The sequence below is a fragment of the Pseudomonas sp. SK genome (assembly GCF_012975065.1).
GTDB lineage: Bacteria > Pseudomonadota > Gammaproteobacteria > Pseudomonadales > Pseudomonadaceae > Aquipseudomonas > Aquipseudomonas anuradhapurensis.
Genome location: NZ_CP051857.1, coordinates 688,462 through 746,132, shown reverse-complemented (window position 1 = coordinate 746,132; position 57,671 = coordinate 688,462). Strand labels below are relative to the sequence as shown.

48 protein-coding genes, 2 tRNA genes, 3 rRNA genes and 1 pseudogene (1 of these 54 running past the window's edge) are annotated in these 57,671 nt (G+C 63.4%); 26 read left to right on the top strand and 28 right to left on the bottom strand.

Features of this window, described 5'->3' with window-relative positions; translation table 11 throughout:
- The 4 genes from HG549_RS03340 to HG549_RS03325 all read left to right on the top strand — a co-directional run.
- Positions 1-269, top strand: partial view of an ABC transporter ATP-binding protein gene (locus HG549_RS03340; protein ID WP_170028148.1) — the end only. It extends 484 nt beyond the left edge of the window; 269 of the gene's 753 nt are visible here — the last part of the coding sequence; the start codon falls outside the window, past its left edge; its stop codon occupies positions 267-269.
- Complete coding sequence (locus HG549_RS03335) at positions 269-964, top strand: ABC transporter ATP-binding protein (RefSeq protein WP_170028147.1); 696 nt, start codon at positions 269-271, stop codon at positions 962-964. Before HG549_RS03340 ends, HG549_RS03335 begins: the two co-directional genes overlap by 1 nt.
- Positions 965-1,076: 112 nt before the next feature.
- Complete coding sequence (locus HG549_RS03330; RefSeq protein WP_256666052.1) at positions 1,077-2,354, top strand: Zn-dependent hydrolase; 1,278 nt, start codon at positions 1,077-1,079, stop codon at positions 2,352-2,354.
- Between the two features lies 1 nt (position 2,355).
- Complete coding sequence (locus HG549_RS03325) at positions 2,356-3,765, top strand: amidase (protein ID WP_170028146.1); 1,410 nt, start codon at positions 2,356-2,358, stop codon at positions 3,763-3,765.
- A 157-nt stretch (positions 3,766-3,922) separates the two neighbouring features.
- Here HG549_RS03325 and thiO read toward each other — a convergent pair whose 3' ends face one another.
- Genes thiO through HG549_RS03300 form a run of 5 tightly spaced genes read right to left on the bottom strand, consistent with a single transcriptional unit; the run spans position 3,923 to position 6,750 of the window.
- Complete coding sequence (gene thiO / locus HG549_RS03320; protein WP_170028145.1) at positions 3,923-5,020, bottom strand: glycine oxidase ThiO; 1,098 nt, start codon at positions 5,018-5,020, stop codon at positions 3,923-3,925.
- Between the two features lie 54 nt (positions 5,021-5,074).
- Positions 5,075-5,464, bottom strand: coding sequence for a type IV pilin protein (locus HG549_RS03315; protein WP_170028144.1), 390 nt, complete (start codon positions 5,462-5,464; stop codon positions 5,075-5,077).
- A 1-nt stretch (position 5,465) separates the two neighbouring features.
- A complete protein-coding gene (locus HG549_RS03310) occupies positions 5,466-5,930 on the bottom strand; it encodes a hypothetical protein (protein WP_170028143.1) in 465 nt (154 codons plus the stop codon).
- Positions 5,927-6,571 (bottom strand): PilW family protein, encoded by a 645-nt coding sequence (locus HG549_RS03305; RefSeq protein ID WP_170028142.1) that lies wholly within the window; start codon positions 6,569-6,571, stop codon positions 5,927-5,929. The genes HG549_RS03310 and HG549_RS03305 overlap by 4 nt, the downstream gene beginning before the upstream one ends.
- Entirely contained in the window at positions 6,568-6,750 is a 183-nt protein-coding gene (locus HG549_RS03300; RefSeq protein ID WP_170028141.1) for a prepilin-type N-terminal cleavage/methylation domain-containing protein, read from the bottom strand. Before HG549_RS03300 ends, HG549_RS03305 begins: the two co-directional genes overlap by 4 nt.
- 109 nt (positions 6,751-6,859) lie before the next feature.
- On the opposite strand from HG549_RS03300, the gene HG549_RS03295 reads away from it, so the two are divergent.
- Positions 6,860-7,357: a GspH/FimT family pseudopilin gene (locus HG549_RS03295; RefSeq protein ID WP_170028140.1), complete on the top strand. Its 498-nt coding sequence runs from the start codon at positions 6,860-6,862 to the stop codon at positions 7,355-7,357.
- 56 nt (positions 7,358-7,413) lie between these two features.
- Here HG549_RS03295 and ispH read toward each other — a convergent pair whose 3' ends face one another.
- From ispH to murJ, 6 genes are all read right to left on the bottom strand, one after another.
- The gene (gene ispH, locus HG549_RS03290; protein ID WP_170028139.1) at positions 7,414-8,361 is read right to left on the bottom strand and encodes a 4-hydroxy-3-methylbut-2-enyl diphosphate reductase; all 948 of its coding nucleotides are present in this window, start codon (positions 8,359-8,361) and stop codon (positions 7,414-7,416) included.
- Between the two features lie 14 nt (positions 8,362-8,375).
- Positions 8,376-8,813 carry an FKBP-type peptidyl-prolyl cis-trans isomerase gene (gene fkpB, locus HG549_RS03285; RefSeq protein WP_170028138.1) on the bottom strand — a complete coding sequence of 146 codons (438 nt, stop codon included), beginning with the start codon at positions 8,811-8,813 and terminating at the stop codon, positions 8,376-8,378.
- On the bottom strand, positions 8,806-9,321 hold the full coding sequence (gene lspA, locus HG549_RS03280) for a signal peptidase II (protein WP_170028137.1): 516 nt from the start codon (positions 9,319-9,321) through the stop codon (positions 8,806-8,808). Before lspA ends, fkpB begins: the two co-directional genes overlap by 8 nt.
- Positions 9,314-12,145: an isoleucine--tRNA ligase gene (ileS, locus tag HG549_RS03275; protein ID WP_170028136.1), complete on the bottom strand. Its 2,832-nt coding sequence runs from the start codon at positions 12,143-12,145 to the stop codon at positions 9,314-9,316. The genes lspA and ileS overlap by 8 nt, the downstream gene beginning before the upstream one ends.
- Entirely contained in the window at positions 12,142-13,092 is a 951-nt protein-coding gene (gene ribF / locus HG549_RS03270; protein ID WP_170028135.1) for a bifunctional riboflavin kinase/FAD synthetase, read from the bottom strand. The genes ileS and ribF overlap by 4 nt, the downstream gene beginning before the upstream one ends.
- A 118-nt stretch (positions 13,093-13,210) precedes the next feature.
- Positions 13,211-14,749 carry a murein biosynthesis integral membrane protein MurJ gene (gene murJ, locus HG549_RS03265; RefSeq protein ID WP_170028134.1) on the bottom strand — a complete coding sequence of 513 codons (1,539 nt, stop codon included), beginning with the start codon at positions 14,747-14,749 and terminating at the stop codon, positions 13,211-13,213.
- A 250-nt stretch (positions 14,750-14,999) separates the two neighbouring features.
- Between murJ and rpsT the strand changes: the two genes are divergently transcribed.
- Positions 15,000-15,278 (top strand): 30S ribosomal protein S20, encoded by a 279-nt coding sequence (gene rpsT / locus HG549_RS03260; RefSeq protein WP_003247625.1) that lies wholly within the window; start codon positions 15,000-15,002, stop codon positions 15,276-15,278.
- Between the two features lie 232 nt (positions 15,279-15,510).
- On the opposite strand, the gene HG549_RS03255 is transcribed toward rpsT, so the two are convergent.
- From HG549_RS03255 to HG549_RS03210, 10 genes are all read right to left on the bottom strand, one after another.
- Positions 15,511-17,811, bottom strand: coding sequence for a PqiB family protein (locus HG549_RS03255; RefSeq protein ID WP_170028133.1), 2,301 nt, complete (start codon positions 17,809-17,811; stop codon positions 15,511-15,513).
- On the bottom strand, positions 17,804-18,427 hold the full coding sequence (locus HG549_RS03250) for a paraquat-inducible protein A (RefSeq protein WP_170028132.1): 624 nt from the start codon (positions 18,425-18,427) through the stop codon (positions 17,804-17,806). The genes HG549_RS03255 and HG549_RS03250 overlap by 8 nt, the downstream gene beginning before the upstream one ends.
- Positions 18,414-19,073 (bottom strand): paraquat-inducible protein A, encoded by a 660-nt coding sequence (locus HG549_RS03245; protein ID WP_170028131.1) that lies wholly within the window; start codon positions 19,071-19,073, stop codon positions 18,414-18,416. The genes HG549_RS03250 and HG549_RS03245 overlap by 14 nt, the downstream gene beginning before the upstream one ends.
- Before the next feature lie 262 nt (positions 19,074-19,335).
- A 5S ribosomal RNA gene (gene rrf, locus HG549_RS03240) occupies positions 19,336-19,451 on the bottom strand.
- A gap of 134 nt (positions 19,452-19,585) precedes the next feature.
- A 23S ribosomal RNA gene (locus tag HG549_RS03235) occupies positions 19,586-22,477 on the bottom strand.
- Positions 22,478-22,722: 245 nt separating this feature from the next.
- A tRNA-Ala gene (locus HG549_RS03230) sits at positions 22,723-22,798 on the bottom strand.
- Between the two features lie 26 nt (positions 22,799-22,824).
- Positions 22,825-22,901, bottom strand: a tRNA-Ile gene (locus HG549_RS03225).
- Positions 22,902-22,986: 85 nt separating this feature from the next.
- A 16S ribosomal RNA gene (locus HG549_RS03220) occupies positions 22,987-24,523 on the bottom strand.
- The 16S, 23S and 5S rRNA genes sit together here with 2 tRNA genes alongside, the layout of an rRNA operon.
- A 915-nt stretch (positions 24,524-25,438) precedes the next feature.
- Positions 25,439-26,932 (bottom strand): CoA-acylating methylmalonate-semialdehyde dehydrogenase, encoded by a 1,494-nt coding sequence (locus HG549_RS03215; protein ID WP_170028130.1) that lies wholly within the window; start codon positions 26,930-26,932, stop codon positions 25,439-25,441.
- Positions 26,933-27,005: 73 nt separating this feature from the next.
- Positions 27,006-28,352, bottom strand: coding sequence for an aspartate aminotransferase family protein (locus HG549_RS03210; RefSeq protein ID WP_170028129.1), 1,347 nt, complete (start codon positions 28,350-28,352; stop codon positions 27,006-27,008).
- Positions 28,353-28,466: 114 nt separating this feature from the next.
- Here HG549_RS03210 and HG549_RS03205 point away from each other — a divergent pair, with 114 nt between their 5' ends.
- From HG549_RS03205 to HG549_RS03185, 5 genes are all read left to right on the top strand, one after another.
- Positions 28,467-29,387, top strand: coding sequence for a LysR family transcriptional regulator (locus tag HG549_RS03205; protein ID WP_170034016.1), 921 nt, complete (start codon positions 28,467-28,469; stop codon positions 29,385-29,387).
- Positions 29,388-29,477: 90 nt separating this feature from the next.
- Entirely contained in the window at positions 29,478-30,140 is a 663-nt protein-coding gene (locus HG549_RS03200; RefSeq protein ID WP_170028128.1) for a TetR/AcrR family transcriptional regulator, read from the top strand.
- A gap of 9 nt (positions 30,141-30,149) precedes the next feature.
- Positions 30,150-30,734, top strand: coding sequence for a YigZ family protein (locus HG549_RS03195; RefSeq protein ID WP_170028127.1), 585 nt, complete (start codon positions 30,150-30,152; stop codon positions 30,732-30,734).
- A gap of 363 nt (positions 30,735-31,097) precedes the next feature.
- Positions 31,098-31,784, top strand: coding sequence for an SDR family oxidoreductase (locus HG549_RS03190; protein WP_170028126.1), 687 nt, complete (start codon positions 31,098-31,100; stop codon positions 31,782-31,784).
- Positions 31,785-31,870: 86 nt separating this feature from the next.
- Positions 31,871-32,818 carry an adenosine deaminase gene (locus HG549_RS03185; protein WP_170028125.1) on the top strand — a complete coding sequence of 316 codons (948 nt, stop codon included), beginning with the start codon at positions 31,871-31,873 and terminating at the stop codon, positions 32,816-32,818.
- Between the two features lie 19 nt (positions 32,819-32,837).
- Here HG549_RS03185 and HG549_RS03180 read toward each other — a convergent pair whose 3' ends face one another.
- The gene (locus HG549_RS03180) at positions 32,838-33,551 is read right to left on the bottom strand and encodes a helix-turn-helix transcriptional regulator (protein WP_170028124.1); all 714 of its coding nucleotides are present in this window, start codon (positions 33,549-33,551) and stop codon (positions 32,838-32,840) included.
- Between the two features lie 487 nt (positions 33,552-34,038).
- Between HG549_RS03180 and HG549_RS25915 the strand changes: the two genes are divergently transcribed.
- Positions 34,039-34,236: a hypothetical protein gene (locus HG549_RS25915; RefSeq protein WP_225931920.1), complete on the top strand. Its 198-nt coding sequence runs from the start codon at positions 34,039-34,041 to the stop codon at positions 34,234-34,236.
- Here HG549_RS25915 and HG549_RS03175 read toward each other — a convergent pair.
- Together HG549_RS03175 and HG549_RS03170 are read right to left on the bottom strand one after the other, a co-directional pair.
- Positions 34,187-35,368, bottom strand: a complete 1,182-nt coding sequence (locus HG549_RS03175; protein ID WP_170028123.1) for a multidrug effflux MFS transporter — start codon at positions 35,366-35,368, stop codon at positions 34,187-34,189. The two genes, HG549_RS25915 and HG549_RS03175, sit on opposite strands and share 50 nt — an antisense overlap.
- 157 nt (positions 35,369-35,525) lie before the next feature.
- Positions 35,526-35,723 carry a heavy-metal-associated domain-containing protein gene (locus tag HG549_RS03170; protein ID WP_170028122.1) on the bottom strand — a complete coding sequence of 66 codons (198 nt, stop codon included), beginning with the start codon at positions 35,721-35,723 and terminating at the stop codon, positions 35,526-35,528.
- Positions 35,724-35,864: 141 nt separating this feature from the next.
- Here HG549_RS03170 and HG549_RS03165 point away from each other — a divergent pair, with 141 nt between their 5' ends.
- From HG549_RS03165 to HG549_RS26175, 5 genes and pseudogenes are all read left to right on the top strand, one after another.
- Entirely contained in the window at positions 35,865-36,251 is a 387-nt protein-coding gene (locus tag HG549_RS03165; protein WP_170028121.1) for a hypothetical protein, read from the top strand.
- A 53-nt stretch (positions 36,252-36,304) separates the two neighbouring features.
- On the top strand, positions 36,305-38,704 hold the full coding sequence (locus HG549_RS03160; RefSeq protein WP_170028120.1) for a heavy metal translocating P-type ATPase: 2,400 nt from the start codon (positions 36,305-36,307) through the stop codon (positions 38,702-38,704).
- A complete protein-coding gene (cueR, locus tag HG549_RS03155; protein WP_170028119.1) occupies positions 38,701-39,111 on the top strand; it encodes a Cu(I)-responsive transcriptional regulator in 411 nt (136 codons plus the stop codon). The genes HG549_RS03160 and cueR overlap by 4 nt, the downstream gene beginning before the upstream one ends.
- 166 nt (positions 39,112-39,277) lie before the next feature.
- Positions 39,278-40,315: pseudogene (locus tag HG549_RS26180) on the top strand (cache domain-containing protein); the annotation flags it as partial.
- 138 nt (positions 40,316-40,453) lie between these two features.
- Positions 40,454-41,221, top strand: a complete 768-nt coding sequence (locus tag HG549_RS26175; RefSeq protein ID WP_372241560.1) for a methyl-accepting chemotaxis protein — start codon at positions 40,454-40,456, stop codon at positions 41,219-41,221.
- A gap of 65 nt (positions 41,222-41,286) precedes the next feature.
- Here HG549_RS26175 and HG549_RS03145 read toward each other — a convergent pair whose 3' ends face one another.
- Both HG549_RS03145 and HG549_RS03140 read right to left on the bottom strand, forming a co-directional pair.
- Positions 41,287-42,066 (bottom strand): helix-turn-helix transcriptional regulator, encoded by a 780-nt coding sequence (locus HG549_RS03145; RefSeq protein WP_170028117.1) that lies wholly within the window; start codon positions 42,064-42,066, stop codon positions 41,287-41,289.
- A 187-nt stretch (positions 42,067-42,253) separates the two neighbouring features.
- Positions 42,254-43,531, bottom strand: a complete 1,278-nt coding sequence (locus HG549_RS03140) for an acetyl-CoA C-acetyltransferase (RefSeq protein ID WP_170028116.1) — start codon at positions 43,529-43,531, stop codon at positions 42,254-42,256.
- A gap of 117 nt (positions 43,532-43,648) precedes the next feature.
- On the opposite strand from HG549_RS03140, the gene HG549_RS03135 reads away from it, so the two are divergent.
- The 8 genes from HG549_RS03135 to HG549_RS03100 all read left to right on the top strand — a co-directional run bounded on the left by HG549_RS03135 (position 43,649) and on the right by HG549_RS03100 (position 49,805).
- Entirely contained in the window at positions 43,649-45,001 is a 1,353-nt protein-coding gene (locus tag HG549_RS03135; RefSeq protein WP_170028115.1) for a 3-oxoacyl-ACP reductase, read from the top strand.
- Positions 45,002-45,003: 2 nt separating this feature from the next.
- Entirely contained in the window at positions 45,004-45,855 is an 852-nt protein-coding gene (locus HG549_RS03130) for a MaoC/PaaZ C-terminal domain-containing protein (RefSeq protein WP_170028114.1), read from the top strand.
- A gap of 188 nt (positions 45,856-46,043) precedes the next feature.
- Positions 46,044-46,349 (top strand): MazG-like family protein, encoded by a 306-nt coding sequence (locus HG549_RS03125; protein ID WP_013970728.1) that lies wholly within the window; start codon positions 46,044-46,046, stop codon positions 46,347-46,349.
- The gene (locus HG549_RS03120) at positions 46,346-47,095 is read left to right on the top strand and encodes a methyltransferase domain-containing protein (RefSeq protein ID WP_170028113.1); all 750 of its coding nucleotides are present in this window, start codon (positions 46,346-46,348) and stop codon (positions 47,093-47,095) included. Before HG549_RS03125 ends, HG549_RS03120 begins: the two co-directional genes overlap by 4 nt.
- A gap of 20 nt (positions 47,096-47,115) precedes the next feature.
- Positions 47,116-47,751 (top strand): DUF4136 domain-containing protein, encoded by a 636-nt coding sequence (locus HG549_RS03115; RefSeq protein ID WP_170028112.1) that lies wholly within the window; start codon positions 47,116-47,118, stop codon positions 47,749-47,751.
- 19 nt (positions 47,752-47,770) lie between these two features.
- A complete protein-coding gene (locus HG549_RS03110) occupies positions 47,771-48,340 on the top strand; it encodes a DUF4136 domain-containing protein (RefSeq protein ID WP_170028111.1) in 570 nt (189 codons plus the stop codon).
- 103 nt (positions 48,341-48,443) lie between these two features.
- Entirely contained in the window at positions 48,444-48,914 is a 471-nt protein-coding gene (locus HG549_RS03105; protein ID WP_170028110.1) for a prepilin peptidase, read from the top strand.
- 117 nt (positions 48,915-49,031) lie between these two features.
- Positions 49,032-49,805, top strand: a complete 774-nt coding sequence (locus tag HG549_RS03100) for a response regulator transcription factor (protein ID WP_170028109.1) — start codon at positions 49,032-49,034, stop codon at positions 49,803-49,805.
- 8 nt (positions 49,806-49,813) lie between these two features.
- Here HG549_RS03100 and pbpC read toward each other — a convergent pair whose 3' ends face one another.
- Complete coding sequence (gene pbpC, locus HG549_RS03095) at positions 49,814-52,168, bottom strand: peptidoglycan glycosyltransferase PbpC (protein WP_170028108.1); 2,355 nt, start codon at positions 52,166-52,168, stop codon at positions 49,814-49,816.
- A 77-nt stretch (positions 52,169-52,245) separates the two neighbouring features.
- Here pbpC and HG549_RS03090 point away from each other — a divergent pair, with 77 nt between their 5' ends.
- A complete protein-coding gene (locus HG549_RS03090; protein ID WP_170028107.1) occupies positions 52,246-52,539 on the top strand; it encodes a hypothetical protein in 294 nt (97 codons plus the stop codon).
- Positions 52,540-52,703: 164 nt separating this feature from the next.
- Here HG549_RS03090 and HG549_RS03085 read toward each other — a convergent pair whose 3' ends face one another.
- Positions 52,704-57,605, bottom strand: coding sequence for an alpha-2-macroglobulin (locus tag HG549_RS03085; RefSeq protein ID WP_170028106.1), 4,902 nt, complete (start codon positions 57,603-57,605; stop codon positions 52,704-52,706).
- Positions 57,606-57,671 lie beyond the last annotated feature (66 nt).

The following is a 57,671-nucleotide window of genomic DNA, read 5'->3' as shown; positions in this document are numbered from 1 at the left end:
TGTCGATCTGCGCCAAACCTACGTTGCTGATGCTCGACGAGCCCACTTCGGGCATGGGCATCGACGACATCCCGGTGATGACCAACCTGATCAGCGACCTCGGCCGCGACCACACCGTGCTGCTGATCGAGCACAACATGAGCATCGTCATGTCAATCAGCCAGCGCATCACGGTGATGAGCCACGGCCAGATCCTGGTCGAGGGTACCCCTGAACAGGTGCGCAACGACGAGCGTGTCCGCACCGCCTACCTTGGAGAGGCCGCCTGATGCTCAAAGTCGATTCGATCCACTCCTATTATGACAAGAGCCACGTGCTCGAAGGCGTCTCGCTCAAGGTCGAGGCTGGCGAACTGGTGACCTTGCTGGGGCGCAACGGCGCCGGCAAGACCACCACCCTACGCAGCATCCTCGGCATCGTCCGCCCACGACAGGGGCAGATCAGCTTCAACGGCCAGCAGCTGGTCGGCCGCGAAATCTTCGATATCGCGCGGCTCGGCATTGCCCTGGTGCCGGAGCACCGCGGCATCTTTCGCCAGCTCAGCGTGGAGGAAAACCTGAGGATTGCCGTACGCAAGGACAGCCGCTGGCAGCTGGAAGACGTGTACAGCATGTTCCCGCGGCTGAAGGAACGACGCCGCAACGGCGGTTTCGCCCTTTCCGGCGGCGAACAGCAGATGCTGGCTATCGCTCGCGCCCTGCTCAACGGCCCCAAACTGCTGATCCTCGACGAGCCCACCGAAGGCCTGGCCCCGGTAATCGTCGACGAACTGGTGAAGATTCTGCGGCGGATCAAGGACGAAGGCCTGTCGATCCTGCTGGTGGAGCAGAACCTGATGGTCTGCGATGCCCTGGCTGACCGCCATTACGTGCTGGAGCAGGGTCGGGTTGCCTATCAAGGCAGTGCCGCGCAGTTCCGCGATGACCCGAGTATCAAGAACCGTTATCTGGCCCTTAGTGCCTGATACAGGCCTCGTAGGGGGCCCGCAGGCCTGAAGGCAATGATGTCCCTGCGGAGCGGGTTCACCCGCGAAGAGGCCGGCACAAGCAACCCAGTCATTTCAGGAGAGATGAACCATGAACAACCGCATCGATCCCTCGCAACACCTGCTCGGCCAGGGCCCGCTGGTCAGCCGCGAACGGCTCTGGCAATCGCTGATGGACCTGGCCGGCCTCGGCGCCACCGCCAAGGGCGGCGTGTGCCGCCTGGCCCTGACCGACCTCGACCGCCAGGCCCGCGACCTTTTCGTGCGTTGGTGCGAAGAAGCCGGCTGTACCATCAGCATCGACGCCATCGGCAACATTTTCGCCCGCCGCCCCGGCCGCAACCCATCGCTGCCGCCCGTGATGACCGGCAGCCACATCGACACCCAACCCACCGGCGGAAAGTTCGATGGCTGCTACGGCGTCATGGCCGGCCTCGAGGTGCTGCGCACCCTGAACGACCTGAACCTGACCACCGAAGCCCCGCTGGAAGTGGTGGTGTGGACCAACGAGGAAGGCTCGCGTTTCCCGCCATGCATGATGGGCTCGGGGGTGTTCGCCGGTAAGTTCGGCCTGCAGGAGACGCTGGCCAAGGTCGACGACAAGGGCCTGTCGGTAGGCGCGGAACTCCAGCGCATCGGTTACGCTGGCCCGCGTGTACCCACCGGGCACGCCGTCGGCGCCTATTTCGAGGCGCATATCGAACAGGGCCCGGTGCTGGAAGACCAGCGCACCACCATTGGCGTGGTCCAGGGCTGTCTGGGGCAGAAATGGTTCGACCTGGTACTGACCGGCGTAGAGGCCCACGCCGGCCCCACCCCGATGCACCTGCGCAAGGATGCCCTGGTCGGTGCCGCCGAGGTGGTGGCTGCGGTCAACCGCGTGGCTCATGCTTACCAGCCGCATGCCTGCGGCACCGTCGGCTGCCTGAACCTGCACCCGGGCTCGCGCAATGTCATTCCGGGCCAGGTGCAAATGACCATTGACCTGCGCCACCTCGACCCCGAGCACCTCGCAGCCATGGTCAACGAGGTGTTTACGGCCATTGAAACCAGCACGGCAAGACACGGGCTGAGTTACGAGCTGACGCCAACCGCCGACTTCCCACCGCTGTACTTCGCCGAGCAGTGCGTGGACGCTGTGCGCCAAGGCGCGCGGGAGCTGGGCCTGAGCCACATGGATATCGTCAGTGGCGCTGGCCACGACGCGATCTTCCTCGCCGAACTGGGCCCGGCCGGGATGATCTTCGTGCCCTGCGAGGGCGGCATCAGCCACAACGAAATCGAAAATGCCGCGCCACAGGACCTGGCCGATGGCTGCGACGTGCTGCTGCGCGCCATGTTCCAGGCCGCCAACCCGGGAGCCCGTTGAGATGAATCAGAAAACCGCGATTGGCGAGTTCACCGCCGTCGAACTGCTCGAGTTGTACCAGCGCCACCAACTGTCACCGGTCGAGGTGATCGACGATGTACTGGCACGCATCGACCTGCACAACCCGGCGGTCAACGCCTATTGCCATGTCGACGGCGAAGGTGCCCGCGCCGCCGCCCGCGCCAGCGAACAGCGCTGGCAACGTGGCGAGCCCTGCGGCCGGCTGGATGGCGTACCCGCCTCGATCAAGGACCTGACCCTGACCCGCGGTATGCCCACACGCAAGGGTTCGCGCACCACTTCGGGCAGCGGCCCGTGGGAAGTCGATGCGCCCTTCACGGCCTTCATGCGCGAAGCCGGCGCTGTATTGGTGGGCAAGACCACCACGCCGGAGTTCGGCTGGAAGGGGGTCACCGACAACCCGCTGTATGGCATCACCCGCAACCCCTGGAATACCCGGCTGACAGCTGGCGGCTCTTCCGGTGGTGCCGCGGCTGCAGCCGCGCTGAACCTGGGCGTGCTGCACCAGGGTAGCGATGCCGGCGGCTCGATTCGAATCCCCTGCGCCTTTACCGGCACGTTCGGCATCAAGCCGACCTTCGGCTACGTACCGCAATGGCCCGCCAGTGCCATGACCGTACTGTCGCACCTGGGGCCGATGACGCGCACCGTCGACGATTCGGTACTGATGCTCGGCTGCGTCGCCCGCCCCGACGCCCGTGACGGGCTGGCTGGCGCACCCAGGCAGGCGCCGTGGCTGTGCCAGGAGCAGGACCTGAGCGGCCTGCGCATCGCCTACAGTGCCAACTTCGGCTACGTGCAGGTCGACCCGCAGATCCAGGCACTGGTGGCCCAGGCCGTGCAACGCTTGGCACGGCTGGGCGCACAGGTTGAGGAGGTCGACCCGGGGTTCGGCGACCCGCTGGAGACGTTCAACACCCTGTGGTTTGCCGGCGCGGCGCGGTTGGCCAGTGCGCTCAGCAATGAACAGCGGGCGCTGCTTGACCCAGGGCTGCACTGGATTGCCGAACAGGGGGCGCAGATCAACCTGGGCGAATACACCCAGGCCCTGGAGGCACGGGCAGAGTTGATCGCCAGGATGAATGCCTTCCACCAGCGCTATGACGTGCTGGTATCGCCGATGCTGCCACTGGTGGCATTCGAGGCAGGGCACAATGTGCCGCCTGGGTCGGGGATGGCGCAGTGGATGGAATGGACGCCGTTCAGCTATCCCTTCAACCTGACTCAGCAGCCGGCGGCTTCGGTGCCGTGCGGGTTCACCCGCGAGGGGTTGCCGGTGGGGCTGCAGGTGGTGGCCGGGCGCTTTGCCGATGAGCAGGTGCTGCGAGTATGCAAGGTGTATGAGCAGCATTATCCTGGCCGGCACTTGCAAGCCCCCATTACCGGCTGAGTGCTCCATTGGCCCCGCTGGTTGAAATATTTATTGGCCTTGCTGGCCTCATCGCCGGCCAGCCGGCTCCCACAGGTAAAGCACAAGTCCCGAGGCTGTCGGTGAACCTGTGGGAGCTGGCTGCCGGCGAAAGGGCCGCACAGCGGCCCCGAAGATGTCAGCCCAACCGCCCAGCCGGTGCATACGGCGGCGGGTCAATGATCGGCTCTGCCCCGGTCAACAGGTCGGTAAACAGCTGGCACGAAGCCGGCGCCAGCACCAGCCCGTTGCGGTAATGCCCGCAGTTCAGCCACAACCCTTCGTGCCCCGGCACCGGCCCGATGTAGGGAATGCCTTCCGGCGAGCCCGGCCGCAACCCGGCCCAATGCGCCACCACCGGAGCCCCCTCCAGTTCAGGCAACAACTCCACCGCCGACGCTTTCAGGCTCTCCAACGCCTCCCCGGTCGGGGTCTTGTCGTACCCGGCATGCTCCAGCGTGCTACCCACCAGAATATGCCCGTCACGCCGCGGGATCGCATAGCGCCCCTTGGCCAGCACCATGCTCGGCAGGAAGTCTTCGGCACACTTGAACAGGATCATCTGGCCCTTCACCGGCTCCACCGGCAGCGCGAGGCCAAGCGTACCCAGCAGCTCACCACTCCAGGCCCCGGCGCTGAGCACCACTTCATCCGCCGCCAGCACGCCGTCTGCCGTCTGCACACCGGTCACGCGGCCGCCTTGCCCGACGAAGCCGGTAATCTGGCAGTGCTCACGCAAGGTCACGTTGGGCAACGCCAGCAACGCCGCCTTGAGCGACTTCACCAGGCGCGGGTTGCGCACGTTGGCCACGCCGGCCATGTAGATGGCACGCTTGAAGCCTGGGCCCAGCACCGGCACTGCGTCATAGGCCGCCGAGATATCCACGGCACTCAGCGGCCGCTGCTCACGCTCGGCCCAGGCCAGCGCTTCGGCCTCGTCGTCCAGGTCGAGCCAGTACAGGCCGGTGGTGTGCACTTCGGGGTCGACGCCAGTGCTGGCGAACAAACGCTCGCCCAGCTGTGGATAAAAGTCCTGCGACCAGTGCGCCAGGGCCGTCACTGCCGGGCTGTAGCGCCACGGGTACAGCGGCGAAACGATGCCACCGCCGGCCCAGGACGACTCGCGGCCGACCTCGCCCTGGTCACACACCACCACCTGCCCGACTTTTGCCGCCAGGTTGAACGCCGTCAGCAGGCCGATCACCCCGCCGCCGACCACCACTACTCGCTTGCTCATCTGTCGATCCAACACCTGAAGTAAATTCGCGATGCACCCGGCATCATTCAACCTTCAGCTTCCCCAGCAGTGTTCGCTGCCACCAACGGCGCCCGGATTGCTCCGTACACCGGCCTGGTCGAGCTGGAAATCACCACAGCGATCCTGGGCCATCAGTGCGCCCGGCAGCCGCCGGGCACGCAGCGTGAAGGTATCCCTGTCGCGCTGGGCCTGCAGGCGGTAGTAGCGGTTGCCCGCGGGCAAGGCCGGCTCGCCCTCGGCGTACTGGCCGGTGAGCACGCGGTGGCGTTCCAGACGCAGGGCAGCATCGTGCAGCAGGCCGACCGCCTCGCTGCGTGCAGCGCGCCGGAGCTGGTCGTTGTAACTGGGGTAGGCAATGGCTGCCAGAATGCCGGTGACCGCCAGCACAATCAACAACTCAATCAGGCTCAAGCCTTGCTGCATGTCAGTCTCCTTGCAATCTTTGCCGCCAGGCAATGCGCCGTGCACCGTCGTCGGCCACGGCATAGACCGCCTCCAGTACATAGCGTGGCTGGGCCTGCAGGCTGACGGCGGTAATCCTGAACAGGGCAACCTGCTGCCCTTCCGGCATGTGCGCGGCACGGCTGCTCGACCCCAGGTTCTGCAACTGGAAATAGCCCATGCGCGTGCGCTGCCATTGCCCGGCCAGATCGTGCGGGCGGGCTGGGGGCGGGCAGGCATTGCAAGGGGCAGGCGGTGCCCGATGCACCTCGCCCTCCCCCGCCAGCAGGGCTTCCTCGGCTTGTTCCAGCGCCAGCAGGCCATCGCTCAGGTAGCCAGCCATTCGTGTTTCCACCAGCGCAGCGCGCAGGGAGGATGCTGCCAGCAGGCCTAGCAACATGCTCAATAGCAATGCCAGCAACAGCACCAGGCCACGCTGGCGGTTCATGAGGCAGGCACCGGGTTGCGGATTGCCACGCTCAGCTGATGCTGCTGTTCGAGCCTGAGCATCGGTTCGTACAGCGTCAGGGCAATGTCTATGCGCTCGCCCTTCGCCATTTGCACGCGCTCGAGACGCATCGCCTGCACGTTTTCGAGCAGCGGTTGGAACTTGCTTCCAGCACGCTTGAACTTCAGCTTGGTGCCTTGCAGCTGATAGGTATACCGGCTGACCGGATGCACCACTGGGTAGCCCGCCTGTCGCTGCTCGCTCACCCGTACGGTTTCGAGACAGTCGGTGTGCAAGAACCAGTCTGGCGCCCCGGCCTGCCCGGGCAACTCTGCCACCACCAGGCTGAGCGTGGTGCCTTCGACTTGCAACGGGCGGGCGAACGCCTGCCGTGCTGGCACTGCGGCGAAATCGCCGGGCTGCAGGCGCAAACAGCCGAACATGCCTGCCATGCGGATATCCTGCGCCATGCGCAGCAATACCAGGCGGGCCTCGTCCTGCATGTGTGCTGCCGCACTCTGTAGTTGCCAGCTCTGGTGTGCCGAGACAAAGACCTGGCTAGCCGCCGCCAGCAGTATCAGGCCAAGCGCCAGGGCGATCATCACCTCATGCAAACCAAACCCGCGTTGCCTGCGCTTCACTGCAGCCTCCGTTCTTGCTCGCTGTGCGCCGCCATTGCTGCCTGCCCATCGCGGCGCGCGCCCTCCACGGCCTGCAATGCCTGCAGTTGCAGGCCTGCCGCGGCAAACAGGCCGACCGCCACTACCACCACCGCCAAGAGCACTTCCAGCAATGTCATGCCTCGTTGAACTGCCTGCATCCCTGCACCTCCTGAGACTTTTCCTGCAATTGCCTTGAACTCGGGCGACTGGTGCTCCTGTCCAACGACCGAGAAGCTATAGCCAAGCACTTCCAGGGAGGAATGCACGGTGAAGCAACGAGGCGTAACACTGATACAAATGTTGTCGGCTTTGGCAGTGGCGGTATTGCTGACCCAGCTCGGCATGCCGGCCTATGCCCGGTTGAGCGACGACTTGCACAGGGCAGCTGCCGCCCGCGACCTGGCGCAGGCCCTGCGCAGTGCGCGCAGCCATGCCATGCTGCAAGGCCAGCCGGTGCTGGTGCAGGCCCTGAACGGTAAGTGGGGGAACGGTTGGCGGGTATTGCTGGAACATAACCAGCAAGTGTTGCGTGAACAGCGTCTTTCACGGCCTCTGGAGATTGCTGGCAACCGTGGCGGGCAGGTGAAATTCAGTGCGCAGGGGGTTCCGCTGGGGCTGGGCAACCAGTTGCTGGCTGCCACGCTGCGTGTTTGTGAGCGGTCGCCAGGCGACAGCCGCTACAAGGTGGTGCTGGCATCGACCGGCAGGGTCCGGCTGGATACGGAGGCCGGCCCAGGCACCCAGTGCCCGGCCGCCCAGCCCTGAACAAGCCGTAGCCACCTATCGCCGGCAAGCCAGCGATAGGGCCGGGACGGGTCACCTCAAATCAGCGAACGAACCCGCAGCTCTTTGGGCATGGAGAAGGTGATGTTCTCTTCTCGCCCATCCAGCTCTTCAGCGCCGGTAGCGCCCCAGGCCTTGAGCTGCTCGATCACGCCACGCACCAGCACTTCGGGGGCCGAAGCGCCGGCAGTAATGCCGATTCGCGCCTTCTGCTCGAACCAGCCACGTTGCAGGTCTTCGGCGCCGTCGATCAGGTAGGCCGGAGTGCCCATGCGCTCGGCCAGCTCGCGCAGGCGGTTGGAGTTGGAGCTGTTCGGGCTGCCGACCACCAGTACCACGTCACATTCGTCCGCCAGTTGCTTCACCGCATCCTGGCGGTTCTGGGTGGCGTAGCAGATGTCGTCCTTGCGCGGGCCGCCGATGTTCGGGAAGCGGGCGCGCAGGGCGTCGATAACGCGGCTGGTGTCGTCCATCGACAGCGTGGTCTGGGTGACGAAGGCCAGGTGGTCCGGGTCTTTCACCTGCAGGTTGGCGACATCCTCCTCGTCCTCGACGAGATAGATGGCGCCGCCGTTGCTGGCGTCGTACTGGCCCATGGTGCCTTCGACCTCCGGGTGCCCTGCGTGGCCGATGAGGATGCACTCACGGCCATCGCGGCTGTACTTGGCCACTTCGATGTGCACCTTGGTCACCAGCGGGCAGGTGGCGTCGAACACTTTCAGGCCACGGCCAGCGGCTTCCTGGCGCACGGCCTGGGAAACCCCGTGGGCGCTGAAGATGACGATGACGTCGTCCGGCACCTGGTCCAGCTCCTCGACGAAGATGGCCCCACGGTTGCGCAGGTCTTCGACCACGAACTTGTTGTGCACCACTTCGTGACGCACATAGATCGGCGGGCCGAAGACTTCCAGCGCGCGGTTGACGATCTCGATCGCCCGGTCGACCCCCGCGCAAAAGCCGCGAGGGTTGGCGAGTTTGATTTGCATGCTCGGCTCCAGGCTTACAGGGCCTTGACCTCGAGGATCTCCACCTCGAAGGTCAGGGTCTTGCCAGCCAGTGGGTGATTGAAGTCGATGGTCACCTGGTCGTCATCGAACGCTTTGACCACACCCGGCAGCTCGGTGTTGGCGGCATCGTTGAAGATGATCAGCAATCCTTCGGACAGCTCCATGCCCTCGAACTGGGACCGCGGCATGACTTGCACGTTCTGTGGGTTAGGCTGGCCGAAGGCATTCTCCGGGGCCACCACCACGTTACGCTTGTCGCCGGCCTTGAAGCCGAGCAGGGCGTTCTCGAAACCTGGCAGCAGGTTGCCATCGCCCACCTTGAAGGTGGCCGGGGCCTTGTCGAAGGTGCTGTCGACGGTATCGCCGTTTTCCAGGTGCAGCGCGAAGTGCAGGGTGACTTCGGTGTTCTGGCCGATACGGGTGTCAGTCATGGACCGGATCCTCGGACTTCTTGCTCTTGAACATATCCAGCGCCAGCATCACCGCACCAACGGTGATGGCGCTGTCGGCCAGGTTGAAGGCCGGGAAGTAATGACGGTTCTGCCAGTGCACCAGGATGAAGTCGACCACATGGCCGAGCACGACGCGGTCGTACAGGTTGCCGATCGCACCACCCAGTACCAACGCCAGCGCCACGGCCAGCCAGGTCTCGTTGCGCCCCAGGCGCTTGAGCCATACCACCAGCACGGCACTGACCACCACGGCGATCAGGGCGAACAGCCAGCGCTGCCAGCCGGAGCTTTCCGCCAGGAAGCTGAAGGCCGCGCCGGTGTTGTAGGCCAGGGTCCAGCTGAAGTAGTCGGGAATCACGACGATCTGCTGGTACATGGTCAGGGCGTTGTTGAAATACAGCTTGGTGGCCTGGTCGAGGACCAGGACCAACAGGCTCAGCCAAAGCCATGCAAGGCGCCCGAAGCGCCCCGCTGCAGGGTTAGGCATAGTGGCGCACCTCACCCGAGCCGCTCAGGTTGTCGACGCAACGGCCGCAGATTTCCGGATGCTCCGGATGGCTGCCGACGTCGGCGCGGAAGTGCCAGCAACGGCCGCACTTGGCGTGGCCGGACTTGACCACCTTCAGCTTGAGGCCTTCGACTTCGGTGGCCACGGCTTCGGCCGGCGCCTGGGCGAACGGCACCACGCTGGCGGCCGAGGTGATCAGCACGAAGCGCAGCTCGTCGCCCAGCTTGCCCAGGTCGGCGCTCAGGCCTTCGTCGGCATACAGGGTGACTTCGGCCTGCAGGTTGCCGCCGATGACCTTGGCGGTACGCTGGTTCTCCAGCTCCTTGTTGACCGAGGCCTTCACCGCCATCACGCGGTCCCAGTAGGCGCGGTCCAGCTCGGTGCCTTCCGGCAACTCGCTCAGGCCCTGGTACCAGCCATTGAGCATCACCGACTCGTTGCGCTCGCCCGGCAGGTACTGCCAGATTTCGTCGGCGGTGAACGCCAGGATCGGGGCGATCCAGCGCACCAGCGCCTCGCTGATGTGGTACAGCGCGGTCTGGCAGGAACGGCGGGCGACACTGTTGGCGCCGGTGGTGTACTGGCGGTCCTTGATGATGTCGAGGTAGAAGCCGCCCAGTTCCTGCACGCAGAAGTTGTGCACCTTGGAGTAGACGTTCCAGAAACGGTACTCGCTGTAGTGCTCTTCCAGCTCGCGCTGCAGCAGCAGGGTGCGGTCGACTGCCCAGCGGTCCAGCGCCAGCATGTCTTGCGGGGCCAGCAGGTCGCGCGCCGGGTCGAAGCCGGACAGGTTGGACAGCAGGAAGCGTGCGGTATTGCGGATACGACGGTAGGCGTCGGCGCTACGCTGCAGGATCTGCTCGGAAACGGCCATCTCGCCGGAGTAGTCGGTGGCGGCGACCCACAGGCGCAGGATGTCGGCACCCAGGGTGTTGTTGACCTTTTCCGGCTCGATGGTGTTACCCAGCGACTTGGACATCTTGCGGCCGTTCTCGTCCACGGTGAAGCCGTGGGTCAGCAGCTCGCGGTACGGCGCATGGCCGTCGATGGCGCAGCCGGTCAGCAGCGAAGAGTGGAACCAGCCGCGGTGCTGGTCGGAACCTTCCAGGTACAGGTCGGCACGTGGGCCGGTGGCGTGGCCGATGTCGTGCGAACCACGCAGCACATGCCAGTGGGTGGTCCCCGAGTCGAACCACACGTCGAGGGTGTCGGCGATCTTGTCGTATTGCTCGGCTTCGGCGCCCAGCAGTTCGGCAGCATCCAGCTTGAACCAGGCCTCGATACCTTGCTGCTCGACGCGCTTGGCCACTTCTTCCATCAATTCGACGGTGCGCGGGTGCAGTTCGCCGGTCTGCTTGTGCAGGAAGAACGGGATCGGCACGCCCCAGTTGCGCTGACGCGAGATGCACCAGTCCGGGCGGTTGGCGATCATCGCGTGCAGGCGCGCCTGGCCCCAGGCGGGTACGAACTTGGTGTCCTCGATGGCTTTCAGCGCGCGCTCACGCAGCGGCTCGCCAGTGGACGGCTGCTTGTCCATGCCCACGAACCACTGCGCGGTGGCGCGGTAGATCAGCGGGGTCTTGTGGCGCCAGCAGTGCATGTAGCTGTGGCTGATGGTTTCGGTGTGCATCAGCGCACCGACTTCGCTCAGCTTGTCGACGATGGCCGGGTTGGCCTTCCAGATGAACTGGCCGCCGAAGAATGGCAGCGAATCCACATACACGCCGTTGCTCTGCACCGGGGTGAGGATGTCGTCGTTGACCATGCCGTAGCGCTTGCAGGTGACGAAGTCGTCTTCACCGTAGGCTGGCGAGGAGTGCACCACGCCGGTACCGGCGCCCAGCTCGACGTAGTCGGCCAGGTACACCGGCGACAGGCGATCGTAGAACGGGTGACGGAAGTTGATCAGCTCCAGTGCCGAACCCTGGGCGGTGGCGATCACCGAGCCTTCCAGGTTGTAGCGCTTCAGGCACGATTCGACCAGTTCTTCGGCCAGCACCAGCAGGCGCGCGCCGGTGTCGACCAGGGCGTACTTGAACTCCGGGTGGATGTTCAGCGCCTGGTTGGCCGGGATGGTCCACGGGGTGGTGGTCCAGATCACGATGGCGGCCGGCTTGGCCAGCGCATCAAGGCCGAACGCGGCGGCCAGCTTGGCCTCATCGGCAACCGGGAAGGCCACGTCGATGGTCTGCGATTTCTTGTCGGCATACTCGACTTCGGCTTCGGCCAGCGCCGAGCCACAATCGAAGCACCAGTTCACCGGCTTCAGGCCCTTGAACACGAAGCCCTGCTTGACCATCTCGGCAAGGGCGCGGATTTCACCGGCCTCGTTGGCAAAGTTCATGGTCTTGTACGGGTTGTCCCAGTCACCCAGCACGCCCAGGCGGATGAACTCGGTCTTCTGCCCTTCGATCTGCTCGGCGGCATACTCGCGGCACAGCTCGCGGGTGCGGTCGGCGGACAGGTGCTTGCCGTGGGTAACCTCGACCTTGTGCTCGATCGGCAGGCCATGGCAGTCCCAGCCCGGCACGTACGGCGCATCGAAGCCGGCCAGGGTCTTGGAACGGACGATCATGTCCTTGAGGATCTTGTTCAGCGCATGACCGATGTGAATCTTGCCGTTGGCATAGGGCGGGCCGTCGTGCAGGACGAACTTGGGACGATCCTTGCCAATTTCGCGCAGCTTCTGGTACAGGCCAATGCTGTCCCAGCGCTGCAGGATCTGCGGTTCGCGCTGAGGCAGGCCGGCCTTCATGGGGAAGGCGGTGTCCGGAAGGTTTAGCGTGGCTTTGTAGTCGGTCATTTCAGGCTCTTCGTTAACGGTTGAGCGTGCCAATGTGCACGTGCGGCGGCGATATCCGCATCGATCGCCGACTTCAGCGCCTCCAGGGAGGCGAAACGCTGCTCTTCACGCAGCTTGTGGTGGAACTCCACCGTCAGGCGCCGGCCATACAGGTCGCCGGCATAGTCCAGCAGATGAATCTCCAGGTGCGGGCGCCCGTCACCGGCAACGGTGGGGCGCACGCCGATATTGCCGACACCCGGCCAGGCCTTGCCGTCGATCTCGATGCTGGCCAGGTAGACCCCGGACAACGGCACCCGGCGGCGCTTGAGCTGGATGTTGGCAGTGGGTGTACCGAGCTGGCGGGCCAGCTTCTGGCCGTGCAGCACGCGGCCGCTGATGCGGTACGGGCGGCCCAGCAGGTGCTCGGCGAGTTCGAAGTTGCCTTCGGACAGCGCCTTGCGCACTTCGGTGCTGCTGACCCGCAGGCCGTCCTGGATCACCGTGTTGGCGGCCTCGACAGAGAAGCCGTACTGCTTGCCGGCATCGACCAGGAAGGCAAAGTCACCGGCGCGATCGCAACCAAAGCGGAAGTCATCACCCACTTCGAGGTGGCGTACCCCCAGGCCGTCGACGAGGATGGTCTTGACGAAGGCATCGGCACCGAGCTGGCTCAGGCGCTGGTTGAATGCCAGGCACAGGACCTGGTCGATGCCTTCGGCTGCCAGCAGCTCGATCTTGTCGCGCAGGCGGGCCAGGCGCGCCGGCGCGCTATCGGGGGCGAAATATTCGCGTGGCTGGGGTTCGAAGATTACCACGCAGGTCGGCAGGCCCAAGGCCTGGCCGCGCTCGCGCAGGCGCGCCAGGATCGCCTGGTGGCCGCGGTGAACCCCGTCGAAGTTGCCAATGGTGGCGACACAGCCCCGGTGCTCGGGGCGCAGGTTGTGAAGACCTCGAACCAGCTGCATAACGCGCTTCTTGCTCATAAAGTGGCCGATTATAACCACACCCGGGCGCCGGTGACAGGCAGCAGCGCCCAAGGGCGGCGTGGAATGCGAAAAACCGACGCCTGACCCACCCGCTGCCTCAGTGCAAGGCCTTGCGGGCGAAATGCCGTGGGCGGAAGCCGCACAGGTACAGGCAGCCGAAATAGCTCACGACGCCGGCCAGTACCAGCGCTCCCAGGCGTAGCAGGCGCTCGAGCATGTTGCCCTGCTCCCAGGCCGGCAGGAAGTGCATGCCAGCCAGCAACACCGCCGACATCAGCCCGACGGCCAGCAGCAGCTTGAGCAGGAACATCGCCCAGCCTGGCTGCGGCTGGAACAGTTGCTGGCTGCGCAGCTTCCAGAACAGCAGGCCGGCATTCAGGCAGGCGCCCAGGCTGATTGCCAGTGCCAGCCCGGCGTGTGCCAGCGGGCCGATCAGGGCCAGGTTGAACAGCTGCGTGCAAACCAGGGTGAACACCGCGATCTTCACTGGCGTGCGGATATTCTGCTGCGCATAGAAGCCCGGGGCCAGTACCTTGACCAGAATGATCGCCAGCAAGCCCACCGAATAGGCAATCAGCGCCCGCTGGGTCATGGCCGCGTCGGTGGCGCTGAACTTGCCGTACTGGAACAGCGCCACGGTCAGCGGCTCGGCGAGGATGGCCAGGGCCAGGGTGCAAGGCAGCACCAGCAGGAAGCACAGGCGCAGGCCCCAGTCGAGGATCCGCGAGTACTCTTCGCGGTCCTTGTTGGCGTAGGTCTTGGCCAGGGTCGGCAGGAGGATGGTGCCCAAGGCCACGCCCAGCACGCCTGAAGGCAGTTCCATGAGGCGGTCGGCGTAGTACATCCACGACACCGAGCCAGCCACCAGGAACGAGGCGAAGATGGTGTTGATGATCAGCGAGATCTGGCTCACCGACACCCCGAGGATCGCCGGCAGCATCTGCTTGAGCACCCGCCATACCCCGGTGTCGCGCAGGTTCAGGCGCGGCAGCACGAGCATGCCGATCCGCTTCAGCGCGGGCAGCTGGTACAGCAGCTGCGCCAGGCCGCCGGCCAGCACACCCCAGGCCAGGGCCATGATCGGCGGGTCGAAGTACGGCGTCAGCAGTACGGCGAAGGCGATCATCGCCACGTTCAACAGGGTCGGGGTGAAGGCCGGTACCGAGAAGCGGTTCCAGGTATTGAGGATGGCCCCGGCCAGCGAAGACAGCGAGATCAGCAATATATAAGGAAACGTCACCCGCAACAGGGCGGTGGTCAGCTGGTACTTTTCGGCACTGTCGACAAAGCCTGGCGCGGTGGCCCAGACCACCCATGGCGCGGCCAGGATGCCGATGGCGGTCACCAGCGCCAGGACCAGGGTCAGCAGGCCGCTGACGTAGGCGACGAAGGTACGGGTGGCCTCCTCGCCTTGCTGGGTCTTGTATTCGGCCAGGATCGGCACGAAGGCCTGGGAAAACGCACCTTCGGCGAAGATGCGCCGCAGCAGGTTGGGCAGCTTGAACGCGATGAAAAAGGCATCGGTGGCGATGCCGGCGCCAAAGATACGCGCCAGGATGGTGTCGCGGACAAAGCCCAGCACCCGCGAAATCATGGTGATCGAGCTTACCGCAGCCAGGGATTTGAGCAGGTTCATCGAAAAGATTCACGCCAAGGGCAGAGGACGCTGCCAGACAGCGTCCGAATGTGCGATACTCCCGCGCCTTCGCAGGGGAGCCAAAAATTCCCGAGTTTACAGGTCGCGCAGCAGAAAGGAATCTTTCCCTCCTGTTGGCGCACCGCTCGGCGGAACCTTGCAGGTGGCCTTGACATCCGCTCGACTGATCGGCATGATTCGCGGCCTATTTTGTTTGCTATTTACCTAAAGTCTTTCGAGGAGCTCGACGGTGGCCAACACACCTTCCGCCAAGAAACGTGCAAAACAGGCTGAGAAGCGTCGCAGCCACAACGCCAGCCTGCGTTCCATGGTCCGCACCTACATCAAGAATGTAGTTAAAGCCATCGACGCAAAAGACGCCGAAAAAGCGCAAGCCGCTTACGTTCTGGCTGTGCCTGTAATCGACCGTATGGCCGACAAGGGCATCATCCACAAGAACAAGGCTGCTCGTCACAAAGGCCGTCTGAATGGCCACATCAAGGCGCTGAAAGAAGCTGCAGCTGCCTAAGCGACGCGCTAGTCAAAAAACCGACCTCAGGGTCGGTTTTTTATTGCCTGCGATTTGTGCTTCAGCACTACCCCATCGCCGCACCGCTTTTTGTAGGAGCGGCCTTGTGTCGCGATCGGGCTGCGTAGCAGCCCCTCGATTGCAGCTACGCAGATACCGCTGGGGCTGCCTTGCAGCCCGATCGCGACACAAGGCCGCTCCTACAAAGAGGCGAGCCTGAGGTGGCCTGGTATTACTTGGCTATCTGAATCTTCGGCGCCCACTTCAGCCAGTCTTCTTCGGCCTGGTCAAACAAGGCAAACGTCTGCTGCGGCCGTGCCGGGGTGCCCATCTGGTCACCATCCGGCGTGGCGAAGGCGATACCGCCGTCGATCAGGGTCTCCACCGACTCGGTACGCACCGTAGCCCCTTTGAACAGCCCCCAGTCGAAACCGAAGCCACTGCTGTTCCAGAAGCGACTGCCGCTGCGTACCAGTGCCGCATAGCGCGGCTCGATCAGGATATGGATCAGCACGCGGTCAGCACTCTGGCCCAACTCGAAGCCTGTCACCTTGCCCACCGCGACCTCGCGGTAGGTCACCGGCACGCCCGGCTTGATCGAGCCACGGCGCGGCGCGCTGAGCGTCAACGGCAGGCCGACTTCCGGCCCAGCCACTTGCGGAGCCTCGGCCAGCGCGATGAAGTCACGCTGCGGGCCACGGTCCTTGGCTGCCGGCTGCACTTCCAGGTATTGCCCGCCGACCAGGGTGTCGAGGTTCTGGGTGCGCACCAGGCCAAAAGCCGGCTTGACCACCCAGAACTGCGTGCCGACCCGGGCAATACGGTCTGCAGCTTCGGTAATACGTGCCCGCAGCAATACCGCCTGCAGGTCATCCGTGAGGTCGACGCTCTCGATGCTGCCTACATCCAGGCCACGGAAGCGGATAGCCGTACCCGGTTTCAAACCATCGGCACGGTCGACGCGGATGGTGACCAAGGTACCGGCGCGGTTGGCCGCCTCCTGGCTGTCATGCAGGCGGAAGCGCGGAATATGGCGTTTGAGCGCCACATCGGGGCGCGGCGTGTCGAAGGCGATACCACCGGCCATCAGCGTTTGCAGCGATTCACTCTTGATCTTGATGCCCGACAGGCCACCGGTCAGGGTGATACCACTGACGTTCCAGAAGCGCGACGAGCCGTTGACCAGTTTTTCGTATTCCTTCTCGATATGCACACCGATCAGGATGCGGTTGCTGTTACGCGCAAACTGGTAGCTCTGCACGCTACCCACCTTCACCTGGCGGTACATCACCGGGCTACCGATCTCCAGCGAGCCCAGGGTGTCGGCGAACAACACCATGTGCAGGCCAGGTGCCTTCAGATCGAGTGGCGGCGCCTTGGCACGGGCCTCGAACTCACGCTCGGGGCGCGCGCCCTTCTCGCCGGGACGAATAGCGATGTAGTTGCCTTTGACCAGCGCTTCCAGGCCTGTGATACCCGCCAGCGAAATCGATGGTTTGACCACCCAGAACTGCGTACCCTCGACCAGGTAGTCCTCGGTCAATGGGTCCAGCGTCAATTCGGCCGATGCGCTGGCCAGGTTGTCTTCCATCTTCAGGGTTTTCAGCGAGCCGACCTGGATACCTTTGTACATGACGGGGGTACGCCCCGCCTGCAGGCCTTCATAGTCGCTCAACTTCAGCTTTACGCGGATACCGGCCTGGGCCGCATCGAAGTCTTCATACAGGCGGAACGGCAGGCTGGAGTCGGTGGGCGGGCTGTCCTTGCGGTGTTCCGGCGTGGCAAAGGCGATACCACCGGCGACGATGCTGGACAGCGACTCACTGCGCACCTTCACCCCCGACAGCGACGCATCGATGCTGACGCCGCTGGCGTTCCAGAAACGTGTGTGCTTGCGCACCAGGCTGGCGTATGCCGGCTCGATGAAAACCTTGATCTCGACGGTGCTCTGGTCGTCGGAAAGGCGATAGCTTTTCACCCGGCCGACCTGGATCTGCTTGTAGAACACCGGGCTGTCACGGTTGAGCGAGCCCAGCCGGTCGGCCTTCAGGGTCAGGTGCAGGCCCGGCTCGGTGTCCGACAGCGGCGGTGCCACCTTCAACGCGGTGAAACGCTTGGTACGCTCGCCCTCCCCCGGGCTGACCGCGATATAGTTGCCTGACACCAGTGTCTCAAGGCCGGAAATACCCGCCAGGCTGACACTTGGCTTTACCAGCCAGAAGCGCGTGCCCTTGGTCAGGTGGGGCTCGGCAGCCTTGTTCATCTCGATGGTGGCGATCACCCCCTGGTTCTCGCCCTTGGCGTCCAGCACCAGGCGGGTCACCTTGCCAACCGGCATGCCCTTGTAGATAACCTCGGTCTTGTTGGCGACGATCCCCTCACCCGATTCGAAGCGCACCTCAATTTCCACCCCGGCATCACGGTAAGCCTGCCAGGCCAGCCAGCCACCGATCATCAAGGCGATCAAAGGCAATATCCATATGGCCGACCAGTTCGAAGCTGGGCGGGTTTTAGCCGTTGGCAGGTCACTCATGGTCGTCATCCGACTCCGTGTTATCCCAAATCAGTCGGGGATCGAAAGTTAAAGCAGCAAGCATTGTCAGGATCACCACAGTTGCAAAGGCGACAGCGCCCAGGTTGGCTTCGACACTGGCGATTCGGCCAAAATTCACCACCGCCACCAGGATGGCGATAACGAAGATATCAAGCATGGACCAGCGCCCGATGAATTCGATGAAGCGGTACATCAATATCCGTTGCCGCGCCGAAAGCGGCTGCCGCCGCTGAACGGAATACAACAGCAGGCCAATGCCCACCAGCTTGAAGGTGGGCACCAGGATACTGGCAATGAACACCACCGCGGCAATGGGCAGCATGCCGTGCTTGAGCAAGGTGATGACGCCGGACATGATCGTGTCGGGGCTGCCTTGGCCGAGCGTACTCACGGTCATGATCGGCAACATGTTGGCCGGGATGTACAGGATCGACGCAGCGATCAGCAGCGCCCAGGTACGCACGATGCTGTTCGGGCGGCGGGCATGCACGATGGCGCCGCAGCGTGTGCAGGTTTGGGAAGTGCTGCCCGGCTCTTGCCGGTTCAGCTCGTGACATTCATTGCAGACCAGAATGCCCGCATCAATCGCCCGCATGCAGGTCCTCCCCCGATAGCGCACTCCAGATCTGGTGCGGCGACATCACCACCTCGAGCCATACCTGGATCAACAGCAGGCTGATGAAGCAGAACAACCCCAGGCCGACGGTCAGTTCAGCCAGGTCCACCAGCTTGACGATGGCCACCAGCACGCCCATGAAATAGACCTCGAGCATGCCCCAGTCACGCAAATGGTGATAGATGCGGTAGAACAGCAGGCCGTAATCACGGCCGATGTTCAGCCGGATGCTCAATAGCACGGCCAGTTGGCACAGGAGTTTCGCCAGCGGTATGGCCATGCTGCAGAGAAACACCACCACGGCCACGCCACGCATGTCCGAGTTGTACAGGCCCAGCACGCCGCTCCACACGGTATCGTCCGAGGTCTGGCCGAGCAGATGCAGCTGCATGATCGGCAGGAAATTGGCCGGCACGAACAGCAGCAGGGCGGTCAGTACCAATGCCAGGCTGCGATTGACCACATTGTGCCGGTGGGCATAGAGCTCGTAACCGCAACGCGGGCACAGGGCCTTTTCATCGTGCTGGAGTACGGGCTTGCGCAGCAGCAGGTCGCACTCATGGCAGGCAACCAGCTCGTCCAACGGCAAGCGGGCCAATGATTCGGGTTCGACAGGGTTGGGCATATAGCGCTTCTGAATAGGTGCGTGGGGCTATTCTAGTGTTCTTGCCTGGATAGTGGGAGCGGGCCTTTCGTGCGATCGGTGTAGGAGCGGCTTTAGCCGCGAAACCGGCGACGCGGTTTGCCAGGTAGATCGGGGGTGCAGGGTGGCGGCCGCTGTGCGGCCGATCGCGACGCAAGGCCGCTCCTACAAGGTCGCGCTGGTTTTGCCGGCGCAAAGACAAAACCCCTACCTGCATGCGCAGATAGGGGTTTTGCGAAATGAATCTTGACGATGACCTACTCTCACATGGGGAAGCCCCACACTACCATCGGCGATGCATCGTTTCACTGCTGAGTTCGGGATGGGATCAGGTGGTTCCAATGCTCTATGGTCGTCAAGAAATTCTGTTGCCAGAAGGTCTTGGTAGACACTCCAGCGAATTCGGATATGCGATATGTGTGGTTCGTTGCGAACTTTCGGTTCGTATCATCTTCACCACCGCAATCTGCGTCAGCAAATTGCTTGGGTGTTATATGGTCAAGCCTCACGGGCAATTAGTATTGGTTAGCTCAACGCCTCACAGCGCTTACACACCCAACCTATCAACGTCGTAGTCTTCGACGGCCCTTCAGGGAACTCAAGGTTCCAGTGAGATCTCATCTTGAGGCAAGTTTCCCGCTTAGATGCTTTCAGCGGTTATCTCTTCCGAACATAGCTACCCGGCAATGCCACTGGCGTGACAACCGGAACACCAGAGGTTCGTCCACTCCGGTCCTCTCGTACTAGGAGCAGCCCCTCTCAAATCTCAAACGTCCACGGCAGATAGGGACCGAACTGTCTCACGACGTTCTAAACCCAGCTCGCGTACCACTTTAAATGGCGAACAGCCATACCCTTGGGACCGGCTTCAGCCCCAGGATGTGATGAGCCGACATCGAGGTGCCAAACACCGCCGTCGATATGAACTCTTGGGCGGTATCAGCCTGTTATCCCCGGAGTACCTTTTATCCGTTGAGCGATGGCCCTTCCATACAGAACCACCGGATCACTAAGACCTACTTTCGTACCTGCTCGACGTGTTTGTCTCGCAGTCAAGCGCGCTTTTGCCTTTATACTCTACGACCGATTTCCGACCGGTCTGAGCGCACCTTCGTACTCCTCCGTTACTCTTTGGGAGGAGACCGCCCCAGTCAAACTACCCACCATACACTGTCCTCGATCCGGATAACGGACCTGAGTTAGAACCTCAAAGTTGCCAGGGTGGTATTTCAAGGATGGCTCCATGAGAACTGGCGTCCCCACTTCAAAGCCTCCCACCTATCCTACACAAGCAAATTCAAAGTCCAGTGCAAAGCTATAGTAAAGGTTCACGGGGTCTTTCCGTCTAGCCGCGGATACACTGCATCTTCACAGCGATTTCAATTTCACTGAGTCTCGGGTGGAGACAGCGCCGCCATCGTTACGCCATTCGTGCAGGTCGGAACTTACCCGACAAGGAATTTCGCTACCTTAGGACCGTTATAGTTACGGCCGCCGTTTACCGGGGCTTCGATCAAGAGCTTCGCTTGCGCTAACCCCATCAATTAACCTTCCGGCACCGGGCAGGCGTCACACCCTATACGTCCACTTTCGTGTTTGCAGAGTGCTGTGTTTTTAATAAACAGTCGCAGCGGCCTGGTATCTTCGACCGGCATGGGCTTACGGAGCAAGTCCTTCACCCTCGCCGGCGCACCTTCTCCCGAAGTTACGGTGCCATTTTGCCTAGTTCCTTCACCCGAGTTCTCTCAAGCGCCTTGGTATTCTCTACCTAACCACCTGTGTCGGTTTGGGGTACGGTTCCCAGTTATCTGAAGCTTAGGAGCTTTTCTTGGAAGCATGGTATCAACCACTTCGTCGCCTAGAGGCAACTCGTCATCAGCTCTCGGCCTTGAAATCCCGGATTTGCCTAAGATTCCAGCCTACCACCTTAAACCTGGACAACCAACGCCAGGCTGGCCTAACCTTCTCCGTCCCTCCATCGCAATAACTGGAAGTACAGGAATATTAACCTGTTTTCCATCGACTACGCTTTTCAGCCTCGCCTTAGGGACCGACTAACCCTGCGTCGATTAACGTTGCGCAGGAAACCTTGGTCTTTCGGCGTGCGAGTTTTTCACTCGCATTGTCGTTACTCATGTCAGCATTCGCACTTCTGATACCTCCAGCAAGCTTCTCAACTCACCTTCACAGGCTTACAGAACGCTCCTCTACCGCGTCATCAAAGATGACACCCGTAGCTTCGGTGCATGGTTTGAGCCCCGTTACATCTTCCGCGCAGGCCGACTCGACTAGTGAGCTATTACGCTTTCTTTAAAGGGTGGCTGCTTCTAAGCCAACCTCCTAGCTGTCTAAGCCTTCCCACATCGTTTCCCACTTAACCATGACTTTGGGACCTTAGCTGACGGTCTGGGTTGTTTCCCTTTTCACGACGGACGTTAGCACCCGCCGTGTGTCTCCCATGCTCGGCACTTCCAGGTATTCGGAGTTTGCATCGGTTTGGTAAGTCGGGATGACCCCCTAGCCGAAACAGTGCTCTACCCCCTGGAGTGATACATGAGGCGCTACCTAAATAGCTTTCGAGGAGAACCAGCTATCTCCGAGCTTGATTAGCCTTTCACTCCGATCCACAGGTCATCCGCTAACTTTTCAACGGTAGTCGGTTCGGTCCTCCAGTCAGTGTTACCTAACCTTCAACCTGCCCATGGATAGATCGCCCGGTTTCGGGTCTATACCCAGCGACTAAACGCCCTATTAAGACTCGCTTTCGCTACGCCTCCCCTATTCGGTTAAGCTCGCCACTGAATATAAGTCGCTGACCCATTATACAAAAGGTACGCAGTCACCTAACAAAGTAGGCTCCCACTGCTTGTACGCATACGGTTTCAGGTTCTATTTCACTCCCCTCTCCGGGGTTCTTTTCGCCTTTCCCTCACGGTACTGGTTCACTATCGGTCAGTCAGTAGTATTTAGCCTTGGAGGATGGTCCCCCCATGTTCAGACAAAGTTTCTCGTGCTCCGTCCTACTCGATTTCATTGACAAGAGATTTTCGTGTACGGGGCTATCACCCACTATGGCCGCACTTTCCAGAGCGTTCCACTAATCTCAAATCAACTTAAGGGCTGGTCCCCGTTCGCTCGCCACTACTAAGGGAATCTCGGTTGATTTCTTTTCCTCAGGGTACTTAGATGTTTCAGTTCCCCTGGTTCGCCTCTTGCACCTATGTATTCAGTACAAGATACTCAGCTTATGCTGAGTGGGTTCCCCCATTCAGAGATCTCTGGATCACAGTCTGTTTGCCGACTCCCCAAAGCTTATCGCAGGCTACCACGTCTTTCATCGCCTCTGACTGCCAAGGCATCCACCGTATGCGCTTCTTCACTTGACCATATAACCCCAAGCAATCTGGTTATACTGTGAAGACGACATTCGCCGAAAATTCGCATGTTGCTCTTTCGAGCAGAACTCACAAATTTTACCTTAGCCTGATTAACCAGCAGTGAAACTGGTCATCAGTCTATATCTATCACATATCCGAATTTTTAAAGAACGATCTGACAAAAGCCAGAAATCAACATTCACATTGGAATGCTCATTTCTAATTTCTGAGCAGTGCTGCGAAACCTGAAAGAGTGGTGGAGCCAAGCGGGATCGAACCGCTGACCTCCTGCGTGCAAGGCAGGCGCTCTCCCAGCTGAGCTATGGCCCCGTGTATTCTAGGCCGCACCAAGTAATTGGTAGGTCTGGGCAGATTTGAACTGCCGACCTCACCCTTATCAGGGGTGCGCTCTAACCAACTGAGCTACAGACCTATAACAGGGTCGCGTTACAGCATCGTCTTTTACAATGAATCAAGCAATTCGTGTGGGAGCTCATCAGCAGGCTGATGTCGTCGATTAAGGAGGTGATCCAGCCGCAGGTTCCCCTACGGCTACCTTGTTACGACTTCACCCCAGTCATGAATCACACCGTGGTAACCGTCCTCCCGAAGGTTAGACTAGCTACTTCTGGTGCAACCCACTCCCATGGTGTGACGGGCGGTGTGTACAAGGCCCGGGAACGTATTCACCGCGACATTCTGATTCGCGATTACTAGCGATTCCGACTTCACGCAGTCGAGTTGCAGACTGCGATCCGGACTACGATCGGTTTTGTGAGATTAGCTCCACCTCGCGGCTTGGCAACCCTCTGTACCGACCATTGTAGCACGTGTGTAGCCCAGGCCGTAAGGGCCATGATGACTTGACGTCATCCCCACCTTCCTCCGGTTTGTCACCGGCAGTCTCCTTAGAGTGCCCACCATAACGTGCTGGTAACTAAGGACAAGGGTTGCGCTCGTTACGGGACTTAACCCAACATCTCACGACACGAGCTGACGACAGCCATGCAGCACCTGTGTCAGAGTTCCCGAAGGCACCAATCCATCTCTGGAAAGTTCTCTGCATGTCAAGGCCTGGTAAGGTTCTTCGCGTTGCTTCGAATTAAACCACATGCTCCACCGCTTGTGCGGGCCCCCGTCAATTCATTTGAGTTTTAACCTTGCGGCCGTACTCCCCAGGCGGTCAACTTAATGCGTTAGCTGCGCCACTAAAATCTCAAGGATTCCAACGGCTAGTTGACATCGTTTACGGCGTGGACTACCAGGGTATCTAATCCTGTTTGCTCCCCACGCTTTCGCACCTCAGTGTCAGTATCAGTCCAGGTGGTCGCCTTCGCCACTGGTGTTCCTTCCTATATCTACGCATTTCACCGCTACACAGGAAATTCCACCACCCTCTACCGTACTCTAGCTCGCCAGTTTTGGATGCAGTTCCCAGGTTGAGCCCGGGGCTTTCACATCCAACTTAACGAACCACCTACGCGCGCTTTACGCCCAGTAATTCCGATTAACGCTTGCACCCTCTGTATTACCGCGGCTGCTGGCACAGAGTTAGCCGGTGCTTATTCTGTCGGTAACGTCAAAACAGCAAGGTATTAACTTACTGCCCTTCCTCCCAACTTAAAGTGCTTTACAATCCGAAGACCTTCTTCACACACGCGGCATGGCTGGATCAGGCTTTCGCCCATTGTCCAATATTCCCCACTGCTGCCTCCCGTAGGAGTCTGGACCGTGTCTCAGTTCCAGTGTGACTGATCATCCTCTCAGACCAGTTACGGATCGTCGCCTTGGTGAGCCATTACCTCACCAACTAGCTAATCCGACCTAGGCTCATCTGATAGCGTGAGGTCCGAAGATCCCCCACTTTCTCCCGTAGGACGTATGCGGTATTAGCGTTCCTTTCGAAACGTTGTCCCCCACTACCAGGCAGATTCCTAGGCATTACTCACCCGTCCGCCGCTGAATCAAGGAGCAAGCTCCCGTCATCCGCTCGACTTGCATGTGTTAGGCCTGCCGCCAGCGTTCAATCTGAGCCATGATCAAACTCTTCAGTTCAATACTGCTTGGGTTTTTAAGAAACCCTAAACTTGGCTCAGCAATCTCAAATGACTATGTGATTTCTCGCATGGCCACTTGTGATGCTGATAATCTTTGTGACTATCAGTCCGTACTCACAAGCACCCACACGAATTGCTTGATTCGATTTGTTAAAGAGCGTTTGGTTAAGAGCGTTTCGTCTCAACCGAGGCGCGCATTCTACGCTTTCCTCATTTGCTGTCAAGCGTTTATTTTGAAGTTTTTTGCGAGAAACTCGTTTAGCTTCAAACACTTGACTCGCTGCGATCTCTCGTAGCGGGAGGCGAATCATACAGCGTTTTGAAACGCTGTCAACCTTCATCTCGACCGCCGCCGATCATTCGATCGTAGCCCTTTCAGCTTCTTCATCACTACTTAACTCATTGATGAACAAGGAGTTTTTCGTTCCGATGTCGCTGGAAGTGGGGCGCATTATAAGGGGATTCGGAGAGGGGTCAAGGGTTAATTTCAAGAAATTGAAATGTACGCGAAAAAGACCGTATCACGGCTGCCAAGTGCTCGCCGCGACACATTCAGCGCCTGTGAGATCGAGCGCCGCCCGCGCGGCGCATCGCGGATGAAATCCGCTCCTACATTTGTTGCAACGTGCCGAACCTGTGAGGCCATGGTTGCCAGCCCTGGCGCATGACTTGAGCCTTGCAAACCCGCTGACAACCATGGCCTCACAGGCGTGGCCACGTTGCAACAAATGTAGGAGCGGATTTCATCCGCGATGCGCCGCGCGGGCGGCGCTCGATCTCACGGGCACTGAATGCGTCGTGGCGAGCCCCCCAACAGCCAGCACCATCCAAAGACAGGCTCAGAGCCGCCCTGGTGCCCACCCCAAAAACAAAGCGGGGAGGCCTACCGGCCTCCCCGCTTCTTCACTATCCCTTACAAACTAGGGAAGGCAAACTGCGAAGCCTCATGGCTGGCGCGTTGCGGCCAGCGCTGGGTGATCGCCTTGCGACGGGTATAGAAACGCACCCCGTCCGGCCCATAGGCATGCAGGTCACCGAACAGCGAACGCTTCCAGCCACCAAAGCTGTGGTAAGCCACCGGCACTGGCAACGGTACGTTCACACCGACCATGCCTACTTCGATCTCGTCGCAGAACAGCCGCGCCGCTTCACCGTCACGGGTGAAGATGCAGGTGCCATTACCATATTCGTGATCATTGATCAGCTGCATGGCCTGCTCCAGGCTGTTCACGCGTACCACGCACAACACCGGGCCAAAGATCTCTTCCTTATAGATACGCATCTCCGGGGTCACTTTGTCGAACAAGGTGCCACCCACAAAGTAGCCATCCTCATTACCGGCTACACGGTAGCCACGACCATCCACCACCAGCTTGGCGCCAGCAGCAACACCCTCGTCGATGTAGCCCACCACCTTGTCACGGGCTGCAGCAGTCACCAACGGGCCCATGTCCAGGCCGCACGAAGTGCCAGCACCGATCTTCAGCGCCTTGATCTGCGGTTCGAGCTTGGCAATCAGCGCATCCGCTACCTGGTCACCCACGCACACCGCTACCGAAATGGCCATGCAACGCTCGCCGCAGGAACCATAGGCCGCGCCCATCAGTGCGCTGACCGCATTGTCCAGGTCGGCATCGGGCATCAGCACCGCGTGGTTCTTGGCACCACCCAGGGCTTGCACGCGCTTGCCACGCTTGGTGCCTTCGGCATAGATGTACTCGGCGATCGGGGTCGAACCGACGAAGCTCAGGGCCTTCACCTCCGGCGCTTCGATCAGCGCATCCACCGCTTCCTTGTCACCATGCACCACGTTGAGGATGCCCTTCGGCAGGCCGGCTTCGTGCAGCAGCTGGGCGATGTACAGGGTCGAGCTCGGGTCACGCTCGGAAGGCTTGAGGATGAACGCGTTACCGCAGGCGATGGCCAACGGATACATCCACAGCGGCACCATGGCCGGGAAGTTGAACGGGGTGATACCGGCAACCACGCCCAGCGGCTGGAAGTCGGACCAGGCGTCGATGTTGGGGCCGACGTTGCGGCTGTACTCGCCTTTCAGCACTTCTGGCGCTGCACAGGCGAACTCGACGTTCTCGATGCCACGCTTCAGTTCGCCGGCAGCGTCTTCCAGGGTCTTGCCATGTTCTTCGCTGATCATCTGCGCAATGCGAGCTTCGTTCTGCTCCAGCAGCTGCTTGAAGCGGAACATGACCTGGGCACGCTTGGCCGGTGGGGTGTTGCGCCACGCCGGGAAGGCAGCCTTGGCCGAGTCGATCGCCTGCTGCACGGTCGCGCGGCTGGCCAGCTCGACCTTGCGTACAGCCTGGCCAGTGGACGGGTTGAAGACATCGGCGCTGCGCTCACCCTTGGTAACCAGCTCGCCGTTGATCAGGTGCTGAACAATGCTCATGCAAAACTCCAGATAAAGAAGGTTGAGCCAGGCGCGCGATCTGCTCGCGCACCTGGCCTCAGAATCGGACAGATCAGTCGATCAGGTTCAGGGTCTCGCCCACTGCGTCGAACAGGCGGTCCAGTTGCTGCGGCGTGGTGTTGAAGGTTGGGCCGAATTGCAGGGTGTCGCCACCAAAGCGCACATAGAAGCCAGCCTTCCACAGCTTCATCGCCGCTTCGTACGGACGCACAATGGCATCACCGTCACGGGCCGCGATCTGGATCGCGCCGGCCAGGCCGTAGTTGCGGATGTCGACGATGTTCTTCGTGCCCTTCACGCCGTGCAGCAGCTTCTCGAAGTGCGGCGCCAGCTCGGCAGCCGACTGCACCAGGTTTTCCTTCTGCAGCAGGTCCAGTGCCGCGATACCGGCGGCGCAAGCGACCGGGTGGGCCGAGTAGGTGTAGCCATGTGGGAATTCCACGGCGTATTCCGGGGTCGGCTGGTTCATGAAGGTCTGGTAGATCTCGCTGCTGGCAATGACCGCGCCCATCGGGATGGCGCCGTTGGTCACCTGCTTGGCGATGCACATCAGGTCCGGGGTCACGCCGAAGGCTTCGGCACCCGTCATCGCACCCATGCGGCCGAAACCGGTGATCACTTCGTCGAAGATCAGCAGGATGTTGTGCTGGGTGCAGATTTCACGCAGACGTTTCAGATAACCCTTTGGCGGCGGCAGTACGCCAGCCGAACCCGCCAGTGGCTCGACGATCACCGCCGCGATATTGGACGCATCGTGCAGCTCGATCAGCTTGAGCATCTCGTCGGCCAGGGCGATGCCGCCCTCTTCCGGCAGGCCCTTGGTGAACGCGTTCACCGGCAGCACGGTGTGAGGCAGGTGGTCGACATCCAGCAGCTGGCCGAACAGCTTGCGGTTGCCGTTGACACCCCCCAGGCTGGTGCCGGCGATATTCACGCCGTGGTAGCCGCGGGCACGGCCGATGATCTTGGTCTTGGTCGCCTGGCCTTTCAGGCGCCAGTAGGCGCGCACCATCTTCAGGGCGGTGTCGGCACACTCGGAACCGGAGTTGGTATAGAACACATGGTTCAGGTCGCCCGGGGTCAGCTCGGTAATTTTCTCGGCCAGCTGGAACGACAGCGGGTGGCCGAACTGGAAGGCCGGAGAGTAATCCAGGGTACCGACCTGGCGGGCTACCGCCTCGGTGATCTCCTTGCGGGTGTGCCCGGCGCCACAGGTCCACAGGCCGGACAGCGCGTCGAAGATCTTGCGCCCCGTGTCATCGACCAGGTGGTTGCCTTCGGCCGCCACGATCAGGCGCGGGTCGCGCTGGAAGTTGCGGTTGGCGGTGTAGGGCATCCAGTGGGCATCCAGCTTGAGCTGGCTGGCGATACCGGCGCTGGCGGTTTCGGGCATGTTCATTGCGGTTCCTCGGAAGACGATTAGGCAACGATGGATGTTGTTGCAGCTAAGGTGGCACGGCGATAAAGTCTGAAAAAGCCAACATTTCTAACCTTCAGACAGGCCCTGACTAAACTGATGAGCCGACGCCCCGATCCACTCGCCCAAGTCAGCGATTTCGACATCCGCCTGCTGAAGATCTACCGCAGCGTCGTCGAGTGCGGGGGCTTCTCGGCTGCCGAGAACGTGCTGGGCATAGGTCGCTCGGCCATCAGCCAGCAAATGAACGACCTGGAGCAACGCCTGGGCCTGCGCCTGTGCCAGCGCGGTCGCGCCGGGTTCTCGCTGACCGAGGAAGGCCGCGAGGTCTACCATTCGGCCCTGCAATTGCTCAGCGCCCTGGAAAGCTTCCGCACCGAAGTCAACGGCCTGCACCAGCATTTGCGTGGTGAGCTGAACATCGGCCTGACCGACAACCTGGTCACCTTGCCGCACATGCGCATCACCCATGCCCTGGCCGAACTCAAGGACCGTGGCCCCGATGTACGCATCCAGATCCGCATGATCGCCCCCAGCCAGGTCGAACACGGCGTGCTCGACGGCAGCCTGCACGTCGGCGTGGTGCCGCAGACCAGCCCGCTGTCGGGCCTGGAGTACCAGCCGTTGTACAGCGAGCGTTCGCTGCTGTACTGCGCCGTCGGCCACCCGCTGTTCTACGCCGATGACCAGCAGGTAGATGACGAGCGCCTCAACAGCCAGGAAGCCATCGCCCCCACCTTCCGCCTGCCGGCCGAGATCCAGGCCCATTACCAGGCCCTGAACTGCACGGCCAGCGCTTCGGACCGCGAGGGCATGGCGTTTCTCATCCTTACCGGGCGTTACATCGGCTACCTGCCAGACCACTACGCCACGTTCTGGGTCCAGCAAGGCCGCCTGCGCGCGCTCAAGCCCCGGCAACGCTTTTATGACCTGAGCCTCAGTTGGGTAACGCGCAAGGGCCGGCGGCCAAACCTGGTGCTGGAAAGCTTCCTCGAGAGCCTGGCTGCGACACGCTGATGCCAGTCTTTGCCGCTAACGCTTGTCACTTCGGCGCAGGCAGGTAATCTTGTCCGACAGCCGCAGCCACTGACCCGTACGGAATCGTCCATGACCCTAGAAGTCCCTGCGCATCGCCTCGCCACCTCGGGCAAGCCCGCGGGCCGCATCCGCCAGAAGAACGAACAGGCCATTATCCAGGCCGCCGAAGACGAGTTCGCCCGCCATGGTTTCAAGGGCACCAGCATGAACACCATCGCCCTCAAGGCAGGGTTGCCCAAGGCCAACCTGCACTACTACTTCACCAACAAGCTGGGCCTGTACATTGCCGTGCTCAGCAACATCATCGAGTTGTGGGACAGCACCTTCAACGCCTTGAGCGTCGACGACGACCCCGCCGAAGCCCTGAGCCAGTACATCCGCACCAAGATGGAATTCTCCCGGCGCAACCCGCAAGCCTCGCGGATTTTCGCCATGGAAGTGATCAGCGGTGGCACCTGCCTGACCGAGTACTTCAGTGCCGACTACCGCGAATGGTTCCGCGGCCGGGCCGCGGTGTTCCAGGCCTGGATCGAGGCCGGCAAGATGGACCCGGTCGACCCGGTGCACCTGATCTTCCTGCTCTGGGGCAGCACCCAGCATTACGCCGACTTTGCCACCCAGATCTGCCAGGTTACCGGTCGTAGCCGCCTGACCAAGCAGGACATGGAAGACGCGAGCAACAACCTTATCCACATCATCCTGAAAGGCTGCGGCATCAAGCCGGCTGCCTGACCGTCATTTATGCCTTCTACCCTGCTCGACCTGTGCGAATTCCGCGAGGAAATCCGCAAAAGCCGCTTCATCACCCTCGCCGGGCCCATCAGCAGTGCCGCGGAAGCGATGAGCTTCATCGAACGCCACAGCGACCTGGCCGCTACCCACAACTGCTGGGCCTGGAAGCTTGGCGCCCAGTACCGCAGCAGTGATGACGGCGAACCGGGGGGCACCGCCGGGCGACCGATCCTGGCAGCCATCGAAGCGCAGGACTGCGACCAGGTGGTGGTGCTGGTGATCCGCTGGTACGGCGGTATCCAGCTGGGCACCGGTGGCCTTGCCAGGGCCTACGGCGGCGGTGCCAACAAGTGCCTGCAACAGGCCCCCAAGCGGCTGCTGGTGCAACGCAGCGAATTCACCTGCAGCTGCGGTTTCAGCGAACTGGCGCTGGTGAAGTTGCGCCTGGCGGAGGTTGACGGGTTGGTGCTCGACGAGCAGTTCACTGCCAATGGTGTTGATCTGCTGATTGCCCTCGGCGATGCCCACCTGGCGTCATTGCAGCAACAACTGGCCGACCTGAGCCGCGGGCGTATTCTGCTCGAAGCGCGCTGAATATTGCCCACAACAACTGTGGGCCGGCCTGTGGATAAGCTTGGGGCACTCGCTTGCAGGCCAATGTTTTCAATGCTTACAGGGCCATGTTCATTTTTTAACCAGAACATTGGGATAGCTTCGAACAGCTGAAACCTCACGAGTTATCCCCAATGCAACGGCCAAACCACCCACCTTCCCTCTGAACTTGCACACAATAACTGTGGAACAGCTTGTGGATAACCCGTGCGCCAACAGGCCAGGCGCCCGGCCACGCAGGACCGTGGGTAACTGGTCAATTTTTATCCACTCAGAGAACGGGCACCGGTGCCCAGGGTGACGTATGCTCATTACCTTTTCATACACCGATAAAGGAATGATCCTATGGCTTCTACAAGATCTGCCCTCATCATCGGCGCCTCGCGCGGATTGGGCCTTGGCCTGGTGCAACGCCTGCATGAGGACGGCTGGAACATTACCGCCACCGTGCGCAACCCGCAGCAGCCCGGGGCGCTGGCCGATGTGCCCGGCGTGCGTATCGAGCAGCTGGAAATGAACGACACGGCCCAGCTGGATGGCCTCAAGCAGCGCCTGCAAGGCCAGGTGTTCGACCTGGTCTTCGTCAACGCCGGTGTCATGGGGCCGCTGCCCCAAGACCTGGAAGCCGTGCAGAACAAGGACATCGGTGAGCTGTTCATGACCAACGCCGTGGCACCGATCCGCGTGGCCCGCCGCCTGGTCGGCCAGGTACGTGAAGGTAGCGGAGTGCTGGCGTTCATGAGTTCGATCCTGGGCAGCGTGACCATCCCCGACGGTGGCGAGGTTTGCCTGTACAAGGCCAGCAAGGCAGCGCTCAACTCGATGATCAACAGCTTCGTCGTGGAACAGCAACGCCCCGACCTGTGTGTGCTGGCCATGCACCCAGGCTGGGTAAAGACCGACATGGGCGGCGAGAACGCCGAAATCGACGTGCTGACCAGTACCCGCGGCATGCTCGAACAGATCAAGGCGCAAAGCGGCCACGGCGGCCTGCGTTTCATCAACTACAAAGGCGAGCCCCTGGTCTGGTGATTCAGCGGGTTGCAGCCTGGCCGGGCGCATTGCCCGGCCAGGCCCTGTAGAATGGCGGCAACCGTACCTGATCGAGATGACCCACTATGTATGACTGGTTGAACGCCCTGCCCAAGGCCGAACTGCACCTGCACCTGGAAGGCTCGCTGGAGCCCGAGTTGCTGTTCGCCCTGGCCGAGCGCAACAAGATCGCCTTGCCGTGGGCCGACGTGGAAACCTTGCGTGCTGCCTATGCCTTCAACAACCTGCAGGAGTTCCTCGACCTGTATTACCAGGGCGCCGACGTGCTGCGCACCGAGCAGGACTTCTACGACCTGACCTGGGCCTACCTGCAACGCTGCAAGGCACAGAACGTTATCCACACCGAACCGTTTTTCGACCCGCAAACCCACACCGACCGCGGTATCCCCTTCGAAGTGGTGCTCAATGGCATCGACCAGGCGCTCAAGGACGGCCGCAAGCAACTGGGCATCAGCAGTGGCCTGATCCTCAGCTTCCTGCGCCACCTCAGCGAAGAGCAAGCGCAGAAAACCCTCGACCAGGCGCTGCCGTTCCGCGATGCGTTCATTGCCGTTGGCCTGGACAGCTCGGAAATGGGCCACCCGCCCAGCAAGTTCCAGCGTGTGTTCGATCGCGCTCGTAGCGAAGGCTTCGCCGCCGTTGCCCATGCCGGTGAAGAAGGCCCACCCGAGTACATCTGGGAGGCCCTGGACCTGCTGAAGGTCAAGCGCATCGACCACGGTGTGCGCGCTATCGAGGACGAGCGCCTGATGCAGCGCATCATCGACGAGCAGATCCCGCTCACGGTGTGCCCGCTGTCGAACACCAAGCTCTGTGTGTTCGACCACATGAGCCAGCACAACATCCTCGACATGCTCGAGCGCGGCGTGAAGGTGACGGTCAACTCGGACGACCCGGCCTACTTCGGTGGCTACGTCACCGAAAACTTCCACGCCCTGTACACCCACCTGGGCATGACCGAAGCCCAGGCCCGTCGCCTGGCCCAGAACAGCCTGGATGCGCGGTTGGTCTGAATGAATGACGGCGTTGCGGTCAGCCGACCTGCAACGTCGCCACGCGGGCAATGCGGTTGATCTGCTGGATGCCCAACGCCGAGATCTGCAAAGCCCGCGTATCTTCGGCCTCGCGCATCCAGCCAGATTGAAGGAACAGCCTGAACAAGGCCTGCCCCAGCACGCCGCCCAGATGCGGCCCCTGGTCGTTGCGCTCGGTGCAGCGGCAAATCACACAGCCACGTTGCTGGCGAGGCGCCAACGCATCGATGTAGACCCCGACCAGCGCCAACTGCGCCCGCCCTTCATCACTGACCATCAGCTGCCGACCACTGCCCGCCAGCCAGCCGGCGACCACCAGGCGATGATACAGCTCACTGGCCAGCTCCCCGCCCAGATGATCACCACAGCGGCGCGCCCGGCGTACCGACATGGGCAAGGGTGCCACCGGTGCCTTGGCCTGCGTCCCCTTGGCGCTTTCCAGCTGGACACTGGCCAGCGCCTCCACTGCGGCCCCGACCTGCGGAGTCGCCAGGCAGAAATAGCGCTTGCGCCCGCGCGCTTCATGCCGGAGCAAGCCGGCAGACGACAACAGGGAAAGGTGAGCGCAGGCCGATGACGAGGTCACGCCGGTCATCACCGCAAGCTCTTTGGCCAGGCGTGGTGTGCCATCGATCAATGCCCACAACATGGCACTGCGCTTGGGGTCGGCCATCAGGCTGGCGATCTGGCTGATACTGCTGGCTGCGTTCATGTCCCTGTAACTCCCTGCAAGTTCACTGTGTGGATGCGATGGCCAACCCTGGCAGGGAAGCGCCTCTCGCTGGCACTGGCCTGGTTCGCCAGTATAAGCCGCAAAAAACGCCACTCAGGCAGCCCTAGCGCGGCGGCAGCTCCGCGCGGAAACAACTGGGTAGGTGTACCCATGGTGAGCCGTGAACAAACCTGCAAACCCACCCCAAGCCGCGCGCTGAGGCAGCCGGGGCGCACAGCCTGCTGGGCCGCGACGTCGCACGGTAGAAACACCAGGCACAACTTCGGATGTGCCCGACAGTTGCCTTCCACAAATAACGCAAACCAAAGCGAAGGTTCCACGCGCTCATGGGCGTTGCGCCCTGGGGTGCAAAAGGACTGGCGAACCAGCCTGCCCGACCGTCAGTCAGGACGCTGTTGCAGGCCATGGCAGGCAGGAGGGGCGGCGCTACACTACAGCGGCTGTTTCCCTGTGGAGGTATGCCGCGATGAAGATTGTCGTCAGCACGTCTAGCCGAAACCCTGCCTGCCCGTGGCAGGTGCAACTCGATCAACACGTGGTCAGTTTCCGCAGCGAGGCCGAAGCGCGTGCCTTCGTCGCCACGCTGGAAACCCGCCTGCAGGCACCTCACCCGCTTATGCGCGAGCCCTGGCCTGCAAGCGCCGGGTCAGCAGCGCGACACTGACAACCAGCGCGCCGCACAAACTGATTACCAGCGCCATCGGTATCGCACTGCCGTCATGCAGCAGCCCGACCAGCGCCGCCGCGCCGGCAGCGACACTGAACTGCAGGCAGCCCATCAGCGCCGAGGCACTGCCAGCCCGGGCACCCTGCCCGCTCATGGCACAAGCCGAAGCATTGGGGATGATGCAGCCGAGGCTGGCGATGCACACGAACAATGGCACCAACAGTGGCCACAACTGCGCCGGCCGCAGCGCCGCCACGCCCAGCAGCACCAGCCCGGCAGCCAGGTAGAGCCAAACCGCCCGGGCCAGCAGGAATGCCGGGCCACGCTTGGCCAGCAAACGGGCATTCACCTGCGCCACGAGGATGAAACCGGCAGCATTGGTGCCGAACAACCAGCCGTAATGCTCGGCCGGCACACCGTAGAGCTTGATGAAGACGAAAGGCGAGCCGGCAATGTAGGCGAACATCCCGGCAATCGCGATGCCGCCGGTCAAGGCATGGCCGAGGAACACCCGGTCGGCGACCAGCCGCAGGTATTGGCGCAAGGCGCCAGACAACGGCTGGCGCGGCATGTGCGCGGGCAGGCTTTCCGGCAGGCCGAGGCTGATTGCCAGCAGGCAACCGGCACTGAACAGGCTCAGGGCGAGGAAGATCGATTGCCAGCCGGCCAGGTTCACCAGTACCCCACCGAGCATCGGCGCCAGGATCGGCGCCAGGCCCATGACCAGCATCAATTGCGAAAACACCTTGGCCGAGGCCACCGGGTCGCACTTGTCGCTGACGATGGCGCGCGACAGCACCATACCGGCGCAACCGCCCAATGCCTGGACAAACCGCGCCAGCACCAGGGTGTCGAGGCTGGGAGCATAGGCACAGGCCAGCGACGCCAGGGTGAACAGGGTCACGCCGAACATCAGCGGTTTGCGTCGACCAAAGCGGTCAGCCACCGGGCCATAGGCCAGTTGGCCGATGGACAAACCGAGGAAATAGGCCGCCAAGGTGATCTGGACGTGTTTTTCATCGGTGGCGAACGCCTGCGCCATGGCCGGGAAGGCTGGCAGGTAGAAGTCGATCGCCAAGGGCCCGAACGCACTGAGTGCGCCCAGGATGAGCACCATTCGCAGGTTCATCAGGAATCCATAGCAGGCTAAGCAAGTATTTGATTCTACCTGCTATGCACCCCATCAGTACGAAAACATTTGCAACAATCTTGCCTGTTCACCGCGGCCCGTGGAGGAGCGGCCCATCGCGACACAAGGCCGCTCCTACGACGTCAGCATTGGCCGGTCATGCCACTTCGGCTTGATAGCCTTCTTCCCGAATGGCGTTGAGGATCTGCTCCTGCGCCAGCTCGCTGTGCACCCGTACCTGCCTGGCCGCCAGGTCGACTTCCACCTTGGCCGCAGCATCCTGCGCCTGCACCGCCTGGGTCACGGCCTTCACACAGTGGCCACAGGTCATGCCTTGTACATTGAACACTTGCATGGGGTTCCTCCTTCAGTTTTGGCCAGTCTCAAGCTTGCCACCGGGTCAAGGTCAAGTCTTGCCAACAACTGCCGGGGTGGAAATCCGCGCGCGCGTCGGCCAAGCTGCGCCTTTGACGATCAGGCAAGCAGGAGATTCTTCATGTTCAGGGCAGTATTGGGCGCCGTCGGGCTATTGAGCACGCTGGCTGCGGTGCCACCGGCCAGCGCCGAGGGCAACTCGGACTACAGCGTACTGATCATTTCCCGCGAGCGCCTGGAGGTGGCCACCAGTTGTGAAATCGGCATCTACCTCAACGACCAGCTCTCCGGGCGCGTATTCCAGGAGCAGTCCACCTCGTTCAACCTGCCAGCAGGCCCCGTGGATGTGCGCCTGCGCGTGCTGCCCGGGCAGATGCCGGGCTGCGCGCCAGGCATCGAGGACCAACGCAGCACACGATTGAACCTGCAGGCGGGCCAGATCAACAAATACCGCATCGCCATGGGGCAACATGGGCTGGAGTTGCAACGAGCCGGCCTGGGCTATTGACCTTACCCGCGTGGCAAGGTTGATGCTGGCGGCATGCCCAAGGAGGAGAGCCCATGCCCGCATCTACCACTTATGACCTGCCGATCGCCGGCATGACCTGCGCCAGCTGTGCCGGCCGGGTCGAACGCGCCCTGCGCAAGGTCACCGGCGCCGAGCAGGTCAGTGTCAACCTCGCCACCGAACAGGCCCGGATCCAGGCCCCGGCCAACAGCCTGCCTGCGCTGGTCGATGCCGTACGCGAAGCCGGCTACAGCGTGCCCACCCGCACCGTCGAGCTGCAGATCGGCGGCATGACCTGCGCCAGCTGCGTCGGACGCGTGGAGCGTGCCCTTGCCAAGCTGCCCGGTGTGGAGCAGGTGAGTGTCAACCTGGCCAGCGAACGGGCACACCTCGCAGTGCTGCCGACCGTCGACGACAACCTGCTGATCGACGCAGTGCAAAAGGCCGGCTACAGCGCCAGCCTGCCGCAAACGGCCAGGGACGACCAAGCTGCCGCCCAGCGGCGCCTGCGCCACGAACGCCTGGCCGTCGGCGCGGCCCTGGTGCTGGCCTTGCCGCTGGTGCTGCCCATGTTGCTGCAACCGTTTGGGATGCACTGGATGTTGCCCGCCTGGGTGCAGTTCGTGCTCGCCACGCCAGTGCAGTTCGTGCTCGGGGCCCGCTTCTACGTGGCGGCCTGGAAGGCCGTGCGCGCCGGCGCCGGCAACATGGACCTCCTGGTGGCCCTGGGTACCAGCGCCGGTTACGGCCTGAGCCTGTACCAATGGGCGCAGGCTTCGACGGGCATGGCGCCGCACTTGTATTTCGAAGCCTCGGCCGTGGTGATTGCCCTGGTACTGCTGGGCAAGTACCTGGAGAGCCGCGCCAAACGCCAGACTGCCAGCGCCATCCGCGCCCTCGAAGCCCTGCGCCCGGAGCGCGCCGTGCGCGTAGTCGATGGCCGCGAAGAAGACGTAGCCATCGCCCAGCTGCGCCTCGGCGACCTGGTGCTGGTCAAGCCTGGCGAGCGCTTCCCGGTCGATGGCAAGGTCGAGGACGGCAGCAGCCATGCCGATGAAGCGCTCATCAGTGGCGAAAGCCTGCCGGTGCCCAAGCAACCTGGCGACAGCGTCACCGGCGGCGCCATCAATGGTGAAGGCCGGCTGCTGGTACGCACCCAGGCGCTGGGCACCGAAACCGTGCTGGCACGCATCATCCGCCTGGTCGAAGACGCCCAGGCCGCCAAGGCCCCGATCCAGAAGCTGGTCGACCGGGTCAGCCAGGTGTTCGTCCCGGCCGTGCTGGTGCTGGCGCTGATTACCCTGGGTGGCTGGTGGCTGGCCGGCGCACCGCTGGAAACCGCGTTGATCAACGCCGTTGCCGTGCTGGTCATCGCCTGCCCCTGTGCACTCGGCCTGGCCACCCCCGCCGCGATCATGGCCGGCACCGGGGTCGCCGCCCGCCACGGCATCCTGATCAAGGACGCTGAAGCCCTGGAACGTGCGCATGCAGTCAACCGCGTGGTGTTCGACAAGACCGGCACCCTCACCTCCGGCAGCCCGCGGGTAGTGCACAGCCAGGCGCAGGTGGGCAGCAGCGCCGACCTGCACCGCCTGGCTGGCGCCCTGCAGCGCGGCAGCGAACACCCGCTGGCCAAGGCGGTGCTGGCTGCCTGCGCCGAACAAGGGCTGGATGTCCCCGCCGTCACCGGCAGCCAGGCGCTGACCGGGCGCGGCATCGCCGGCTGGGTGGAAGGCCGCGAGCTGGCCCTGGGCAACCGCCGCCTGCTCGACGAAAGCGCCCTGCCAGCCGGAGACCTGGCCGCCCTGGCCCAAGCCTGGGAAGCCGAAGGGCGCACCCTGTCGTGGTTGATCGAACGCGGCACGCAGCCCCGGGTGCTGGGCCTGTTCGCCTTTGGCGACAGCCTCAAGCCGGGCGCCCTGCCGGCGATCGAGGCCCTGCATGCACAAGCCATCAGCAGCCACCTGCTGACCGGCGACAACCGGGGCAGCGCCAAGGTGGTAGCCGATGCCCTGGGCATCGATGACGTGCATGCCGAAGTGCTGCCGGCCGACAAGGCGGCAACCGTGGCCGCACTGAAGCGCGATGGCGTCGTCGCGATGGTTGGCGACGGTATCAACGATGCGCCGGCGCTGGCCGCCGCCGATATCGGCATTGCCATGGGCGGCGGCACCGACGTGGCCATGCAGGCCGCCGGCATCACCCTGATGCGCGGCGACCCGCGCCTGGTGCCGGCTGCGTTGGAGATCAGCCGCAAGACCTACGCAAAGATCCGCCAGAACCTGTTCTGGGCGTTCATCTATAACCTCATCGGCATCCCGCTGGCCGCGCTGGGTTACCTCAACCCGGTACTGGCGGGCGCCGCCATGGCCCTGTCCAGCGTCAGCGTGGTGAGCAACGCGTTGTGGCTCAAGGCCTGGAAACCCACCAGCGATACCCAGGAGGCTCCATGAACATCGGCCAGGCCGCCCGCCGCAGCGGGCTCAGCACCAAGATGATCCGGTACTACGAGTCCATCGGCCTGCTCAAGCCCGCCACACGCAGCGACAGCGGCTACCGCCTGTACCAGGCCGAAGACCTGCACAGCCTGGCATTCATCAAGCGCTCCCGCGACCTGGGCTTCTCCCTTGAGGAAGTTGGCAAGCTGCTGACCTTGTGGCAAGACCGCCAGCGTGCCAGCGCCGATGTCAAGGCGCTGGCCCTGCAGCACATCGATGAGCTGAACCGCCGCATCGAGGAACTGGTGAGCCTGCGCGACACCCTCGGGGAGCTGGTTTCCCACTGCCAGGGGGACGACCGCCCGGATTGCCCGATCCTCAAGGACCTGGCAAATGGCGCTGCGGGCGGCTGCTGTCACTGAGGCGCCCCGTGCCTGCAGCAGGCCCCATCGGTTCAAACACGACCGCTAGTCACTCGCCCGCGACTTGATCCAATAAATACGGGGACGTTTCCTACATTAAACCCAGATGCTGCCGATGTAATTGTTACCTGCTTCGAGTAGCGACAATAACAATCCGGGGGCATCGATGAGCATCAAACAAAAACTGACCTGGGCATTCGCGGTCATTGCCGGCTTGCCCATCGTCCTGGTGGCCACCTTGGTGGTCCTCAATCTGCGTGGCGAAGCACGCGACGGGTTCCTGGACGGCAGCAGCCGGGAAATCCGCCAGGTCAGCAACGCGATGAACATCTTCTTCCAGGGCATCAACCAGAACGTCGAGTACATGGCGGCGCAGCCCCTGGTCGCCGCCACCGGCAGCGAACTGAACAAGTACATGAGCGCGACGCCGTCCTACGAACTGGGCGAGCAGGCCAGCAAAGTGCTGGAGTTCATGACCCGCCTGGCCACCTCGCACCCCGCCTATGCCTACCTGTCCTACGGGGTGAGTGACGGTGGTTACGTCGGCTGGCCGGCCGGGCAGAAGTTCGTCAACTACGACCCCCGTACCCGCCCCTGGTACCAGTTGGCCATGGCCAACCCTGGCAAGACCCTGCGCACCGAAGCCTACTACTGGGCGCCCGACGATGCCGTGCTGGTCAGCACCGTGCGTACCGTCGCCAACCAGCTGGGCAACCCCGGCGGCGTGGTCAACGTCGACGTCTCGCTCAAAGGCCTGACCGAGATCGTGCAGCAGATCAAGCTGGGCGAGAGCGGCTACGTGCTGCTGGTGGAAAACAACGGCAACGTGCTGGTCGACCCGCGTGACGCCAAGCACAACTTCAAGCCACTGGCGAGTTTTGGCGACGGCTACGCCGAACTGGCCAAGCATGGCAAAGGGTTGGCTGAAGTGGAGCTTGGTGGCGTGCGCTACATGGCCAACATCTACCCGGATGAACAGCTGGGCTGGACCTTGATCGGCCTGATCGAGCAAAGCGAAGTGATGCAGACCACCACCCGCCTGACCTGGCTGATCGGTATCGTGGCCGTGGTGCTGGCGGCACTGTTCGCCGTGGTCGGTGCAACCTTCGCCAAGCTGATCGTGCGGCCGATCAACAGCGTCACCAGCGGCCTGGAAGACATCGCCCAGGGCGAAGGCGACCTGACTCGCAACCTGGAAATTCGCGGCCGCGACGAAACCGCACAACTGGCCAACTGGTTCAACCAGTTCCTCGGTGCCATTCGCAGCCTCATCCAGCACATCGGGGCTGCAGCCGGCAAGATTCTCAGCACCTCGACCAGCTCCACCCGCGTGTCCAGCGACATGGCCGAAGCGGCGGGCCGCCAGCGCGAAGCCGTGGACATGGTCTCGACCGCTTTCCACGAAATGGTCGCCACTGCCAACGAAGTAGCGCGTTCCTGCAGCCAGGCGGCGCAATCGGCCGACAGCGGCCAGCAGCAGGCCCGGGAAGGCCAGCAGCAGATCGACGCAGCGGTGCACAGTGTCGACCGCCTGAGCCAGGAGATCGAGCAATCGGCGCAGTCGATCCAGCAGCTGGAGCGCGACAGCAACGCTATCCAGTCGATCCTGGGCACCATCCGCTCGATTGCCGAACAGACCAACCTGCTAGCCCTCAACGCCGCCATCGAGGCGGCCCGCGCCGGTGAGCAGGGCCGCGGCTTTGCCGTGGTCGCCGACGAAGTGCGGGCGCTGGCCAAGCGCACCGCCGACTCCACCGCCGAGATCGACGGCCTGCTCGGCAACCTGGCCAGCCGCACCGCCGAAGTGGCCGCGCAGATGCATGCCAGCCTGGAAGTTTCCCAGCAATCGGTAAGCCGCATCGGCATGGCCCGTGACAGCTTCGGGCAGATTCGCGAGTCGGTGGACGTGATCCGTGACATGAACACCCAGATCGCCACGGCGGCCGAGGAACAACATCAGGTGGCCGAGGACATCAACCGGCACATCAGCCAGATTCACGGGGATGCGCAGCTGGTTGCCGAACTGGCCCAGGCAGCCCGGGTGGATTCGGAGAGCCTGGCCGGGCTGTCCAACGAACTGGATGCGCTGGTACGCAGGTTCCGTACCTGATGCATTGCCGGTACTGGCTGCTTCGCGGGATAAGCGGCGAAGCAGCCAGTACCGGGGACCTACGATCAGAGTTTCAACTCACCCGGCGTCGCCCCGAACAGCTGCTTGAACGCCGCAATATAGGCCGACGTAGAGTCATAGCCACAGCCCAACGCCGCTGCGGTCACATTCTCCCCCGCCTCCAACAATGCCAGCGACGACAGCAGCCGCATGCGCTGGCGCCAGTTACGAAAGCTCAAGCCGGTTTCCCGCTGGAACAGCCGCATCAAGGTCTTTTCCGAACAGCCCAGCTGGCGCGCCCATTGCTGCAAGGTCTGCGGCTGTTCCGGGGCAGCGATCAGGCCATTGCACAATGCCAGCAATCCCGGATGGCGCGGTAGCGGCAGCGAGAAGCCGACCTCGGGTAGCGCGCGCAACTGGTCGAGCAGCACCGCCACCAGCCGCGCTTCGGCGCTGTCGCCTTCCGGATAATCTGCCGGGTACAGGCAGAACTGCTTGATCAGCTCGCGCGCCAACGGTGTCACCTCCAGCACTCGGCATCGCGCCGGCGCCCACGCGCAGGCGTCACGGCGCACGTACAGGCTGCGCATTTCGGCCTGCATCGAGGTGACCACTTCGTGTTCGGCATCGGCAGGTATCCACACCCCCCACTGCGGCGGGGCGAAGTAGCTGCCTTCTTGGGTATAGACGCCCAGTACACCGCTGATGGCGTAGGAAAATTGCACCCAGTCGTGCTGGTGGCGAGTGGTCCAGGAGCCGGCGCCAAGGCTTTCGGCGCGGGCATACAAAGGCCTGGGCAGGCGGGCCAGCGCCGGGATGGCGCGGGGTTGTCCGATGGTCGGCATGGCGGTTTCTTGTAGTTCTGAGCAGACAAGCCTAACAGCTGGGACAGCTGATCGGTCAACGTGTAGGAGCGGCCTTGTGTCGCGATAGGGCTGCAAGGCAGCCCCAGCAATTTTTGCGTCTGTGCTGAAACCCTGGGGCTGCTTTGCAGCCCTATCGCGACACAAGGCCGCTCTACAAGGCTTGGTTTCAGCGCTCGACGATGACAGTCACCCCCTGCCCACCCGCCGCGCAGATCGAAATCAACCCACGCCCCCGCCCGGCCTGAGCCAACAGCTTCGCCAGGTTGGCCAGGATCCGCCCGCCGGTCGCCGCGAACGGGTGTCCGGCCGCCAGCGAACTACCCTTGACGTTGAGCTTGCTGCGGTCGATTGCCCCAAGCGGCGCCTCCAGCCCCAGCCGCTGGCGGCAGTAGTCGGCATCCTCCCAGGCCTTGAGCGTACACAGCACCTGGGCGGCAAAGGCTTCGTGAATCTCGTAGTAGTCAAAATCCTGCAAGCTCAACCCATTACGCGCCAGCAGCCGCGGTACCGCATACACCGGCGCCATCAACAGCCCTTCGCGGCCAGTGACGAAATCCACCGCCGCCGTTTCACCGTCGACCAGATACGCCAGCACCGACAGCCCTTGCTGCGCCGCCCACTCCTCAGTGCCCAACAGCACCAGCGAAGCACCGTCGGTGAGCGGTGTGGAGTTACCGGCCGTCAGCGTGCCCTGGCCGCTGCGGTCGAAGGCTGGCTTGAGCCGGGCCAGTTGCTCCAGGGTCAGGTCAGGGCGCAGGTTGTTGTCGCGGGTCAGCGCCAGGAACGGCGTCAGCAGGTCATCCTGCCAGCCTTCGGCGTAGGCAGCGGCCAGCCGCTGGTGGCTGAGCAGTGCCAGCTGGTCCTGCTCGGCACGCTCGATGTGCCAGGCCTGGGCCATGCGTTCGCAGTGCTCGCCCATCGACAAGCCGGTACGCGGCTCGCCATTGCGCGGCAACTCGGGTTTCAGGTGGTGGGGGCGCAGCTTCAGCAGCGGCTTGAGCCGTTCGCCCAGGCTTTTGCCACGGTTGGCCTGCAGCAGGATGTGGCGCAAGCCTTCATTTACCGCAATCGGTGCATCGGAGGTGGTGTCCACGCCACCGGCAATGCCGCAGTCGATCTGCCCCAGGGCAATCTTGTTGGCCACCAGCAGCGCCGCCTCCAGCCCGGTGCCACAGGCTTGCTGAATGTCATAGGCCGGGGTTTGCGGCGACAGGCGCGAACCCAGCACGCATTCACGGGTCAGGTTCATGTCACGCGAGTGCTTGAGCACCGTACCGGCGACCACTTCGCCCATGCGCAAGCCATGCAGGCGATAACGTTCGATCAGCCCCTCGAGCGTGGCAGTGAGCATTGCCTGGTTGCTGGCGGTGGCATAGGCACCATTGGAGCGGGCGAAGGGAATTCGGTTGCCGCCCAGGATCGCGACCCGGCGAGGTGAACGCATGCGTTGGTTCCTCCTGAAACAATTTGATCCGTACAGCCTAGGTGTTTTTAGCGCATTCGAACGACCTTGCTACAAACTTGGTCCACACTTTCAAGCTTGCCTTCCGGGAGACCACTCATGAGCGATCGCTACCTCGGCTTTGCCAACTCCACCCTCGGCCGCCGGCTTGTGGATGCCCTTGGCCTGCCACACCCGGCTCCGCTGGAGCGCTGGCAGGCTGGCCGCCTGCGCCCGGTGGAGGGGGCCCTGGTGCTGGGTGGCGGGCCCCTGGCAAGCCAGGTCGAAACCCTCGCCCCGCGCCTGACCGACACGCTTTACCGCTTCAACACCGACAACCTCCAGGCCGAGCCGTGGGTGGCCGGCCTGGGGCCGAAAATCAAGGCCGTGGTGTTCGATGCCACGCATTTGTCCGACAGCGACGCGTTGAAGCAGTTGCGCGAATTTTTCCAGCCGTTGCTGCGCAGCCTGGCGCCGTGCGCCCATGTGGTGCTGCTGGGGCGCGCCCCGGAAAGCCTCGCTGACCCGCTGGCGAGCATTGCGCAACGGGCCCTGGAGGGCTTCAGCCGCTCGCTGGCGAAGGAACTGCGCAATGGCGCGACCGCGCAGCTGCTGTATGTCGCCCCCGGCGCAGACAGCCAGCTGGAAGGCGCACTGCGTTTCTTCCTGTCGCCGAAAAGCGCCTTCGTTTCCGGCCAGGTGCTGCGCCTGGAAGCCTGCGCCAGCCAGGTCGGGGACTGGACCCGGCCACTGGCGGGCCGCCGCGCCCTGGTCACCGGCGCCGCACGCGGCATCGGTGCTGCGATTGCCGAAACCCTGGCGCGGGATGGCGCCGACGTGCTGTTGCTGGACGTGCCGCAGGCCAGCCAGGACCTCGACGCCCTGGCCGCGCGCCTGGGTGGCAAGGCGCTGGCGCTGGATATCTGCGCGGGCGACGCGGCCAGCCGCTTGCTCGCAGCGCTGCCGGAGGGCATCGACATCGTGGTGCACAATGCCGGCATCACCCGCGACAAGACCCTGGCCAACATGACCCCGGAATACTGGGATGCGGTGCTGGCGGTAAACCTCAAGGCGCCGCAGGTGCTGACCCAGGCGCTGCATGACCACGGCGCCCTGGGTGACAACGCGCGGATCACCCTGCTGGCCTCGGTCAGCGGCATCGCCGGCAACCGCGGGCAGGCCAACTATGCCGCCAGCAAGGCTGGTTTGATCGGCCTGGCCCAGGCCTGGGCGCCATGCCTTGCCGAGCGTGGCGGCAGCATCAATGCCGTGGCCCCCGGGTTCATCGAAACCCACATGACCGCCGTCATGCCCATGGGCCTGCGCGAGGCCGGGCGACGCTTGAGTTCGCTGGGCCAGGGCGGGCGCCCGCAGGACATCGCCGAAGCCATCGCCTGGCTCAGCCAGCCCGGTTCCGGGGCGATCAACGGCCAGGTGCTGCGCGTTTGCGGCCAGGCCTTGATGGGAGCGTGAACATGAGCCGACACTGGCACGACCTGCACAGCCCGGCTTCGCGCGCCAGCCTGTACCTGCGCGCAGCCAGCAAGCGCAAGATCAGCGGTGACCGCCTGCCGGGCGATGGCCTGCGTTGCCTCATCGGCGTCCAGCCGGGCAACCTGGCAGCCTATCGGCGGCTTTGCCATTTCACCGACGATGGCCGCCTGCCGGCTACTTACCCGCACGTGATGGCGTTCACCCTGCAGTTGCAACTGATGACCGCCGACGATTTCCCCTTCCCCCTGCTGGGCCTGGTGCACCTGCACAACCGCATCGAAGTGCTACGCCCGCTCGGCGCTGTCGAAGGGCTGCGCTTTGCGGTGTATACGGACAACCTGCAAGCGCACGCCAAGGGCGGCACCTTCGACCTGGTCAGCGAAGCCGAAGACGGCATCGGCCTGCTCTGGCGCGAGACCAGCCGCATGCTGGTGCGCGGGCTGAAGCTGGATGGCGCGACGGACGAGCCGGCCGAAGAGCAACCGGCGGCGTTGCCGGAGGCGACCCGCTGGTACGCCGACAGCGATATTGGCCGGCGTTATGCCAAGGTCTGCGGGGATTACAACCCGATCCACCTCAGCGCCGCCAGTGCCCGGCTGTTCGGCTTCCCCACCGCCATCGCCCATGGCATGTGGAGCAAGGCCATGGCCCTGGCAGCGTTGCGTGGCCACCTGCCGCACAGTGGTTATGCCTTCGAGGTGGGTTTCCGCAAGCCGGTGCGGTTGCCGTCGGAGGTGCTGCTCAGTGCCAGTGAGGCAGGGCCGCAGGGAACGCTGCGGCTGGACGGGCATGGCGGCGTGCTGCATATGGTCGGGCGCTGGGAGCCCTTGTAGGCGCGGCCTTGTGTCGCGATGGGGCGCGAAGCGGCCCCTGAACTTAGGCCCCATGCAAGAATTGCCAGGGCCGCTTCGCGCCCCATCGCGACACAAGGCCGCGCCTACATGAACCCCGCCTGCCGTGGCGGAACACGCTTGCTTTGCATCGGGCCTGCGCTGAAGCTATGCAGCATTAGGAGACCCCGATGAACCTGCAAGAACTCACCCAACGCCTGCACCAAATCCGCGACAACAACGACTGGCGCGGCTTCCATAGCCCGAAGAACCTGGCCATGGCCGCCAGCGTCGAAATGGCCGAGCTGGTGGAAATCTTCCAGTGGCTGAGCGAAGACCAATCGCGCCAGCTGCCCGCCGACAAGCTGGCCCATGCCGGCCAGGAAATCGGTGACGTAGTGCTCTACCTGCTGCTGTTGTGCAGCGAACTTGGCCTGGACATGGACCAGGTGGTGCGGGCCAAGCTGGCCGACAGCGAGAGGCGCTTCGCCCGATGAACGACCGTCATTTCGATGAGCTGGCCACCCGCTTTGCCGAGAAGATCTATGGCGGGGCCAAGGGCGCGATCCGCCTGGCCGTGCTCCAGGCCGACCTGGCCGAAGCCTTGCCCGACCGCCCCCTGCGCATCCTCGATATTGGCGCCGGGTTGGGCCACATGGCCTTGTGGCTGGCACAACGTGGCCACCAGCTGACCCTGGCCGAGCCCGCCGCGCCGATGCTCGATGGCGCCCGGGCACGCTTCGCCGAAGCGGGCCAGCCGGCCACCTTCATCCAGGCCCCGTGGCAAGACCTGCTTGGCCAGCTCACCGAACGCTATGACCTGGTGCTGTGCCACGCTGTGCTCGAATGGCTGGCCGAACCGGAAAGCATCCTGCCTGTGCTGCATCAGCTCACCGCCCCTTCCGGGTGGCTGTCGCTGGCTTTCTACAACCGTGACGCACTGGTCTATCGCAACCTGCTCAAGGGCCATTTCCGCAAGTTGCGCAGCAACCGGCTGGAAGGCGAAAAGCAGAGCCTCACGCCACAAAAACCACTTGATCCGCGCCAACTCAGGGCGCAACTTGAGCCTATGTGGCAGGTTGAAAGCGAAAGTGGCGTGCGCGTGTTCCATGACTACATGCCCAAGGAATTCCAAGGCAAGGCCGAGCTGCTCGACCTGCTGGAAATGGAACTGGCCTACCGTCGCCACCCCAGTTTCGCCGGGCTCGGCCGCTACCTGCACTGGGTCTGCCGCCCCCGCTGACTCATCCGTCGGAGGACTACATGCCGTACCGTCTGTTGTGCCTGGCGCTGCTGCCGCTTGCCCTGGCTGGCTGCCAGGGCAGCAACCCGTACGTGGCCAGCAGCCGCCCGTTGCCCCCCGCCCCTGCCCAGGCGGCGACCACCTTCGATGCCAGTGCCTACCCGGCGCCCACGCGAGACTACGGGCACTACCGCAGCTGGAGCTGGCGCAACGGCCAGTTGCCCAGCGGCTCGGCGAATACCGCCCCGGCGCAACTGGCCGATGCCGTCAGCGGTGCCCTCGACCAGCATGGTCTGCGCCCGGCCCACAGTGGCCCCGGCGACCTGCTGGTGAGCGCCGACATACGCCTGGAAAAGCGCTTGCGCCAAGTGCGTGACTACGACACCTACGACCCCTATTACGGCCCCTACCCCTACGGCGGTATCGGCTATGGCGGCTACCGCAATGGTTATGGGGGCTATGCCAATGTGCCTGTCGTACGTACCTACGAAGTGCAGGTGATGGTGGTCCGCATCGACCTGTACGACGCCCGCAGCGGCCAGCCGGTGTGGAGCGCCAGCGCCGAAAGCGGCAGTGACAGGGACTCGCCGCGAGAACGCGAAAGTGCCGTGCGCGACTCGGTATACAAGGCGCTCAGCGGCTATCCTCCCAGTTAGTGCCTAACGGAGAACCATCATGTTGCGCCGCCTCGTTCTACTGTCATTCGCGTTGTTGCTGGCCGCCTGCTCCAGCAATAACGTCCAGCAGGATTTCGACGCCAGCCGCGATTTTGCCGCCTACCGCAGCTGGGCCTGGCAGGAACCGGGCCTGCAATACCGCCCGGACGACCCACGGATCAAGAGCGACCTGACCGAACAACGCATTCGCCAGGCGGTCGCCGACCAGCTCGACCAACGCGGCCTGCGCCCGGCCCAGGGCGGCGCACGGCCGGACCTGACCGTGCGCACCTACCTGATCGTCGAGCAGCGCCAGCAACAGATCACCACCAACTACGGCGGTGGCTGGGGCGGCTACTGGGGTGGCTACTGGGGCGGCCCGATGTACAACGAAACCCGCAGTGTCGACTACAAGGTCGCCACCATTCAGATCGACCTGTTCGACGGGCGTGATGGCAAGCTGGTATGGCGCGGCAGTGCCGAGCAGATCATGAACAACTACCCACCAAGCCCGGAAGAACGCAACAGCGCAATCCAGAACACCGTGGCCAAGGTGCTGGGCAATTATCCGCCTGGCAGCCGGAAGTGATGTCCCGCAGGAGCGGGCAAGCCTGTTCCTGCAGGTCTATCTTCACTTAAGGAAACCTGACTGACCGGGTAGATGTGTTCAACCTTTGGAAGGCGCCCCGCCCATGCAAAGCATTGTTCTCCTGCTGTGGCTTGCCTTGTGCTCCGAACAGGACGTGCGTCAACGCCAGATCTCCAACCTGCTGACCCTGGGCGTGGCGACCTGCGCCCTGGTCTGGCTGTTCGCCACCGGGCGCAGCTGGATCGGCGCCGATGCCAGCGATGCCGGCTGGGCACTGGCCATCGTCATGTTGCTGACCCTGCCCGGTTACATGCTCGGCCGTTTCGGCGCCGATGATGTCAAGCTGATGGGCGCCCTGGCCCTGGCCACCAGCCCGCACTACGTGCTCGGCACCTTCATCGGCGCCGGCGTCAGCGTGCTGGTGTGGCTAGTCACCCGCCGACGCCTGTGGACTTTGCTCAACCCCAAGGTGAAAAAGCGTTTGCAGGCCCTTACCGAGGAAATGGGCGACAAGCAGGCATTCGTCCCCTATGTGCTCAGCGGTTTTCTTTTGACCGCTGTATGGATCCAATGAACGATCCCTTGGTCCGATACCTGTACATAACTTGTACAAAACCGCTCCCCGCGACTATTTTTACTTGCCACAGCGTCTGGCTCGGGAGCAGGACCGCATAAGAACAGGGAGTCGATCGTGTCCAAAGCATTCAGCCAAGTGAAAATCCTGGTGGTGGATGACCAAGCCGTAATCGTCGAGCAACTCTGTGAGTTCCTCGGGGCCCAGGGTTATCAATGCCTGCCAGCCCATTGCACTGACGAAGCCATCGACCGTTACCAGGCCGACGAGGCCATCGGCCTGGTCATCTGTGACCTGAGCATGCCCGGGCGAGATGGTATCGAGCTGGTCCGCGCGTTGAAGGCACTGGGTGACCAGCGTATTTTCGAGGCCATCCTGCTGACGGGGCGTGCCGAGAAGCAGGACGTTATTCGCGCATTGCGTGAAGGCTTTGCCGATTACTACCAGAAGCCCATGGACCTCGATGAACTGCTGGAAGGGGTACGTCGGCAGGAACAGGTGGTACTGGAGCGCCAACGCAATATCCGCGACCTGGGCGGGCTGAACCAACGTTTGCAGGAGTTGGCCGAATCCGTGGACGAGCTGTATCGGGACCTGGAAAGAGCCCGCGGCCAAGGTGTGCATCGGCGTGCCAACGATGCCGAAGACGCTGAAAGCGAGCTGCCTGCGGCGTTCGAGAAGCTATCACCGCGCCAGCTGGAAGTGGCGCGGCTGGTGAGTACCGGCAAGACCAATTACCAGATCGCCTGCGAGCTGGGCATTACCGAAAATACCGTGAAGCTGTATGTGTCACAGGTATTGCGCCTGACCCACATGCACAACCGCACCCAACTGGCCTTGGCGCTGACGCCCAGTTCATCGCCGATACAGCAGCGCTTCACCCGCCATTGAAGCAACCGCTATTCGCTGATCTGGAACGCCACCCGCGCCGTCTCGCCGCTTTCATCCAGCGCGCTGATTTCGGCCTGACCGACCTGCTGGAAGCGGACCAGCAAGCTGTCCTGCCCCTGGGTCTCGCCCAACGGCTGGCCGTTGAGGAACCACCAACGCCGGCCGCCGCCACCCAGCGCTGACACATGCAGCTGCAACGGCTCGCTGCTGGTCGCCGGACGACGCAGGTTGTCGCCCGGGCGCACGCCCACGATCGATAGCGGCGGCGCACTGGCCGGCACCTGCGGCGGGCACGCCGGGTCGATGGCCGGCAGGCGCGCCGCCCGCCGCTCGACACGAGGTAGCCAAGGCTCCAGCGGGGCCGGCCACAACGCGATGTCGCGGGCTTTGGCGCCGGGGCAGCTACCATCGACGCGGAGCCCTTGGTCGTTGACCCACACGCTTTCACGCAGGCCCAGGCCGAGCGGCTGGTCGGCCGCCTGCAGGGTGGGCGGTGTAGTGCCGTCCAACGTCCAGGCGAAACGCTGACGCCGGCAATTCGGGTCCTGCTTGTGCAATGGCTGGCCCAGCGGCCAACAGATCGCTGCCACGCCAACATTCGCCGGTACCCGTTCGGCCGGCACACTGATGCCACGTTGGCTGTCGCGGTTGCTCAACAGGTCGTGCACCTGCAGCATCAGCGGCGCCGCCGAAGCCAGGCCGAACTGCCCGGGCACCGGCGTACCGTCGGGGCGGCCGATCCACACACCGATCAGGTAGCGTGGCCCCACGCCAATCGACCAGGCGTCACGAAAGCCGTAACTGGTGCCAGTCTTCCAGGCCAGTTGCGGGCGTTGCACCAACTCGGCATGCGGGTCGCGGTCGGGGCGCGCCTGCCCGCTGAGGATACGCCGGATGATCCAGGCTGCCCCGGGCGACAGCAGGCGGCGTTCCAGCAACGGGTCCTGCGGTTGCAGGCGCACCCGTGCACTGTTGCCACCCCGTGCCAGCGCCGCATAGCCACCCACCAGGTCTTCCAGGCGGCTGCCCGCGCCGCCCAGGATCAACGACAGGTTGGGCTCGGCCAGGGGCGGCAAGGTCAGCGGCATGCCAGCCATGCGCAACTGCGCGGCAAAGCGTTTCGGGCCGTAGGCTTCCAGCAACTGCACTGCCGGCAGGTTGAGCGAAAGCGCCAAAGCCGAACTGGCCGACACCGGCCCGCTGAAGCCCATGGAGAAGTTGCCGGGGCGGTAGTCGCCATAGCGCCGCGGTACGTCCTGCAGCAACGACTCGGAATGGATCAGGCCGTCGTCCAAGGCCATGCCGTAGAGAAACGGCTTGAGCGTGGAACCTGGCGAGCGCAGCGAGCGCACCATGTCGACATGGCCGAAGCGGCGCTCGTCGGCGAGGTCGATCGACCCCAGGTAGGCGCGCACCGCCATGGTCTGCGCCTCGACCACCAGGATGGCGGCGGAGGTCCGCTCCGGCAGCCGTGCTCGCCAGCCCAGCAGCAGGTCTTCGAGGCGCCGCTGCAACGCGGCGTCGAGCGTGGTGCGGATCAGCGGCGGGCTGTCGGCGCTGTTCAGGCGCCGCGCCAGCAGCGGCGCCAGGGCAGGTTCCTGGCGTGGCGCCAGCACCAGCGGCTCTTCGGTTGCCTCGCGGATTTGCCGCTCCGGCCATACCTGGTATTCGGCCAGGCGTTGCAGCACCTTGTCACGGGCGCGCTGGGCGCGTTCGGGGTGGCGGTCGGGGCGCAGCCGGCTGGGTGCCTGCGGCAGCACCGCCAGCAGCGCCGCTTCGGCCGGGGTCAGGTGCATGGGCGACTTGCCCAGGTAGGCCCAGCTGGCAGCGGCAACGCCCTGCAGGGTGCCACCGAAGGGCGCCCGGTCCAGGTAGATCTGCAGGATCTCGCGTTTCGACAGATGCCACTCCAGCTGCGCGGTGCGCCATAACTGCCGCAGCTTGCCGGCCAGGGTGCGGTCATGCGGGTCGAGCAGGCGTGCCACCTGCATCGACAGCGTACTGCCGCCCGACACCACCCGCCCGCCGCGCAGGTTGAGCCAGGCGGCGCGGGCCAGGGCCAGTGGGTTGACCCCTGGGTGGCGGTAGAACCAGCGGTCCTCGTAGGTCAGCAGCGCCTGCAGGTACAACGGCGAAACCTCGTCGGGGCTGACCGGGTATCGCCACACGCCATCGGCATCGGCAAAGCGCCACAACGGCGTGCCGTCCTCGGCCAGCACCACCCGCGCCAGGTCATCGCCAGGCATCGGCAGCGGCCACAGGCGGTCGGCCAGCCACAACAGACCGAGCACCACCAGCATGCCAGGCACGGCAATGCGCAACAGCCGGCGCGCACGGCTACGCAGCCGCGTTAAGCTTGGCATCGGGAACCGACCTGGCCAGGTGATGGCCAAAGGCTGGGGAACGGTAACCTCGCCGATTCGTTCATCAGGAAGCAACTATGCATGTAGAAGGTTTTTTCGAGTGGCTGGGCCAGGCACTGGGCTCGTTGATCCGCTTCATCGTCGACATATTCAGCGGGTTGTTCAATCTGCTGGCCAACGCCGGTGGCAATTTCATCGATGGCCTGGCACGCACCTTGGGCATGGACACCTCATTGCTCAGCATCCTGGCCCTGATCATCGGGCTGATGCTGCTGTACTCGGCCATCCGTGCGTTCATGCGCGCCTCGATCATCCTCGGGATCATCTGGCTGATGCTGGGGTTGTGGGTGATGAGCTGGGTGATTCACTGACTGATGCAGCCATCGTGTAGGAGCGGCCTTGCGTCGCGATCGGGCGCGCAGCGGCGGCAAAACCTGGCGACGCGGTCTACCCGCCGTTCCGCGTACACAGGCAATGGGGCCGCGTTGCGGCCCTTTCGCGGCACAAGGCCGCTCCTATACCAGACCGCATCGCCCTAGCGGGCTCTGACGGTCATTTCCCCTTGCCCATCGCCCACGGCCTGCAGGTTGGGCCGGTACATCGACTCGACCTGCGGCGCTGGCACACGGTAGGTGCCCGGGGTTACCGCCCGCGCCAGGTACAGCAGGTGGGTAGTGCCGTAGCCGTCGAGCTTGAGCGCGGCGACGTAACGGTCGTCACGGTACTCCTGGTGCACCAGGCTGGCGTTCTGCATGGAATCGCGCCATTCCTTCACCGCGCTGCTGGCGTTGTCCAGGCTGGCGGCACTTTGTGCCAGGTTCTGGTTTTCCAGCTCCAGGCCCGCCGGCAGCAGATCCACTACCAATGCGTCCGGCACCGGGTTTTCCGCCTTGAGCGCCAGGTGCACCAGCACCAGGTCGCCACTGCGCAGGCTGTGCAGGTCCAGCGGCTGGCCATTCATGCCCAGGTACTCACGGCGGATCTGCATGCCGTTGCCACCCGCTGGCTGTGCCTGGCGTGGGTAACCCGACAAGGTCAGCTGCTGGTACAGCGTCTCGCTGCCCTGGTTCTGCACACTCAGCGGCGAGGCCAGCAGTGGGCCTTCCAGCTTCATGCCGGACTCGGCATTGTTGAACTCACGCACGTCACCGGCGCTGTCCAGGCGTGCCTGCCACTGGCCTTCCGGCTTGCCCAGCAGGCCACGGCCAGCCAGGAACAGCGCATTGCGTTCCTGGGTCGACAACCAGCGGTTGGCTGCCAGCTCGTCCGACAAGGCGAACAGGCGCTGGTCGACCTTGCTGCTGGCCATGTCGTTCTCCTGCAGCAGTGCCAGGATCAGCGCCTGGTCTCGCAGCGAACTGCCGTAATCAGCCATCCAGCCTTTGCTGCGGCTGATGGCCAGGCCAGCCTGCAAGGCTTGGTTGGCGCGTGGCTTGTCGCCCATCTTGTCCAGTGCCACCGCCAGCTGCACCAGTGGCAGGCCGGAACGGGCGTCGGCGCGGCGTTCGAACAGGCCACGCAGGGCGCCCAACGGTGCCTGCTGGCTGCGCGCCAACACCAATGCGGCGTAGGCCTGTACGGCAAAGCGGGTGTGCTCGGCGTTGTCGCTGTAGTCGACTTCGATCAGGTTGCGCTCCTGCACATAACGCAGCAGGCGCTCGCTGGCCTTCTTCAGTGCTTCGGCCGGCACGCCGTAGCCCTGGTCACGGGCCCGCAGCAGGAAGTCGGTGACATAGGCGGTCAGCCAGTACTCTTCTTCGCTGTCCGAGCTCCACAGGCCGAAGCTGCCGTTGTAGCGCTGCATGCCCAGCAGGTGCTCGATGCCCATTTCGATCTTGCGCTTGCGCACATCCGCCGGTTCGCCCTTGATGCCCAGGCGCTTGAGGCTGTCGGCATCGGCGTACAGCGACGGGTACAGGCCACTGGTGGTCTGCTCCAGACATCCGTAGGGGTAGGCCTCCAGGGCGCGGATCTGCTCGCCCAGGTTCAGCGGCGGCCGGCTCGACAAGGCCAGGGTGGCTTCCAGGCCGGCAGGTTCGAAGGCGGCCAGGTCTGCTTCAGGCAGGGTCCACGGCTGATCCTTCAAGGCCACACGGTAATGCTTGAGCATTGCCGGGTACGCCGGGCGCACGCCCAGCGTCCACTCACGTTCGAACGCTCTGCTCGGCTCGTTCGGTAGCTGCAGGCCGGTGACCCGCACATGCACCTTGCCCTGGCCCAGGCCACCCTGGGCCTGTACCGGGATCATCAGCGTCGAACGCTGGCCCTCGGCCAGGTTGACGTTCTGCTGGGCGCTGGCCGCCAGGCTCAGCTGGCCTTCGGTGCTGATTTCAACGTTCAGCTGCTGGGCGCGGCCGGACAGGTTGGCCAGGTCCAGCGCCAGGCTGGTGCGGTCGCCACCGGCGAGGAAGCGCGGCGCCGACAGCTCGGCAATCAGTGGCGCGGCGACTACCGTCTTGCCTTCGGCCATGCCGAAGTGCTCATCGGTCCAGGCCTGGGCCATCAACCGCAGTTCGCCGTTGAAATCGGGGATATCGACCGTGGCCTGGCCCTCGCCCTTGGCGTCCAGGGTCACCGGCAGGCTCTGCTGGGCAACGATGGTCACGGTGGTGTTGGGGCGCTTGCCACCCTTGGCCATCGCCGCGTCACCGCCGAACGCCAGGCTGGCCAGGCGGCCCTGGCCGGCTTCGATCAGCTGGCCGTAGATATCCAGCTGGTCGGCACCATAGGCCTTGCGCCCGAACAGGCTGGCGAACGGGTCGGGGGTTTTGAAGTCGGTGATGTTGAGGATACCGACGTCCACCGCCGACAACAGCACATGCACCTGCTTGGGGATACTGCCATCGGCATTGGCGGCCTTGACCTTGACCGTCAGCGGCTGTTTCGGGCGCATCTTTTCCGGTGCCTGCAGGCTCACCGCCAGCTTGCGCTCGGCACGGTCCAGCGGCAGGTGCAGCACGCCCACCGCGCGTTTCGGCGTGGCATTGGCCTTGCGCTCACCGGGGCGGATCACCAGTGCGCTGATGTACAGGTCATGGCGGGCCCACTTCTCGTCCAGCTCCACATCGAAGGTCTTGCCTTCAGCGGGCACGTCGATCTCCTGCCACCACAGCGGGCCGTCGCTGGATTCGATCATCAGGTAGCCGCTGCCGGCCGCCGGTGGGGTAACGGTGACCTTGGCGGTAGCGCCGTCGGCATAGGATGGCTTGTCCAGCGCCAGCTTGACCTGGTCCGGGCGCACCGCGCCGCCTTCGGCGTTGTCCTGGGCACGGTAGCCGGCCCAGAAGCGCTCGCTGGACACCAGGCCGGTCTGCGGGTCTTCCACCTCGACGCGGTACGGGCCCCATTCAACCGGGAAGCTCAGCTTGGCGGTGGAGCCGGCCTTGACGCTGATAGTCTCCTCGCTCTGGGTGAGGAACTTCTCGTTGTAGGCGTAGCTCCAGCCATCGCTCTGCGAGTAGTTCCAGTAATAGTCGCGGCGCTCGCGGATCAAGCGCACCTTGAGGTCTTCGGCGGCCAGCTTGTTGCCGTCGCGGTCGGCCACCAGGAACTCGAATTCCACCGGCGCGTCGCTGTCGGTTTCCTCACCGTCGAACAGGCCGCGCAGGCCCGGCAGGCGCTCGGCCGGCCAGATGGGTTGTTCCAGGCGCCGGGTGATTGGCCGGCCGCCGGATTCCTGCAGGCTGGCCTGCACGGTCAGTTGCAGCGGCGAACGGGCTTCAGCCCAACGGCTCTCGATTTCGACCACGGCCTTGCCGGCCTGGTCGAGGGTCACTTCGTCCAGCTCCAGGTCCTGGTTCAGCTCGGTTTCGGTGACCGAACCGAACTGGTAGCCGGGCAGCGCGGGGACCGCCTCGCGCAGCGGGCGGACATAGGCCTGGCCGCTCAGGCGATTGCCGGCTGCCGGGGCGCCGTAGAGGTAACGGCCATTGACCCGGATGCGCGCATTCTCGTCAGGCGACAGCGGGGTGCTGCTGCCCTTGAGCTCCAGCGCCAGGCGCTCGGGCAGGAAGTCTTCGACAAGGAATTCATACACCTGCTTGCGCCCGCCGCCGAGGTCCAGCAGCAGTTGCCAGCGGCCGGTCGGGGCCTCGGTAGCCAGTTGCAGCTGGTACTGGTAAAGGCCATTGCTGTCGGCCTCCCAGACGAACTTGCGGCTGACCTGTTCATCGGGTCGGCGCACTTCCACGCTGACTGGCTGGGCTTTGACCGGCTTGCCGTCCTGGTCGCGAAGCAAGCCGTTGAGCAGCACGGTTTCGCCTGGGCGGTACAGGTCGCGCGGGCCGAAGATGAAGAACTGCAGCGGGTTGGCCTGGGGCCCGGTGATATCGAACTCGGCCAGGTCCAGCGCTGCGCTGTTCAGGCGCAGCAGGGTGGTGTGCACGCCCTGGGTGGCGATCAGGGTGTCGGCCTTGGGCGTGATCGGCAGTTGGGCATGGCCATCGCCATCGGTGCTGGCCTGGGCCAGCAGCTTGCCCTTGTCGTCGTGGATTTCCAGGTTGACCCCGCTCATCGCCTTGCCGCCTTCCAGGGCCTGGGCGAATACATCGAGGCGGTCGCGGTAACGGTGCGCGGATACGCCGATATCGCTGAGGGTGAACAACGTCGCCGGTTGCGAGTAGTCGTAGGTCCCCGAGGCACGCATCACCGCCAGGTACACGCCTGGCTCCTGCAGCGGCTTGATGCCGGCGATCGGCAGCAGCACGGTCTCGCGGGTGTTACGCGCGGGGTTGAGGTCGAAGCGGCCGCTGTAGACCAGTTCGGCCATGTCCAGGGTTTCCTTGGACTGGTAGTAGTACAGGCTGCTGTTGCGTCCCCAGTTGGCGAGGAAGGTCGAGAGCATTTCCGGTTTTACCCGGAAGAACTCGACATCGACCTTGTCGACATTCAGGGCGATCACCGGCAGGCCTTCGGCCAGGCGGGTCGGCAGCAGCGAACCGCGGCTGGCGAAGCCGATGGTCGGCTGCATGTCGCGGGTTTCCAGGCGGGTGATCGACTCTTCTTCCAGTTGCTTGCCGTTGACGGCCAGCAGGCCTTTGTCGACGGTCAGCACCAGCTTGCGCTGCGGCTCGAGGTGACGCAGGCGCAGCTCCATCTGGTTATCGGAGAGTTCCCAGGCGCCGTCGAGCTTGCCTTTGACGGTATCGACCAGGTGCACCTTGGTGGCCAAGTCCTGCTTGGCATCCAGCGGTGCGGAGAAACTGATCGACAGTGTGGCAGCGCCATCGAGCTGCACTTCGGAAACATCCAGCACCGTGAGCTCGCGGCCCTCGTAGCGCTTGGCGAGCATGGCTGGGTCTTCGCGCTGGGCTGCCGGGGCAGCGGCGGGTGCGCTGGCCGCCGGTTTTTCGGCCGGTGCAGGTTTGTCCGGTGTCGAAGAGTCACAGGCACTGAGCAAGGCCAGCGCACAGGCCAGCAACAATCCTTTGTTGAACATGGAGTAGAAACTCTTTGGCAGGGTGTACGTGAGGGCAGCAACTATAGCGCAAACGCAAGCGCAATA

Coding starts and splice junctions, on each gene's coding strand:
- cueR (WP_170028119.1), top strand. CDS start 38,701: ATGAACATCGGCCAGGCCGCCCGCCGCAGCGGGCTCAGCACCAAGATG.
- HG549_RS03085 (WP_170028106.1), bottom strand. CDS start 57,605: ATGTTCAACAAAGGATTGTTGCTGGCCTGTGCGCTGGCCTTGCTCAGT.
- ispH (WP_170028139.1), bottom strand. CDS start 8,361: ATGCAAATCAAACTCGCCAACCCTCGCGGCTTTTGCGCGGGGGTCGAC.
- HG549_RS03215 (WP_170028130.1), bottom strand. CDS start 26,932: ATGAGCATTGTTCAGCACCTGATCAACGGCGAGCTGGTTACCAAGGGT.
- thiO (WP_170028145.1), bottom strand. CDS start 5,020: ATGAGCAAGCGAGTAGTGGTGGTCGGCGGCGGGGTGATCGGCCTGCTG.
- HG549_RS03200 (WP_170028128.1), top strand. CDS start 29,478: ATGACCCTAGAAGTCCCTGCGCATCGCCTCGCCACCTCGGGCAAGCCC.
- HG549_RS03170 (WP_170028122.1), bottom strand. CDS start 35,723: ATGCAAGTGTTCAATGTACAAGGCATGACCTGTGGCCACTGTGTGAAG.
- ribF (WP_170028135.1), bottom strand. CDS start 13,092: ATGCAGCTGGTTCGAGGTCTTCACAACCTGCGCCCCGAGCACCGGGGC.
- pbpC (WP_170028108.1), bottom strand. CDS start 52,168: ATGCCAAGCTTAACGCGGCTGCGTAGCCGTGCGCGCCGGCTGTTGCGC.
- HG549_RS03190 (WP_170028126.1), top strand. CDS start 31,098: ATGGCTTCTACAAGATCTGCCCTCATCATCGGCGCCTCGCGCGGATTG.
- HG549_RS03105 (WP_170028110.1), top strand. CDS start 48,444: ATGCAAAGCATTGTTCTCCTGCTGTGGCTTGCCTTGTGCTCCGAACAG.
- HG549_RS03335 (WP_170028147.1), top strand. CDS start 269: ATGCTCAAAGTCGATTCGATCCACTCCTATTATGACAAGAGCCACGTG.
- HG549_RS03310 (WP_170028143.1), bottom strand. CDS start 5,930: ATGAACCGCCAGCGTGGCCTGGTGCTGTTGCTGGCATTGCTATTGAGC.
- HG549_RS03250 (WP_170028132.1), bottom strand. CDS start 18,427: ATGCGGGCGATTGATGCGGGCATTCTGGTCTGCAATGAATGTCACGAG.
- HG549_RS03135 (WP_170028115.1), top strand. CDS start 43,649: ATGAGCGATCGCTACCTCGGCTTTGCCAACTCCACCCTCGGCCGCCGG.
- HG549_RS03315 (WP_170028144.1), bottom strand. CDS start 5,464: ATGCAGCAAGGCTTGAGCCTGATTGAGTTGTTGATTGTGCTGGCGGTC.
- HG549_RS03330 (WP_256666052.1), top strand. CDS start 1,077: ATGAACAACCGCATCGATCCCTCGCAACACCTGCTCGGCCAGGGCCCG.
- HG549_RS03090 (WP_170028107.1), top strand. CDS start 52,246: ATGCATGTAGAAGGTTTTTTCGAGTGGCTGGGCCAGGCACTGGGCTCG.
- HG549_RS26175 (WP_372241560.1), top strand. CDS start 40,454: ATGGCCGAAGCGGCGGGCCGCCAGCGCGAAGCCGTGGACATGGTCTCG.
- HG549_RS03115 (WP_170028112.1), top strand. CDS start 47,116: ATGCCGTACCGTCTGTTGTGCCTGGCGCTGCTGCCGCTTGCCCTGGCT.
- HG549_RS03210 (WP_170028129.1), bottom strand. CDS start 28,352: ATGAACATGCCCGAAACCGCCAGCGCCGGTATCGCCAGCCAGCTCAAG.
- HG549_RS03175 (WP_170028123.1), bottom strand. CDS start 35,368: ATGAACCTGCGAATGGTGCTCATCCTGGGCGCACTCAGTGCGTTCGGG.
- HG549_RS25915 (WP_225931920.1), top strand. CDS start 34,039: ATGAAGATTGTCGTCAGCACGTCTAGCCGAAACCCTGCCTGCCCGTGG.
- HG549_RS03125 (WP_013970728.1), top strand. CDS start 46,044: ATGAACCTGCAAGAACTCACCCAACGCCTGCACCAAATCCGCGACAAC.
- HG549_RS03145 (WP_170028117.1), bottom strand. CDS start 42,066: ATGCCGACCATCGGACAACCCCGCGCCATCCCGGCGCTGGCCCGCCTG.
- HG549_RS03245 (WP_170028131.1), bottom strand. CDS start 19,073: ATGCCCAACCCTGTCGAACCCGAATCATTGGCCCGCTTGCCGTTGGAC.
- HG549_RS03140 (WP_170028116.1), bottom strand. CDS start 43,531: ATGCGTTCACCTCGCCGGGTCGCGATCCTGGGCGGCAACCGAATTCCC.
- HG549_RS03325 (WP_170028146.1), top strand. CDS start 2,356: ATGAATCAGAAAACCGCGATTGGCGAGTTCACCGCCGTCGAACTGCTC.
- murJ (WP_170028134.1), bottom strand. CDS start 14,749: ATGAACCTGCTCAAATCCCTGGCTGCGGTAAGCTCGATCACCATGATT.
- HG549_RS03160 (WP_170028120.1), top strand. CDS start 36,305: ATGCCCGCATCTACCACTTATGACCTGCCGATCGCCGGCATGACCTGC.
- HG549_RS03120 (WP_170028113.1), top strand. CDS start 46,346: ATGAACGACCGTCATTTCGATGAGCTGGCCACCCGCTTTGCCGAGAAG.
- HG549_RS03185 (WP_170028125.1), top strand. CDS start 31,871: ATGTATGACTGGTTGAACGCCCTGCCCAAGGCCGAACTGCACCTGCAC.
- HG549_RS03165 (WP_170028121.1), top strand. CDS start 35,865: ATGTTCAGGGCAGTATTGGGCGCCGTCGGGCTATTGAGCACGCTGGCT.
- HG549_RS03180 (WP_170028124.1), bottom strand. CDS start 33,551: ATGAACGCAGCCAGCAGTATCAGCCAGATCGCCAGCCTGATGGCCGAC.
- fkpB (WP_170028138.1), bottom strand. CDS start 8,813: ATGACTGACACCCGTATCGGCCAGAACACCGAAGTCACCCTGCACTTC.
- ileS (WP_170028136.1), bottom strand. CDS start 12,145: ATGACCGACTACAAAGCCACGCTAAACCTTCCGGACACCGCCTTCCCC.
- HG549_RS03130 (WP_170028114.1), top strand. CDS start 45,004: ATGAGCCGACACTGGCACGACCTGCACAGCCCGGCTTCGCGCGCCAGC.
- HG549_RS03255 (WP_170028133.1), bottom strand. CDS start 17,811: ATGAGTGACCTGCCAACGGCTAAAACCCGCCCAGCTTCGAACTGGTCG.
- lspA (WP_170028137.1), bottom strand. CDS start 9,321: ATGCCTAACCCTGCAGCGGGGCGCTTCGGGCGCCTTGCATGGCTTTGG.
- HG549_RS03110 (WP_170028111.1), top strand. CDS start 47,771: ATGTTGCGCCGCCTCGTTCTACTGTCATTCGCGTTGTTGCTGGCCGCC.
- HG549_RS03300 (WP_170028141.1), bottom strand. CDS start 6,750: ATGCAGGCAGTTCAACGAGGCATGACATTGCTGGAAGTGCTCTTGGCG.
- HG549_RS03195 (WP_170028127.1), top strand. CDS start 30,150: ATGCCTTCTACCCTGCTCGACCTGTGCGAATTCCGCGAGGAAATCCGC.